51 protein-coding genes (2 of these 51 cut by a window edge) are annotated in these 57,671 nt (G+C 40.2%); 31 read left to right on the forward strand and 20 right to left on the reverse strand.

Translation table 11 applies throughout. The features are described 5' to 3' along the window. From QZ407_RS06805 to prmC, 3 genes are all read right to left on the reverse strand, one after another. On the reverse strand, nt 1-952 hold the 5' portion of the coding sequence (locus QZ407_RS06805) for a DUF1016 N-terminal domain-containing protein (protein ID WP_295769036.1). 320 nt of this gene lie to the left of the window's left edge; 952 of the gene's 1,272 nt are visible here — the first part of the coding sequence; its start codon is at nt 950-952; its stop codon lies beyond the left edge, outside the window. Nucleotides 953-1,053: 101 nt separating this feature from the next. Continuing rightward, entirely contained in the window at nt 1,054-2,373 is a 1,320-nt protein-coding gene (locus tag QZ407_RS06810) for a M23 family metallopeptidase (RefSeq protein ID WP_295769037.1), read from the reverse strand. Nucleotides 2,374-2,428: 55 nt separating this feature from the next. After that, nucleotides 2,429-3,292, reverse strand: coding sequence for a peptide chain release factor N(5)-glutamine methyltransferase (gene prmC / locus QZ407_RS06815; protein ID WP_295769039.1), 864 nt, complete (start codon nt 3,290-3,292; stop codon nt 2,429-2,431). 33 nt (nt 3,293-3,325) lie between these two features. Here prmC and ribD point away from each other — a divergent pair, with 33 nt between their 5' ends. From ribD to QZ407_RS06860, 9 genes are all read left to right on the forward strand, one after another. Beyond that, on the forward strand, nt 3,326-4,372 hold the full coding sequence (ribD, locus tag QZ407_RS06820; RefSeq protein ID WP_295769042.1) for a bifunctional diaminohydroxyphosphoribosylaminopyrimidine deaminase/5-amino-6-(5-phosphoribosylamino)uracil reductase RibD: 1,047 nt from the start codon (nt 3,326-3,328) through the stop codon (nt 4,370-4,372). Between the two features lie 8 nt (nt 4,373-4,380). Then, nucleotides 4,381-5,241, forward strand: coding sequence for an EamA family transporter (locus QZ407_RS06825; RefSeq protein ID WP_295769045.1), 861 nt, complete (start codon nt 4,381-4,383; stop codon nt 5,239-5,241). Nucleotides 5,242-5,249: 8 nt separating this feature from the next. Next, nucleotides 5,250-5,864, forward strand: coding sequence for a YigZ family protein (locus QZ407_RS06830; RefSeq protein ID WP_295769047.1), 615 nt, complete (start codon nt 5,250-5,252; stop codon nt 5,862-5,864). A 97-nt stretch (nt 5,865-5,961) separates the two neighbouring features. Beyond that, the gene (locus QZ407_RS06835) at nt 5,962-6,240 is read left to right on the forward strand and encodes a hypothetical protein (protein WP_295769050.1); all 279 of its coding nucleotides are present in this window, start codon (nt 5,962-5,964) and stop codon (nt 6,238-6,240) included. A gap of 106 nt (nt 6,241-6,346) precedes the next feature. Beyond that, a complete protein-coding gene (mgtE, locus tag QZ407_RS06840) occupies nt 6,347-7,696 on the forward strand; it encodes a magnesium transporter (RefSeq protein ID WP_295769053.1) in 1,350 nt (449 codons plus the stop codon). A gap of 26 nt (nt 7,697-7,722) precedes the next feature. Beyond that, nucleotides 7,723-8,730 (forward strand): biotin synthase BioB, encoded by a 1,008-nt coding sequence (gene bioB / locus QZ407_RS06845; RefSeq protein WP_295769056.1) that lies wholly within the window; start codon nt 7,723-7,725, stop codon nt 8,728-8,730. A gap of 286 nt (nt 8,731-9,016) precedes the next feature. Beyond that, the gene (gene gatB, locus QZ407_RS06850; protein ID WP_295769057.1) at nt 9,017-10,486 is read left to right on the forward strand and encodes an Asp-tRNA(Asn)/Glu-tRNA(Gln) amidotransferase subunit GatB; all 1,470 of its coding nucleotides are present in this window, start codon (nt 9,017-9,019) and stop codon (nt 10,484-10,486) included. Nucleotide 10,487: 1 nt separating this feature from the next. Next, nucleotides 10,488-11,600 (forward strand): TlpA disulfide reductase family protein, encoded by a 1,113-nt coding sequence (locus QZ407_RS06855; RefSeq protein ID WP_295769059.1) that lies wholly within the window; start codon nt 10,488-10,490, stop codon nt 11,598-11,600. 69 nt (nt 11,601-11,669) lie between these two features. Beyond that, nucleotides 11,670-12,383: a response regulator transcription factor gene (locus QZ407_RS06860; protein WP_295769061.1), complete on the forward strand. Its 714-nt coding sequence runs from the start codon at nt 11,670-11,672 to the stop codon at nt 12,381-12,383. A 151-nt stretch (nt 12,384-12,534) separates the two neighbouring features. On the opposite strand, the gene accD is transcribed toward QZ407_RS06860, so the two are convergent. Continuing rightward, nucleotides 12,535-13,380: an acetyl-CoA carboxylase, carboxyltransferase subunit beta gene (accD, locus tag QZ407_RS06865; protein WP_157541962.1), complete on the reverse strand. Its 846-nt coding sequence runs from the start codon at nt 13,378-13,380 to the stop codon at nt 12,535-12,537. Nucleotides 13,381-13,565: 185 nt separating this feature from the next. On the opposite strand from accD, the gene fbaA reads away from it, so the two are divergent. From fbaA to QZ407_RS06880, 3 genes are all read left to right on the forward strand, one after another. Continuing rightward, nucleotides 13,566-14,645, forward strand: a complete 1,080-nt coding sequence (gene fbaA / locus QZ407_RS06870) for a class II fructose-bisphosphate aldolase (RefSeq protein WP_295769063.1) — start codon at nt 13,566-13,568, stop codon at nt 14,643-14,645. 83 nt (nt 14,646-14,728) lie between these two features. Beyond that, a complete protein-coding gene (locus QZ407_RS06875) occupies nt 14,729-15,226 on the forward strand; it encodes a low affinity iron permease family protein (RefSeq protein ID WP_295769065.1) in 498 nt (165 codons plus the stop codon). Then, nucleotides 15,195-15,629 carry a GNAT family N-acetyltransferase gene (locus QZ407_RS06880; protein WP_295769067.1) on the forward strand — a complete coding sequence of 145 codons (435 nt, stop codon included), beginning with the start codon at nt 15,195-15,197 and terminating at the stop codon, nt 15,627-15,629. Before QZ407_RS06875 ends, QZ407_RS06880 begins: the two co-directional genes overlap by 32 nt. A 106-nt stretch (nt 15,630-15,735) precedes the next feature. Here the strand turns inward: QZ407_RS06880 and QZ407_RS06885 are convergent, their stop codons facing one another. The 4 genes from QZ407_RS06885 to QZ407_RS06900 all read right to left on the reverse strand — a co-directional run bounded on the left by QZ407_RS06885 (nt 15,736) and on the right by QZ407_RS06900 (nt 21,616). After that, a complete protein-coding gene (locus tag QZ407_RS06885) occupies nt 15,736-17,055 on the reverse strand; it encodes an NAD(P)/FAD-dependent oxidoreductase (RefSeq protein WP_295769070.1) in 1,320 nt (439 codons plus the stop codon). 108 nt (nt 17,056-17,163) lie between these two features. Then, nucleotides 17,164-20,139: a protein translocase subunit SecDF gene (gene secDF, locus QZ407_RS06890; protein ID WP_295769072.1), complete on the reverse strand. Its 2,976-nt coding sequence runs from the start codon at nt 20,137-20,139 to the stop codon at nt 17,164-17,166. 112 nt (nt 20,140-20,251) lie between these two features. Further along, nucleotides 20,252-20,734, reverse strand: coding sequence for a dihydrofolate reductase (locus QZ407_RS06895; RefSeq protein WP_295769075.1), 483 nt, complete (start codon nt 20,732-20,734; stop codon nt 20,252-20,254). Between the two features lie 60 nt (nt 20,735-20,794). Then, nucleotides 20,795-21,616 carry a thymidylate synthase gene (locus tag QZ407_RS06900; RefSeq protein ID WP_295769078.1) on the reverse strand — a complete coding sequence of 274 codons (822 nt, stop codon included), beginning with the start codon at nt 21,614-21,616 and terminating at the stop codon, nt 20,795-20,797. Nucleotides 21,617-21,731: 115 nt separating this feature from the next. Here QZ407_RS06900 and ispE point away from each other — a divergent pair, with 115 nt between their 5' ends. Then, on the forward strand, nt 21,732-22,538 hold the full coding sequence (gene ispE / locus QZ407_RS06905; protein ID WP_295769080.1) for a 4-(cytidine 5'-diphospho)-2-C-methyl-D-erythritol kinase: 807 nt from the start codon (nt 21,732-21,734) through the stop codon (nt 22,536-22,538). A 4-nt stretch (nt 22,539-22,542) separates the two neighbouring features. Here ispE and QZ407_RS06910 read toward each other — a convergent pair whose 3' ends face one another. Then, complete coding sequence (locus QZ407_RS06910; protein ID WP_295769082.1) at nt 22,543-24,447, reverse strand: OmpA family protein; 1,905 nt, start codon at nt 24,445-24,447, stop codon at nt 22,543-22,545. Between the two features lie 208 nt (nt 24,448-24,655). Between QZ407_RS06910 and QZ407_RS06915 the strand changes: the two genes are divergently transcribed. Together QZ407_RS06915 and QZ407_RS06920 are read left to right on the forward strand one after the other, a co-directional pair. Next, on the forward strand, nt 24,656-25,414 hold the full coding sequence (locus tag QZ407_RS06915; RefSeq protein WP_295769084.1) for a hypothetical protein: 759 nt from the start codon (nt 24,656-24,658) through the stop codon (nt 25,412-25,414). Further along, nucleotides 25,414-25,746 (forward strand): Rieske 2Fe-2S domain-containing protein, encoded by a 333-nt coding sequence (locus QZ407_RS06920; protein WP_295769086.1) that lies wholly within the window; start codon nt 25,414-25,416, stop codon nt 25,744-25,746. The genes QZ407_RS06915 and QZ407_RS06920 overlap by 1 nt, the downstream gene beginning before the upstream one ends. A gap of 61 nt (nt 25,747-25,807) precedes the next feature. Here the strand turns inward: QZ407_RS06920 and QZ407_RS06925 are convergent, their stop codons facing one another. Both QZ407_RS06925 and lepA read right to left on the reverse strand, forming a co-directional pair. Further along, nucleotides 25,808-26,698 (reverse strand): tetrahydrofolate dehydrogenase/cyclohydrolase catalytic domain-containing protein, encoded by an 891-nt coding sequence (locus QZ407_RS06925; protein ID WP_295769089.1) that lies wholly within the window; start codon nt 26,696-26,698, stop codon nt 25,808-25,810. 70 nt (nt 26,699-26,768) lie between these two features. After that, a complete protein-coding gene (gene lepA, locus QZ407_RS06930; RefSeq protein ID WP_295769091.1) occupies nt 26,769-28,556 on the reverse strand; it encodes a translation elongation factor 4 in 1,788 nt (595 codons plus the stop codon). 72 nt (nt 28,557-28,628) lie between these two features. On the opposite strand from lepA, the gene QZ407_RS06935 reads away from it, so the two are divergent. Then, a complete protein-coding gene (locus QZ407_RS06935; protein ID WP_295769093.1) occupies nt 28,629-29,513 on the forward strand; it encodes a fructosamine kinase family protein in 885 nt (294 codons plus the stop codon). 24 nt (nt 29,514-29,537) lie between these two features. Here QZ407_RS06935 and QZ407_RS06940 read toward each other — a convergent pair whose 3' ends face one another. Then, complete coding sequence (locus QZ407_RS06940) at nt 29,538-30,215, reverse strand: SOS response-associated peptidase (protein WP_295769096.1); 678 nt, start codon at nt 30,213-30,215, stop codon at nt 29,538-29,540. Nucleotides 30,216-30,273: 58 nt separating this feature from the next. Between QZ407_RS06940 and QZ407_RS06945 the strand changes: the two genes are divergently transcribed. Further along, entirely contained in the window at nt 30,274-30,741 is a 468-nt protein-coding gene (locus tag QZ407_RS06945; RefSeq protein WP_295769099.1) for a GNAT family N-acetyltransferase, read from the forward strand. A gap of 35 nt (nt 30,742-30,776) precedes the next feature. Here the strand turns inward: QZ407_RS06945 and QZ407_RS06950 are convergent, their stop codons facing one another. Next, nucleotides 30,777-32,555, reverse strand: a complete 1,779-nt coding sequence (locus QZ407_RS06950; protein ID WP_295769101.1) for a glycoside hydrolase family 15 protein — start codon at nt 32,553-32,555, stop codon at nt 30,777-30,779. Between the two features lie 326 nt (nt 32,556-32,881). Between QZ407_RS06950 and QZ407_RS06955 the strand changes: the two genes are divergently transcribed. The 9 genes from QZ407_RS06955 to QZ407_RS06995 all read left to right on the forward strand — a co-directional run bounded on the left by QZ407_RS06955 (nt 32,882) and on the right by QZ407_RS06995 (nt 43,504). Next, nucleotides 32,882-33,079 (forward strand): cold-shock protein, encoded by a 198-nt coding sequence (locus QZ407_RS06955; RefSeq protein WP_157541552.1) that lies wholly within the window; start codon nt 32,882-32,884, stop codon nt 33,077-33,079. Nucleotides 33,080-33,187: 108 nt separating this feature from the next. Beyond that, complete coding sequence (locus QZ407_RS06960) at nt 33,188-34,468, forward strand: MFS transporter (protein ID WP_295769104.1); 1,281 nt, start codon at nt 33,188-33,190, stop codon at nt 34,466-34,468. Nucleotides 34,469-34,498: 30 nt separating this feature from the next. Beyond that, nucleotides 34,499-35,410: an oxygen-dependent coproporphyrinogen oxidase gene (gene hemF / locus QZ407_RS06965; protein ID WP_295769106.1), complete on the forward strand. Its 912-nt coding sequence runs from the start codon at nt 34,499-34,501 to the stop codon at nt 35,408-35,410. A 110-nt stretch (nt 35,411-35,520) separates the two neighbouring features. Next, nucleotides 35,521-35,919, forward strand: coding sequence for a hypothetical protein (locus QZ407_RS06970; protein ID WP_295769108.1), 399 nt, complete (start codon nt 35,521-35,523; stop codon nt 35,917-35,919). Between the two features lie 127 nt (nt 35,920-36,046). Next, nucleotides 36,047-37,648, forward strand: coding sequence for a hypothetical protein (locus tag QZ407_RS06975; protein ID WP_295769110.1), 1,602 nt, complete (start codon nt 36,047-36,049; stop codon nt 37,646-37,648). Nucleotides 37,649-37,863: 215 nt separating this feature from the next. Continuing rightward, nucleotides 37,864-40,437 (forward strand): DNA gyrase subunit A, encoded by a 2,574-nt coding sequence (gene gyrA / locus QZ407_RS06980; RefSeq protein WP_295769112.1) that lies wholly within the window; start codon nt 37,864-37,866, stop codon nt 40,435-40,437. 3 nt (nt 40,438-40,440) lie between these two features. Next, on the forward strand, nt 40,441-41,559 hold the full coding sequence (locus tag QZ407_RS06985; protein WP_295769115.1) for a tetratricopeptide repeat protein: 1,119 nt from the start codon (nt 40,441-40,443) through the stop codon (nt 41,557-41,559). 8 nt (nt 41,560-41,567) lie between these two features. Continuing rightward, nucleotides 41,568-42,824 carry a tetratricopeptide repeat protein gene (locus QZ407_RS06990; RefSeq protein WP_295769118.1) on the forward strand — a complete coding sequence of 419 codons (1,257 nt, stop codon included), beginning with the start codon at nt 41,568-41,570 and terminating at the stop codon, nt 42,822-42,824. A 128-nt stretch (nt 42,825-42,952) separates the two neighbouring features. Next, on the forward strand, nt 42,953-43,504 hold the full coding sequence (locus tag QZ407_RS06995; RefSeq protein ID WP_295769120.1) for a DUF4256 domain-containing protein: 552 nt from the start codon (nt 42,953-42,955) through the stop codon (nt 43,502-43,504). A 44-nt stretch (nt 43,505-43,548) separates the two neighbouring features. On the opposite strand, the gene QZ407_RS07000 is transcribed toward QZ407_RS06995, so the two are convergent. Next, complete coding sequence (locus tag QZ407_RS07000; protein ID WP_295769122.1) at nt 43,549-44,085, reverse strand: DUF4142 domain-containing protein; 537 nt, start codon at nt 44,083-44,085, stop codon at nt 43,549-43,551. 109 nt (nt 44,086-44,194) lie between these two features. Then, complete coding sequence (locus QZ407_RS07005) at nt 44,195-46,792, reverse strand: phosphoenolpyruvate carboxylase (RefSeq protein ID WP_295769124.1); 2,598 nt, start codon at nt 46,790-46,792, stop codon at nt 44,195-44,197. Between the two features lie 191 nt (nt 46,793-46,983). Between QZ407_RS07005 and QZ407_RS07010 the strand changes: the two genes are divergently transcribed. Next, nucleotides 46,984-49,170, forward strand: a complete 2,187-nt coding sequence (locus QZ407_RS07010; protein ID WP_295769126.1) for an FUSC family membrane protein — start codon at nt 46,984-46,986, stop codon at nt 49,168-49,170. Nucleotides 49,171-49,188: 18 nt separating this feature from the next. Here the strand turns inward: QZ407_RS07010 and QZ407_RS07015 are convergent, their stop codons facing one another. The 4 genes from QZ407_RS07015 to QZ407_RS07030 all read right to left on the reverse strand — a co-directional run bounded on the left by QZ407_RS07015 (nt 49,189) and on the right by QZ407_RS07030 (nt 53,770). After that, complete coding sequence (locus QZ407_RS07015; RefSeq protein ID WP_295769127.1) at nt 49,189-50,388, reverse strand: tetratricopeptide repeat protein; 1,200 nt, start codon at nt 50,386-50,388, stop codon at nt 49,189-49,191. Nucleotide 50,389: 1 nt separating this feature from the next. After that, nucleotides 50,390-51,679 carry an AAA family ATPase gene (locus QZ407_RS07020; protein ID WP_295769129.1) on the reverse strand — a complete coding sequence of 430 codons (1,290 nt, stop codon included), beginning with the start codon at nt 51,677-51,679 and terminating at the stop codon, nt 50,390-50,392. A gap of 78 nt (nt 51,680-51,757) precedes the next feature. Next, nucleotides 51,758-52,513: a TIGR03915 family putative DNA repair protein gene (locus QZ407_RS07025; protein WP_157541576.1), complete on the reverse strand. Its 756-nt coding sequence runs from the start codon at nt 52,511-52,513 to the stop codon at nt 51,758-51,760. A gap of 3 nt (nt 52,514-52,516) precedes the next feature. Beyond that, the gene (locus tag QZ407_RS07030) at nt 52,517-53,770 is read right to left on the reverse strand and encodes a putative DNA modification/repair radical SAM protein (RefSeq protein ID WP_295769518.1); all 1,254 of its coding nucleotides are present in this window, start codon (nt 53,768-53,770) and stop codon (nt 52,517-52,519) included. A gap of 99 nt (nt 53,771-53,869) precedes the next feature. Between QZ407_RS07030 and QZ407_RS07035 the strand changes: the two genes are divergently transcribed. The 3 genes from QZ407_RS07035 (at nt 53,870) to QZ407_RS07045 (ending at nt 56,083) form a co-directional block, all read left to right on the forward strand. Beyond that, entirely contained in the window at nt 53,870-54,283 is a 414-nt protein-coding gene (locus QZ407_RS07035) for an organic hydroperoxide resistance protein (protein ID WP_157541578.1), read from the forward strand. Nucleotides 54,284-54,423: 140 nt separating this feature from the next. Further along, entirely contained in the window at nt 54,424-55,545 is a 1,122-nt protein-coding gene (locus tag QZ407_RS07040) for an aminotransferase class V-fold PLP-dependent enzyme (RefSeq protein WP_295769134.1), read from the forward strand. Nucleotides 55,546-55,606: 61 nt separating this feature from the next. Next, nucleotides 55,607-56,083 (forward strand): hypothetical protein, encoded by a 477-nt coding sequence (locus tag QZ407_RS07045; RefSeq protein ID WP_295769135.1) that lies wholly within the window; start codon nt 55,607-55,609, stop codon nt 56,081-56,083. Between the two features lie 51 nt (nt 56,084-56,134). Here QZ407_RS07045 and QZ407_RS07050 read toward each other — a convergent pair whose 3' ends face one another. Next, nucleotides 56,135-56,869: a hypothetical protein gene (locus QZ407_RS07050; RefSeq protein ID WP_295769137.1), complete on the reverse strand. Its 735-nt coding sequence runs from the start codon at nt 56,867-56,869 to the stop codon at nt 56,135-56,137. 144 nt (nt 56,870-57,013) lie between these two features. Between QZ407_RS07050 and QZ407_RS07055 the strand changes: the two genes are divergently transcribed. Then, a protein-coding gene (locus QZ407_RS07055; protein WP_295769139.1) for a PQQ-dependent sugar dehydrogenase crosses the window boundary here: on the forward strand, nt 57,014-57,671 show its 5' portion. It continues 638 nt past the right edge of the window; 658 of the gene's 1,296 nt are visible here — the first part of the coding sequence; its start codon is at nt 57,014-57,016; its stop codon lies off the right edge, out of view.

Consider the following 57,671-nt stretch of genomic DNA (forward strand, 5'->3'; position numbering starts at 1 on the left):
GCTGGAATTCTTGCTGATTAAACAAATTTGTAAACAATGATTGATATTTAGTTACCCTTTGTTGCTGTTCTTCATCATATACTTGTTGAGTCACAGTTGTACTAAAATCGTGTGTATGGCCGGTGGTGTCAATTACGGTTACTTCTTTTACAACTATCAACCTTTCGTCAGTTTTTTCAAACGATGCAGCCCGATCAATCTCACTCAAGCTTGCAGGCGTAAGTTTTCTTCCTGTTTCCCAAAACAAGAGATTGAGTTTTTCATTCAGGCTCCTATTAAGGCGAATTTTCAAACTATCTATATCATGCGTAATGCGAATAAGTAAATCTTCATCATGATAATTGTCCAAATTTATAACCGGATATTCCTCAATGCGAAGTAACGGCTCAAAAAATGATAGCAAAGGATTTTTAAACGGTAAAAACAGCGGCTTCCAGTCGCGTTGATATTTCATCATCCATAACGGTAAAAATTTTTCTTCGGGTGAGCCGTGACTCAAGCTTTTCTGCAAAGCAAGCTTTAGGTTTTTTTTACCCCAAAAATTTTCATCGTTTTCATATTGCTTTGATTTAATGGCACTGGCTAACTCCTCAACCGTTAAGCGGTGCTTCTGGGTAAGCCTTACATAAAACAACCATAACGCGTCGTCATCAAAAGGCAATAATAGTACAATATGTTCCCAGGTTACGAAGTAATGAAGATCAAAAAGTTTTGGGTTTGCGGACATCCTTTTTGCAAATGCTGACATCCGTAGTAAGTTTTCCTTACTAAAATACGGGCCATACTTTGGCTCTAACTGCTCCGCAAGATCATTTAAAATTAAATTATCCTGTAAATACAAGGCCTCCCTTGAGCAATGCTCATTATACCAAGTACCTATCGTTTTGAAACTGAATAGTAATGAGCTGTTCAACATTTGAGTAATCGAATCCAAATCGTTTTCAATACTCATGCTTAGGCTAATTTTAAGTTGGTTATTCACTGTGACGGGTTGCATAGATGCGGTTGAACCTAAAATTAGTAATACAATTGAAAATTGAGAAATTTTTATTGCTATCTCGCTTTAATCCAACCTGTGTTAGCGTCATCACTAACCAGGTAATAGTTGCCAAAAGAACCTTTTACATCAACTTGCTTGCCGGCTTCAATTACACTTTTGCGAGCGGCATTTACAGTGTCAGGCGCATCCAACAAAGCAGCCCGCTGTTTGATGGTTAGTTTACGAAGTGATGATGCCGATGTAACGTTTTTACTGATTATATAGCCAACTGTACCATCAGGCAGGGTAGCTTTGTACCAGCCGCCGGTGGCGGCTTCAACACTCACTACAGTGCTTACAGGTAATGTTAATCTTGATACTGATTGATCATCTGGTTCAACAAACAACCGTGTGTTTTTAGCTGTGGTGCGGGCTGTAGCGTTAAGTAGAGTAAGGGAGGCTGACACAGGCTTTGCGTTTTGCACGTTGCGATTCACAAACGGAAACGGATCAATTGCGCCACCTCCGGTGTAAATTCCAAAATGTAAGTGCGAGGGAGTGTTACGGGCATTGCCTGTATTGCCAACTAAGCCAAGCGTGTCGCCTGTACGCACGGACTGTCCGCTTTGTACTAGTTGCTTGTCAAGGTGTGCGTAATACAAAGTATAGTCGCGATTGGCCGGACGCATAAATACTACTAAACCACCCAAATTATTTTCGGTAACGTTAGTAACTAAGCCATCGGCTGCTGCAATTGCCGGTGTTAATTTTTTAGCAAAAATATCTACTCCTTCGTGCTTACGTCCGCCGTTGTCGCGGCCGTCGCCCCAAAAGCTCCCTATATTAGGTTTGCCTGTATTTGACACCGGGAATTCAAGTGATGGGCCACTGGTAATAGTCAACGTATATTCGCCGCTACGTAATAATTCGGGCTGCAAGCGAAACAAATACTTTCCGTCCGACTTTATTTCATAATCAAGCACCAGTCCAACGGTATCTGCCGATGCCAGCCATTTTATTTTACCGTCAGCTTGTTGCTGTAATATGTCCATATAAATGTCAAAGCTCTCAGCAGGCTTTTTTTCTAGCACTACATGTAGCTTTTGGCCCCTGCGCGCATCAAACCTAAAAGCTGTTGATGGAACCTTTTCGGCCGAAAAGTAACCGGTTTCTTTATACGGAATTTTGATATTTAATGCGTTACTTAAACTGATATCAGCGGCTTTTAGCCACTTGCTGCCCATTGCTGTGCCATCTAACTTCGCATCCTTAAGCCGTTGTGCATAAGCTTCGTGTGGTGTTAGTTTATTAAAAATTGCTAAAGGCCCTTTGTTGCTGCAAGATGTAAAAAGAGCTAAAGCAATTAAAAACAGCAGATATTTATTACAGTTCATAATGGTGGCTTACCATCATAAAACTATGGCTGCAGGTAAAAGTTTTAAGGTGAAATCAGCCAGGCCAAACAGCCCTTATCATGCGGTCTTTGCCGGCAAGATCTTTACGTAGTTCAATATCTATAAACCCTTTTGTTGCGAGCATGTCAACCGTATCAGGGCCATAGCTTTCGTTTATTTCAAAAAACAAGTAACCATTTTCAACCAAATGGATTACGGCAAAATTCGCAATAGCAATATAAAATAAAAGCGGATCTGAATCAGGTACAAACAATGCGCTGTGCGGTTCAAAATCCAACACGTTTTTATGCATTTGCTGCTTATCTGTTGCGGTTACGTAAGGCGGATTGCTGATAATTACATTGTATTTGTGAGGGCTTTCAAAGCTTGGATTGATATCTAATATATCAGCTTCGATAAATGATACACTAGCATTATGTAGCTTTGCATTGGCATTAGCCACTTCTAAAGCCTTACGTGATATATCTATTGCAAGTAACTCATTATCATTATTAATTAACTTTAAAGAAATAGGTATGCAGCCGCTTCCAGTGCCAATATCCAGGATTTTTTGATGGCTTTGATTGCCAATTGTTTTAATTACCCAATCAACAAGTTCCTCTGTCTCCGGCCTTGGGATAAGCACCGATGAATTTACTTTAAATTGATTTCCGTAGAAGTAAGCGTAGCCTAAAACGTACTGCACCGGCATTCCTGTCTTAATGCTTTCTAGCTGCGTTAATAGTCGCTCACTTTGAACTACATTTAGCTCCCTTTCAGGAAAAGCTTTAAGCTGTGCCCTGTTCAGTCCAGTTAATTCCTCAATTAATAACGATGCTATAGACTCTATTTCAGTTACGTCATATAACTGCGTGAGTTGATCTTTAAACACATCAAATGCATCTTTAACCGTTTTCATGCAACAAATAAACATAAAAGCTACTTTTGTGCGATGGATTTCCATGAAATTTATATGCAGCGCTGCTTAGAACTGGCAGCTTTAGGAATCGGAAAAGTTAGCCCTAATCCAATAGTTGGGGCGGTTATTGTTCATGATAACCGTATCATAGGCGAAGGTTACCATCAACAATATGGTAAGGCGCACGCCGAGGTAAATGCTATTAATAATGTAATTGAAAACTTTAGTAATTCAAGTTCATTATTGAGTAAATCAACAATATATGTTTCACTTGAACCATGTGCTCATTACGGAAAAACACCACCATGTGCTGATTTAATTATTAAACACCACATTCCTAATGTAGTTATCGGTTGCCGCGATCCGTTTGCCCAGGTTGATGGAAAGGGTATTGAAAAATTACAGCAGGCGGGAATTAATGTTGTTATGGGCGTACTTGAACAACAATGTATTGATTTAAACCAGAGATTTTTCACCCGGGTTCAAAAACAACGACCATATATCATACTCAAATGGGCGCAAACATCTAATGGCTACTTTGCTCCGGCCGATGGCACCCAGCAATGGATAACCGGTGCCGAGTCAAAAAAACTGGTGCACAAATGGCGTTCTGAGGAAGATGCAATACTCGTAGGAAAGAATACAGCACGGACAGATAATCCCCAACTTAACACACGTTTATGGCCGGGCAAATCGCCTAAAAGGGTGGTGATTGACCGTAATCTCGAATTGAATAAAGAGTTGTTTTTATTTGACAATACGGTTGAAACTATTGTTTTCAACGCCATAAAGACCGAGTTTGATAACAAGGTGAAGTACATAGCGCTTGAGGATTTTGACAGATTTGTTCCGCAGTACATTATGTTTCAACTGTACCTGCAGGATATTCAATCGGTAATTATTGAGGGCGGAGCGCATACGTTAAACAGTTTTATTAACGAAAACTTATGGGACGAAGCCCGTATATTTACCGGCAAATCTGTGCTGACCAACGGCATCAAGGCTCCGGAGTGTTTTGGAAAACACGTCAGTAATGATATGGTAGGTGAAGATAACCTACAAATTATATTCAATCAATAGATCACTAAATGCTTTATATATTTCTTAGCGTTTGCTGCAGCGTAACGGTATCTATCTTACTTAAGTTAGCTCGTCGTTACCAAATTAACGTTGCTCAGGCTATTACCTGGAACTATTCAATTGCGGCATTGCTTACATGGATTTTTTTGAAGCCACAGCCCGATAGTATAACCCATCCGCCGCTAAACCTTTATTTGCTACTTGGCGTATTGCTTCCATTGATATTTTATGTAATGGCGGCCGCTATAAAAGGGGCGGGCATTGTACGAACAGATGTAGCTCAGCGCTTGTCTTTACTAATATCATTAGGTGCTGCATTTTTAATTTTTGGAGATAGCCTCTCCGTAGTTAAAGGCATAGGCATTTTAACCGGATTTGCAGCCATATTTTGTCTTATACCGTGGCAAACAAAGCACGTAGTATCGCAAAATAACAAAAATACCTGGCTGTATTTACTGGGCGTTTTTCTTGGCTTCGGGGTAATTGATATTTTGTTTAAGCAAATGGCACAAACCAAAACGGCGCCATACAGTGCTTCACTATTCATAGTTTACGTGGCTGCGTTTTTAGTTTCAGTGCTTGGCACTATTTATCAAATTACTTTTAAAAAGAAACGATTTTTATTCAGGCATATATTTTTTGGGTGGATACTTGGCGTATTTAACTTTGGCAATATTCTGTTCTATCTCAAAGCTCATCAAGCCCTGGCAAAAGATCCGTCAACCGTTTTTACTGCAATGAATATTGGCGTTATAACTGGCGGAACATTAATAGGCTTGTTAATTTTTAAAGAAAAATTAAGCACCCTTCACAAAGTTGGTGTGGGTCTTGCCGTAACAGCTATATTACTAATTGCTTACTCTTCATAACTGCGCCCATGCTGTTTAATGATACTTATTTAACGGTTAAACAACCGGCCGAGGCCATTTTTGCCGATCGCGGTAGCAAATTTATCGCCTTTGTTTACCCTATAAAATCAGAGGCCGATGTAAAGCCTTTGGTAAGTGCGCTTAAGGCTGTGCATACAAAGGCTAATCATCATTGTTGGGCAATGCGGTTAAGCCCCGACCGCTCTGTATTTAAAATAAATGATGATGGTGAACCATCAGGAACGGCAGGCAGGCCAATTTTAAACGTTTTGCTTTCAAAAGATGTAACCAATGTGCTGGTAGTGGTAGTGCGTTATTTTGGCGGTAAGCTGTTGGGTGTGCCCGGATTAATCAATGCTTATAAAACTGCTACCGAGATGGGCCTAAATGCGGCAGGTATTGCAGAGAATGTGATTAACGACGTTTACCAAATTGAGTTTGATTACCTGCAGATGAACGATGTAATGAAAATCATTAAGGAGGAAGGTTCAACTATAATAGAGCAAGAATCAGATAATCGTTGTATTTATAAGATTGCTGTAAGGAAAATGAAGGTCAATCAAACAATTGCACGTTTTCATAGTATTAATAAGGTTAAAGTTGATTACCTGCACAGCAATTAAAATAATATTTATTTAAACGAAAATTTTAATTGCAAATATGCGCACCAATACTTAACTTGGTTTACACATTTACATCCATCTAACCTAATAAAAAATCATGAACGCGCAACCAATCGGAATCTACCTCGAGGACGAGAGTAGGTTCGAATTCGATTTTGTGAAACATTTGCTAAAAATTAAATTTTTTAAAGAAACCCAGCCGGCGGGCACCATTGTTTCTCCGTTTCGCATGATAAAAAACGAAGAGACTTTTTACCTTCTTATTCATAATTATGACCGCATGGGCGAGCGCAAAATCATGATTGAGTCAATTAACCAAAATGAATTGGTTATCAATCATGACAATACCTCGTACAAACTACGTAAGGTGGCTTAAGCTTATTTAAAATATCCCTTTACGGGTGATTATTACCAAAGGGCAATGTGGAATGCATTGCCCTTTTTTGTGCCTTATTGCCTTGTTTTTTGTAACTTAGGCGTAAATGCAATCGTTCGAAATAGACAAGTCGGACCTGTTACGGGTTAAAGCAGCACTTGAAAGTGATGACAGTACATTACAAGAGGTTCTGCAACAATATCATAGCTCGGAGATTGCCATCATTTTTGAGAAGCTCGAACCCGAAGAGCGCGAAAGAATCATCAACATACTTCCAACGGTAGAGGCCTCGGGTGTAATTTCAGAAATGGATGAAGAGCATCATCCTGCCGAACTACTGGTAAGCCTCACGCCTGAAAAACGCTCGGAAATTGTTGAAGAACTTGACTATGACGATGCTACCGACCTTATTTCGCAGCTTGACGAAGAAGAACAAAAGGAGATACTTGATGAAATAGATCAGGAGGATGCCAGTAATATACGTGCGCTGTTAAGTTATGATGATGACACCGCCGGTGGTTTGATGAACACCGAGCTAATCAAAGTTAATATCAGCTACAGCAAGAATGAGGCGCTTGAGGAAATTATACAGCAATCAGAAGAAATGGAAGAGTTTTATACTCTTTATGCTGTTAATGACCATAATGAACTTATAGGCATCTTATCTATCAAAGACATCATCAAAGCAAAAAAACAGGTTAAGGTTGAGGAGCTGGTAAATAAAGAATTTGTTTATGTTAAGGCAGATCTTGACCAGGAAGAAGTTGCCAAGCTTATTTCTCAATATAATTTAACCAGTATACCCGTGGTGAATGACACTATGCAATTGCTTGGCCGCATTACGGTAGATGACATTATAGACGTACTACAGGAAGAAAATACAGAAGATATTTTAAAAATATCAGGTGTATCTGAAGATGAAGAGTTAGCCGGTGGCTGGCGCGATGCTGTGAAAAGCCGGTTACCTTGGCTTGTTATAAATTTGGCTACAGCATTTTTGGCTGCATCTGTTATAAGGGCTTATGATAATACGTTAGATAAGTTACCCATTATAAAAGCATATATTACCATTATTGCCGGTATGGGCGGTAATGCTGCCACCCAGGCTTTGGCTGTAACGGTAAGGCGTATCTCGTTAAGTAATCTTAACGACAGGCAGGCTTACGTTACTGTTAGTAAGGAGTTCTTGGTAGGCTTAACTAACGGAGCTGTTAACGGCATTATTGTAAGCATGGTTGCCGTGTGGTATGATGCAAACCCTTTGCTTGGCCTGGTATTATTCTTTGCCATGACCGGAAATGTTATTGTAGCGGCTCTTACAGGGGCTACGGTTCCTATGCTTTTAAAGCGTTTAGGTATTGACCCTGCTGTGGCATCATCAATTATTATAACCACATTTACCGATTGTATAGGATTTTTATTGCCTTTATGGTTGGCAACAAAGCTTTTATTATAAATTTGTCACTTTAAATTTCAACGCTTATGACTGAAGTGAGACACGACTGGACTAAAGAAGAAATATCTGACATATACCATACGCCGCTGCTTGATTTAATTTACCGTGCAGCAACTGTTCACCGCGAGAATAAAGATTACGCCGAGGTACAAATTAGTTCACTAATTTCGGTTAAAACCGGCGGATGTCCTGAAGATTGCGCTTATTGTCCGCAGGCTGCCCGCTACCAAACTGGTGTGAATGTACACGCTATATTGCCCAAAGAAGAAGTGGTAGCTGCCGCACAGAAAGCTAAAGCTGGCGGTGCATCTCGCTTATGTATGGGTGCAGCATGGCGCGAAGTGCGCGACAACCGCGACTTTGACAAAGTAATTGAAATGGTGCAGGCGGTTAATGAATTGGACATGGAAGTGTGCTGTACACTTGGTATGCTTACTGAAAGCCAGGCTCAGCGTTTGGCTGATGCCGGGTTGTATGCGTATAACCACAATCTTGATACCTCTGAGGATGATTATAAACGTATCATAACAACCCGTACGTATGATGATCGCTTAAAAACGATTGAAAATGTGCGCAAAGCCAAAATATCGGTTTGCAGTGGTGGTATTATAGGTTTAGGTGAAACCGTAGAAGATCGTATATCAATGCTGAAAACATTATCAAATATGCCTCAACACCCGGAGTCTGTTCCGGTGAATGCGCTTGTACCGGTTGAAGGTACGCCACTTGCCGAACAACCCCGTGTTTCGGTTTGGGATATGGTGCGCATGATAGCAACGGCACGTATTGTAATGCCGCGCACAGTTGTACGCCTGTCCGCCGGACGTACCGAAATGAGTACTGTTGAGCAAGCTTTATGCTTTATGGCGGGTGCAAGTTCAATTTTTGCAGGTGAAAAACTATTGACCACGCCAAATCCTGCATTTGATGAAGATATGGCTATGTTTGAGCTTTTAGGATTAACACCACGTAAAGCATTCAAAAATGGCAGGCCGCATCAGGCAAAGAATATTGAAGAGGGCGTAATAGCTTAACATCAGCAAACAATAAAAACAAGTGCCACCTGTTTAAGGTGGCATTTGTTGTTTAAAACAGCGTTGTTAAAGCTATTTTTAGATTAGAAACTATTAGACATTATACAACAAGCTTTAAAATATCAACTCGTCTATGTGCAACGCGATATAAATTGAGCAAGTCGTCAGGACTTTATTATACATGTCTAAACTCATCAATTTAAACTTTAAACGGTTTTTGCCTTTATAACTAACGAATAAATATATATTTGCCGTGTTAGGCAGTGCAACTGTCTTATGCATTGTAATGATAAATTATAACACCGAAGCAAGCCATAAATATGAGCTGGTAGTAGGTTTGGAAGTACACGCCCAGCTCTCTACCCAAAGCAAAATTTTCTCGGCCGATAGCGCTGCATTTGGCGCAGGTCCCAATGAGCATGTAAGCATAGTATCGTTAGGGCACCCCGGCACACTACCTTTTTTAAATAAAAAGGCAGTAGAGTATGCCGTTAAACTTGGTTTTGCATGCCATGGCCAAATAAATCAGTATAACAACTTTGCCCGTAAAAATTACTTCTATGCCGATTTACCTAAAGGTTATCAAATTAGTCAGGATCAGCATCCCATTATAACAGGCGGCTATGTAAGTGTTAAACGTGAAGACGGCACCGTGAAAAGGATTGCTATACACCATATACACATGGAAGAGGATGCCGGTAAAAGCATGCATGATCATCATGATACGCACTCTCTTATTGACCTGAACAGGGCCGGAGTGCCATTACTTGAAATTGTGTCTGAGCCTGATATTCACAGTGCAGAAGAGGCTGGATTATATCTTACAGAGATGCGTAAGCTTGTGCGCTACCTCGGCGTTTGTGATGGTAATATGGAGGAAGGCAGCATGCGCTGTGACGCCAATATATCAGTAAGATTAAAGGGTACAACAACACTTGGCAACCGTTGCGAGGTAAAGAATCTTAACTCAATACGCAACGTTCAACGTGCAATTGAACATGAATTTTTAAGGCAGGTAACTGTTATTGAAGCAGGTGGATACATTGAGCAAAACACGCTGAACTTTGATGCCAACACTGGCGAAACATCTGTTTTAAGGAGCAAGGAAATGGCCAACGATTACCGTTATTTTCCTGAGCCCGATTTGCAGCCACTGCTTTTAAGTGACGATTACCTGGAAGCCATACGGCAAACAATGCCAGCATTGCCTGAGGAGCTTTACGATAAATACATCAATCAATTGGGTTTAAGTGATTATGATGCCTCAGTAATAACTGCGGATCATGATTTGGTTATCTACTTTGAGGAGCTGGTAAAGCATACCAAGAACTATAAATCGGCTGCCCACTGGATGATGGGGGCTGTTAAGTCTTATCTTAATGAGCATCACCTAACTATTGATACTCTGCCGCTGTTGCCATCTAAACTTGCCGAAATTATTCAACTGGTTGATGATGGCAAAGTGAACAACACAGTTGCATCGCACAAATTGTTACCTGCAATGCTTGCAGACGCAGGCAAAACTGCCGAGCAAATGGCAACAGAACTAAATTTGATTATAAGCGAAGATAGTAACGAGCTTGAAGGCTTCATTCAGGATGCGCTGGCAAAGTTCCCCGATAAAGTTGTTGAATACCAAAAAGGCAAAAAAGGCGTATTAGGTTTGTTCATGGGCGAAATCATGAAGCGCTCAAAAGGCAAAATCGATCCCCAAAAAGCAAATCAGTTACTTATTAAAGCGTTACAAGCTAAATAAAATGAAAAACTACATCGTATCAACCTCCATATTAGCCGTTCTGTTAGGCTTGTACTCATGTAAGGATGAAAAAAGCTTTAAAATAGAAGGAAATATCAGTAACACGGCTGACGTAAAGAAGGTATACCTCTTAAGAGCAGATACCAATCAGGTAAGCGTAATTGATTCTTCTGAATTGAAAGACGGTAAGTTCGAATTCAAAAATCAATCTACCGTTGCAAACTTATTTAAGTTGCGTTTAGGGCAGTCTTTATTTGATTTGATTGCCAAAAACGGAGATGATATTAAATTTGAAACCAACCTGGCCGATGAGAAGCATGAGTACAAGGTAAGCGGATCACAGGAGTCAGATAAGATAAAGGAGTTCAACACATTCAGTAATGTATACAGCGCAAAAAACTCACAGCTTGTAAATGAATTTCAAAGCAAAGTAAAAGATAACAATCAAGACTCCCTATTAAAAATATATCAGCCCGTATTTGAGAAAAATATGGATGCTTACAGCCAGGAAGTATTGAAGTTTGTAAATGACAATAAAAAGTCGTTGGCGGCTTTCTATGCAGCAATGTCTTTAGACCCAAACAAGTACGAACAACAACTGGTGGCCTACGCTGATGATTTAAAAGATGAGTTTAAAGATAATGCTCCTGTACAGCAATTTGTTAAGCAAATGGAAGCTGTAAAGCCGGTATCTGTAGGGCATAAAGCTCCGGAATTTACAGCCAAGGATGTAAACGGAAAAGACGTTAAGCTGGCCGATTACAAGGGTAAATATGTGATGATTGATTTCTGGGCATCGTGGTGTGGTCCTTGTCGTCAGGAAAACCCTAACGTGGTTAAATTATATAATCAGTATAAAGGCAAAGGCTTTAATATATTAGGCGTATCTCTTGACGAGAACAAGCAAGCATGGCAACGCGCCATACAAGATGATAAGCTTACCTGGCAACAAGTGTCTGACTTAAAAAAATGGGACGGACAGGTTGCACGTGCTTACCAGATACAGGCAATACCATCAAACTTTATACTTGATACTGAAGGTAATATCATTGCTAAGAACATAACCGGACAAAACCTTGAACGATTTTTAAATAAAACCTTTGCTAAACTTTAAGCAAATATTAAGCTTTAATAATTTATTAACATTAGTTTAACTATTTGCTTTTGTTTTGGTATTACCTTTATGCCAAAATTCAACCCTCTGATGAGTACTACTGCAAAGCAAAAGATTTTAATTGTAGACGACGAACCGGACATTTTAGAGTTAATAGAATACAACTTAAAAAAAGAAGGATACCAGGTTCATTTAGCCCATAACGGCCAGGAAGCTGTTGCAGAAGCAAAAAAGGTATTGCCAGATTTAATTGTTCTGGATATTATGATGCCTAAAATGGATGGCATTGAAGCTTGTCGCATTATGCGTACCATGCCTGAGTTTAAAAACACTTTTATGGTGTTTTTAACAGCCCGCAGTGAAGAATATTCTGAGATAGCCGGTTTTAACGTAGGGGCTGATGACTACATTGCCAAACCTATAAAACCACGTGCTTTGGTGAGCCGCATAAATGCAATATTACGCCGTAATGCCGGTACCGAAGAAGTGTCAGATAACAAGTTAGAAGTAGGCGATTTGGTAATTGACCGTGAAAGTTACCTGGTTTATCAAAACGGCAGCAAAGTTGTTTTAGCAAAAAAGGAGTTTGAGTTACTTTACTTGTTAGCATCAAAACCTGGTAAGGTTTACACACGTGAGGTTATCCTTAAAAATATATGGGAAGATTCTGTTGTAGTAACTAACCGCACTATTGATGTTCACATCCGTAAATTGCGTGAAAAGCTTGGCGAAAATTATGTATCAACTGTTAAGGGAGTTGGTTACAAATTTGAATACGTTTAAACAGTACATAACCATAAAAAAAACACCCGTATATTTTACGGGTGTTTTTTTTGATATAGAATTATATGGGGTAGACTAAGGGATGGACAAACTCACAAACAACAAAAAAGCCCTGCTTAGCAGGGCTTTTTTGTTAAGTTTTATTCTATAATTAATTTGCCATCATTTTAAGGAACGATGCTAACTTTTCTTTCATCTCCCTACGATCAACTATAAAGTCAAGGAAGCCTTTTTCCTGCAAAAATTCTGCAGTCTGGAATCCTTTAGGCAAATCCTTTTTGATGGTTTCTTTGATAACCCTTGGACCAGCAAAACCAATTAAAGCACCAGGCTCAGCAATATTAATATCGCCCAGCATGGCATATGATGCAGTTACGCCACCTGTGGTTGGGTCGGTAAGTAAAGATATATAAGGTACACCTGCCTGGCCTAATAATGCCAGTTTAGCAGATGTCTTGGCCATTTGCATTAATGAAAATGCAGCCTCCATCATACGGGCACCACCCGATTTTGAGATCATTAAAAAAGGAACTTTATTTTGAATGCTATAATCAATTGATCGAGCAATTTTTTCACCCACAACTGATCCCATTGAACCGCCGATAAAATTGAAGTCCATACAGGCCACCATCAACGGTTGTCCGTCAACCTTGCCGTGAGCTGCACGAATGGCATCTTTTAAACCGGTTTTAGCCTGTGTTTCTTTAAGGCGGTCGCTGTATTTTTTTGTGTCAACAAACTCAAGTGGGTCACCAGAGCGCAGGTTGCTGAACAATTCAGTGAATTCGTTATTATCAAAAAGTACAGAAAAATACTCTTTTGAGCCTATGCGTAAGTGATAACCGCAGTAATGGCAAACGTATTGATTTTCAACTTGTTCTGTATAGTGTAACGGGCGTTTACAGTTTGGACACTTATTCCAAACACCGTCCGGAGCTTCTTTTTTATCTTCGGTAGAGGTAGTAATACCCTTTGATTCTCTTTTAAACCACGCCATTGGTAATTCCATCAATGATAATTAAAGGTGCAAAGAAACGAAAATTATCTTATTTAAACTGTTAGTAACAAATTACGTTTGTTATTCAAATATTAACAATTAAACAAATTATATCAAATTAACGCAACATTTGGCTGAAAAATGCATAAAATTTATACATTCGTGCTGTAAACCAACCAACAACTATGGATTTAAAAAATTATAAAGGCGTTTTGCACGGTGATCAGGTGCAGGAGTTATTTGAAGCAGCAAAGAAACATCAGTTTGCTTTACCTGCAGTTAACGTGATAGGAACCAATTCTATCAACGCTGTTATGGAAACTGCCAAGTCTGTTAACTCACCGGTAATTATCCAGTTATCAAACGGTGGAGCGCAATTTTACGCTGGTAAATCATTAGATAACTCTAAACTGCAAGCCTGTATATTAGGTGCCGTATCAGCAGCTAAACACGTTCATTTACTGGCCGAACATTACGGTGTTGCCGTTATATTACACACCGACCATGCTGCAAAAAAATTACTGCCTTGGATTGACGGTTTATTAGAGCACGGTGAGAAACATTTTGCCGAAACAGGCAAACCATTGTTTTCATCGCATATGCTTGACCTTTCAGAGGAGCCTATTGAGGAAAACATTGAGGTTTCAGCTCAATACCTTGAGCGCATGGCTAAAATGAATATGACCATTGAAATTGAGTTAGGTGTAACCGGTGGTGAAGAAGATGGTGTAGATAACACTGATGTTGACAGCGCGCGTTTATATACACAACCTGAAGAGGTTGCTTATGCCTATGAGCATCTTTCAGCAGTAAGTCATCGTTTTACTGTTGCTGCAGCGTTCGGCAACGTACATGGTGTATACAAACCGGGTAACGTTAAATTACAGCCGGTTATATTACATAATTCACAAGAGTTCCTTAAACAAAAGCACAACATAGCTGCTGAGAAACCAATCAACTTTGTATTCCACGGCGGCTCTGGTTCAAGCCAGGAAGAAATTCGTGAGGCAATATCTTACGGTGCCATCAAAATGAATATCGATACGGATATGCAGTGGGCTTTCTGGGAAGGTATTAAAGATTATTACAAAGCAAAAGAAGGTTACCTGCAATCACAAATTGGTAGCCCTGATGGTGAAGATTCTCCAAACAAAAAATATTACGACCCGCGTGTATGGTTACGTAAAGGTGAAGAAACCTTTGTACAACGTTTAACTCAGGCGTTTGCCGATTTAAATTGCTTGGACGTAAACAGCAAATTGTAATCAAATTTTTTACAAAAGGTAAACGCCGTTACCATCTTGGTATCGGCGTTTTTTGTTATAATTACTTTTTAACTATTTAAGTTATGGCAAAGAAAAAAAGCGGAATATTTGAGCGTTTTGCTAATTGGGCCACCGCGGCAACCGGCAGTTCGGCAGCGTTTGTGTTGGCTGCTTTAGTTGTTGTAGTATGGGGCGCCAGCGGTCCGCTTTTTCATTATTCTGAAACGTGGCAGCTTGTAATTAATACGGGCACTACCATTATTACATTTTTAATGGTGTTTTTAATACAAAAAGCCCAAAACAAAGACTCGCGTGCATTGCATCTGAAACTAAATGAACTTATTGCTGCAATGGAGGGTGCAAGTAACCGTATGGTGAACATTGAAGACTTAAGTGAGAGAGAGCTGGAACAAATACATAATTACTATGTGCGCCTTGCGCAGCTTGCTAAAACAGAAGATAATTTAGGTTGTACGCATACTATTGATGCGGCAGAGTTCAACCACGAAACTAAAAGCGAAAAAATTAAAAATACTACCCAAAAAATAAATGAGTACAATAGTAAACGTAAAAAAGGTTAGTGAGAAGGCAGAGTTAGACAAAGTGTTTGCAGTAAGACGTGTTGTGTTTGTTGATGAGCAAAATTGCCCGCCCGAACTGGAGTGGGAATTTGAAGATGAGTCAACACACTTTTTGGCCGAGGTCGACGGACAACCGGCAGGCGCATCACGCTGGCGTAAAACTGATAAAGGCTACAAGCTGGAACGTTTTGCCGTATTAAAAGAAAATCGAGGACAAGGCGTAGGGCAGGCTCTTGTAAAGGCAGTATTAAATGATTTACCTGAAGATGCGCAATACATTTATCTGCACGCTCAGGTACAGGCAACACCTCTTTACAAAAAGTTTGGCTTTAAAGAAACAGGACCTATGTTTGAGGAGGCGGGGATACAACACTATAAAATGGTTCTTGAACCGGTAAAGTGATTGGCATAAGCTTTAGATTCTGCATGTGCACCTGCCTGCAATAAAAAAGGGCAAAGGTTAAGGATGTATCCTCGGCCTTTGCCCTTTCGGTTATTTATATAACAGATCAGTCTGTTTTAGGAAGCTGTACAGCTTCATCAGCCTCGGGTAGAGCTTCACGTACATAACGACGGATAATTAAGCGTGTACCGCCGTTGTAAGTCATGTAGCTACCTAACCAGTTAATGAATGTCACCACTTTATTACGGAAGCCTAATAACGATATAAGGTGAATAAACATCCATATCAGCCACGCAATAAATCCGCTTAGTTTAATTTTACCCAAATCGGCAACGGCTTTATTACGGCCAATAGTTGCCATCGAGCCAAGATCTTTGTACTTGAATGGTTCAGTAGGTTCGCCTTTAACCAAGTGAGCAATATTTTCAGCTAGTTTTTTTCCTTGCTGTATAGCAACCTGCGCAACGCCCGGATAGCCGTTTGGTGTAGCTTCGGTAATGATAGCGCCAACGTCGCCAATTGCAAACACGTTATTGGTACCTACAACCCGATTGATTTCATCAGTTTTAATACGGTTACCTCTAACAATATTTTCTTTAGCAAAGCCGTTTGGAACAATACCCATAACACCTGCCGACCATACAACGTTCTTAGTGCGAATAACGCGGCCGTCTTCAAACTTTAATTCGTTGCCGTCGTAGCTCTGTACTTTAACGTTTAATAGCACTTCAACGCCCATACCTAGTAATGCCTCTTTTGCTTTATTTGAAGCCTGCTCAGACATTGGTCCAAGCACACGAGGCAAGAAGTCTACCAGGTAAACCTTCATATCCTCCTTTTTAAGCTCAGGGTAATCTTTTGAAAGCACGTGGTTGCGCAGCTCGGCAAATGAGCCTGCAAGTTCTACACCGGTAGGACCGGCACCAACCATAACAAAGGTTAAATAAGGATCGCGCTCTTCTTTAGTTTTAGCAATTACAGCCTGCTCAAGGTTTTGCAAAAACATGTAACGAAGGTTTAAGGCCTCCGGAATGGTTTTCATTGGCATTGCATAATGCTCAATGTCTTTATTACCAAAAAAGTTGGTAGTTGATCCGGTAGCCATAACCAGGTAGTCATAGGCTATTTCACCGATGGTAGTTTCAATATAATTTTGTTCGGTATTTACTCCTGTAACTTCAGCTACCCTGAAACGAAGGTTTTTTTGACCTTCAAAATTTTTACGAAGTGAGAAAGCGATTGACTCACACTCCAAACTACCGGTTGCTACCTGATAAAGCAGCGGTGGGAAAGAATGATAGTTGTGCTTGTCAAGAAGAAGAATTTCAACCGGTTCTTTCGCAAGCCGGCTTGCCAGTTCAACACCGCCAAATCCGCCGCCAACAATTACAACGAGCGGAAATTTTGTGTTTTGTTTTGAATCCATGTTTGTTTATAGTAACAGTTTTTATATAGGGCCGATGTAATGTAGTATTAACAAAAAAGGCTTCAAATGTTCTTTGAAGCCTTTTTAAAAATTCGTATTTCGAAAGTTTTATGCGTTAAGCTTCTTACCAAAATCGAGCATCACCGGGGTTGCAACGCAGATAGATGAGTAGGTACCGAAGCACACACCCACTAATAAGGCAAACGAGAATCCGCGGATTACATCGCCCCCAAAGATAAACAATACTATTAAAACAAACACTACTGTTAATGCAGTAATTATTGTACGGCTTAAAGTACTGTTAATTGCCTGGTTTACCACTAGTGCAGTATCATCAGTTTTAGCGTGTGTATGGTTTAAGAACTCACGTATACGGTCAAATACAACCACGGTATCGTTAATTGAGTAACCTATAACGGTAAGTATAGCCGCAATGAAAGCCTGGTCAATATCAAGTGAGAATGGTAAAATACCATTGAACAACGAGAAGAAAGATAGCACCAGCAAAGCATCGTGTGCTGTAGCAACCATTGCACCAAGGCTATATTGCCATTTGCGGAAACGGATTAAAATATAACCTGATATAGCCACGATAGCAAAAATAACCGTCCATATAGCTGATGTTTTAATGTCATTAGCTATGGTTGGACCTACTTTTTGCGAACTTAAAATAGTGTACTTAGGTGTGATTTGTGACAATCCTTCACGTAAGGTTGTTTCTACCTTGTTATCAGCAACGGTACTGTTATCATCAATCATGTAATTAGTTGTGATGCGTACCTGCTTATCGCCACCAAAAGATTTAACTTCTGATTTACCAACACCTAAAGTTTTTTCAATTCCCTCACGTACAGTTTCAGTAGTAGCGGCTTGTTCAAAACGTACTACATAACTGCGGCCACCTTGAAAATCCACACCGTAACTAAAGCCACGGGTAAACATTGAGATGATACCAGCTAAGATGAATATAGCTGAGAAAGCGTAGAATTTGAAGCGATTTTTAACGAATGCAAAGTTTGCATTTTTAAACAGCTTAGAACTCCATGGATTTGAGAATTTGATATCCATATTTTTGTCCAGCATCCATTCAAAAATTACACGGGTAATTAATAATGAACAGAACAATGATGTTACGATACCTATCATCAATGTAGTAGCGAAGCCCTGGATAGGACCGGTGCCGAAGATAAATAAGATAACACCTGTCAAAAAGCTACTTATTTGTGAATCGAGAATTGACGATAATGCATGCTTGTAACCATCAGCAATAGCAAGGCGTTTTGATTTGCCCAGTGCAAGCTCTTCACGTACACGTTCGTAAATCAATACGTTGGCATCAACAGAGATACCCAGAATGAGCACTATACCAGCAATACCAGGCAGAGTTAATACTGCACCAATACTTGTTAGTACACCCATCAGGAAGAATACGTTAACAAACACCGCAGCATCAGCTACCGCACCTGCACTGTTATAGTAAAGAACCATAAACACAAGTACAATCACCAAACCAACAGCACATGACATTAAACCATCATTGATGGCTTCCTGGCCTAATGACGGACCAACGATGTCTTCAGAAACGATACGAGCAGGAGCAGGTAAACGACCAGCTTTTAAAACGTTAGCCAAATCCTTGGTTTCATCCTGGGTAAAGCTACCGCTGATAGATGAACGACCGCCAGATATTTCATTGCTTACACGCGGAGCAGATACAACGTTATCATCAAGAACGATTGCAATGCTGCGGTTATCATTTTCATCACCCGGATTGCCTGCTGCTTCGGCAGTAACTCTTCTCCACGTTTTAGCACCGTCAGAGTTCATTTCCATGCTTACTTCGTAACCACCGCTGTTTGGATCAACATCGCTACGAGCATCAGTGATAGCTTCGCCACTCAAAACAGGGCCGTTATCAGCACCTGATAGTTTGATTGCGTAAAGCGCTAATCTTTTATCAGCAACATCGCCTGATTTTGAAGCCCATAATAAACGAAGGTTTTTAGGCAATACGGCCTGTACTTCTGCGCTCTTCAAATAACCATTAACTCTGGCTGTATCTTTAATTGCGGCAGTACCCACAACCGGACCGGGATAAGCCTGAGGACCATTTGGACCCTGACCAAATGCCGGAGACAAAACAGCGAACAAAGGCATAGTTTCTGCAAGCTGGTTTTTGTTTTTCAACGCAGATGCAGAAGTATCTTTTGCATTGTTTTGTTTAACCTTGCTTAGTAATGAACCGCCTTTTTTTGCACTGTCAGTAGCCGCTACTGCAGGGGCTACTGCAACAGTATCTTTTTTAGCTGTTTTATTTTTTGCGGCAAGTATACCGTTAATGTTATTTAGCAGCTGGAATACCTCAGTGTTATCAAATGTAGCGTAAAACTCAAGCTTGGCCGAACCTTGTAGCAGTTTGCGTACACGCTCTTTACTTGCTTCTGATACACCAGGAAGTTCAATTTGTATACGGTTACCCGCCTGTAATTGAATATTAGGAGATGTTACACCAAATTTATCAATACGGTTACGTAAGATGTTGAATGATTGTGTAACCGCAGTGTTTGACTGATCGCGCAGGTATTTTTCAACGTCATTGTTGCTGGCATCAAACTTAAGGTTGCTTTGATTTGACTGAGTTGAAAATATTGGAGCCAGTTTACCATTAGGACTTAGCTTTTTATACTCACGCATAAAAATGTCGATGTAGTTATCCGGGCTGGTTTTAGCAACAACATCAGCGTTATGTAAAGCCTGGTTAAAGGTTACATCCTTATTGTCATTTGATAACGACCTGATAAGCTCGCTTAACGAAACCTGCATGGTAACGTTCATACCACCTTTAAGGTCGAGGCCTAATGCAAGTTCACGGTCTTTGCAATACTGATAATTGTGACCAAATAACGGATATACCGGCTGCGACGCTATTGAGTCGAGATAAGCTTTTTCTTTGTCCGGGTTGCCCTTAGCATAGGCTTTTGCATCATCTTCGACGCTGTTGGTAACCCACGTGAACGAAAGCTGGTATAAGCAAACAACTGCCACAATAATGGCAAAAAATTTAATAACCCCTTTACCTTGCATGGTGTAATCTATGTGTAAAATTAATTTATAAGCTTTTTAAAATAAGGAGGCAAATCTAATAAAATTTCGTAAGCGTAACGTGTTAATTAAAACAAAATAAAGTTGATAGCTGTTAGCGACGCTCAAGGGTAATGAAGGAGTAAGGGTAAGCGTGTATTTCATCAGCCTCAAAATTTTCCCTCGCTGTTTCTTTCCATTCGTTTTTATTGAGCTGCGGAAAGTAAGCATCAGCATTAAAATCCTGATGAACAATGGTTAAGTAAATGCGGTTTACTAACGGTAAAGTCTGGGTGTATATCTCAGCTCCACCAATAATGTCTACTTCAGGCTCGTTTTTACATAAGGCAAGTGCCTCATCAATTGAATGTACAACTTCGCAGCCTTCAATGTTAATTTCCTGTCTCGTAACTATAATATTACGTCGCTTAGGCAATGGCTTGCCTACAGAGTCATACGTTTTACGACCCATTATTATACTATGGCCAGTGGTTAACTGCCTAAAATGCTTGAGATCATTAGGCAGATGCCAAAGCAGTTCATTATCTTTTCCTATTGCGTTGTTTGTAGCTATGGCTACTACTATGTTGATATTCATTAAACGCTTTTAACCATATCTATTTACAAAATTGTCAGGTATGTATCGGTATTGAGTTATTTAGACCGCTACTGCGCCTTTTATATGCGGCCACGATTCATAATTCTCTAACGTAAAATCTTCAAATTTAAAAGCAAATATGTCTTTCACTTCCGGGTTTAACTTCATTACCGGTAGTGGGTGAGGTGTGCGTGATAGTTGCAGGTTGGCCTGCTCAATATGGTTGTTATATAGGTGAGCGTCGCCAAAAGTGTGTATAAAGTCACCATAGTCAAGGTCGCACACCTGTGCCATCATCATGGTAAGCAATGCGTATGATGCAATGTTGAATGGAACGCCTAAAAATATATCAGCGCTGCGCTGGTACAGTTGGCACGATAGTTTGCCTTTGGTTTCCCCTTTACCAACGTTTGGCGGCTCAACATAAAATTGAAATAAACTATGGCAGGGCGGAAGCGCCATTTGATCAACATCGGCAACGTTCCAGGCAGAAACCATGATGCGGCGTGAATCGGGATTGGTTTTAAGCTGCTTTACCACCTGACTGATTTGATCAATATGCCTGCCATCGGGCGTTGGCCAGGAGCGCCATTGGTATCCGTAAACCGGACCTAAGTTTCCCTCTGCATCAGCCCATTCGTCCCATATTCGTACGCCATTTTCCTTCAAATATTTGATATTGGTATCGCCGCTTAGAAACCATATAAGCTCATGTATAATTGATTTGAGGTGAAGCTTTTTGGTAGTTACCAGCGGAAAGCCATCTTTTAAGTTAAAGCGCATTTGATAGCCAAAAACACTGATAGTGCCGGTTCCGGTGCGATCATGCTTTTGGGCGCCATTTTCCAGCACGTGGCGCATCAGGTCAAGATATTGTTTCATATAACAGGACGCAAGCACTTAAACACCTCATTAAATTGCTTGCGGATACAAATAAAATTAATCTATTTTGGCTTTCCTATTTATTTGCAAAAATAGGTTACGTTTTAACGCAGCTATGATCATTTTTCCAAACGCAAAAATTAACATCGGCCTAAACATTACTGAACGACGTGCTGATGGCTATCACAATATTGAAAGCGTTTTTTATCCGTTGATGATTAAAGATGCCTTGGAAATTATTGAAAGCGATAATCTTCAGTTTCAATCATCGGGTATTGAAATTCCTGGCAGCGTTATAAGTAATCTCTGTTTAAAAGCTTACAGCCTGCTCAAAAATGATTTTCCGCAACTGCCTAACGTAAATATTCATTTACATAAAAATATACCTATAGGTGCCGGTTTAGGGGGAGGATCGGCTGATGCTGCTTTCTTTATAATGCTGATAAATGAAACATTCAAAATAGGGCTTGATGATGTGCATATGATGAATTATGCGCGCAAATTGGGAGCTGATTGTGCTTTTTTTATTAATAATAAGCCATTATATGCTTTCAATAAAGGAGACGAGTTTGAAAGTGTGGAACTAGACCTTGCATCGTACAGCTTAGCATTAGTAATGCCTCCTGTACATGTTTCAACAGCGCAAGCTTATAGTGGTGTTATACCCAGCTTACCGTCTGCAACACTAAAAGAGCTTATAAAGCTACCTGTTACCGATTGGAAAGAATGTATCAGAAACGATTTTGAACCGCATATATTCAAAGCATTTCCGGTTATTGAAAAGGTGAAAAATGCACTATATAATGCTGGTGCCCTTTACGCGTCAATGAGCGGAAGTGGTGCATCAGTTTTCGGCATATTTGAAAGCACGCCGGATCTTTCTCACCTCGAAGGCGAAAACCAGGTGTTTTATAATTTATAAGAAATTATTTAGCCACTATTCTAAATTCAGTGCGGCGGTTTTTCGCTTTGCCATCTTCAGAAGTATTTGTAGCTACAGGATTCAGTTTGCCATAACCTTTAAACTGAAGCTTGTTACCATTTACGCCATGATTAACCAAATATTGGTAAACGGCTTTTGCGCGGTTGGCCGATAAGGCTTGATTTATTGCATCGTTTCCAGAATTGTCTGTATAACCAGCTATCTCAATACTTACGGTTGGATTCATAGCCATAAAATCACTCAAATACCGTAAAGCAGACTGCGACTCGGGCCGCAGATCATACCGGTTGATATCAAAAAATATGTTTTTTAGTATAGCCGATTTGCCAACTTCGATGGTATTTAAAGGGACTTCTATATTGAAAGGTCTATGCGTTTCGCCTTTATTGAGCGAAAAGTTTTCTGATGAAAACAGATAACCGTTTTTTATGATGGTTAGGCCGTAATTGCGGCCGGTAACTAGCGGGACTAAAAAATCGCCGCCTGTGGCCGAACTGGTATTTTGGTAAACCGGAATATTGGTAGCTAAATCAACTATTTCTACGTCGGCCTCCATCGGTTGTTTGGTAGCTGCATCTATAACCGATCCTTTCACGTATGTGACTGGATGAGGTTTGGATTTTTCAGGAAGCTCAAACATGTAAATATCAAAGCCGCCGTAGCCACTTAATGTATTTGATGCGAAGTAGGCAAAGCCGCCGGTTGTGCTTATACTCATGCCATTTTCATCACCGCAGGAATTTATAGGGAAGCCAAGGTTATCGGGTTTTTGCCATTTGCCGGCGCTGTTGATGCGGCTTACGAATAAATCTTTATTACCTAATCCGGGCCAACCGTTTGAGCAGAAATAAAGGGTGCTGTCATCGGGGTGTATGTATGGCGATTGCTCGTCATAAGGGGTGTTAATGTTAGGGCCAAGGTTTTCCGGTTCGGCCCAGCCCTTATCAGTTAAGCGGCACTTCCATATATCATAACCGCCATAACCGCCTTTACGGTTACTAACAAAATAAAGAGTATGTCCATCTGCCGATATTGATGGCTGCGATTCCCAACCCGAACTATTTACGGGCGCACCAAGGTTAAATGGCTTCCCCCAGTCATCACCTTTGCGTTGTGTAACGTAAATATCGCAACGACCCATACCATCGGGCCGGTTGCAGCCGGTAAAAAATAAATATTTGCCATCTTGAGAAAGTGATTGTGCACCTTCATTATATTCAGCTGTATTAATGAATTTGCTCAAATAAGTAGCAGCACCCCATTGATTATTAAGCCTTACGCTTTTATAAAAGTCTTCGTTATTTTGAACTTTACGTGTGAATATAAGCGTATTATCATCAGCTGCTGATACAGGCATATACTCATCATTGGATGAATTTATTTCAGGACCTAAATTAATTGGCTTAAACTGGACAGGATTTTTAATAGCTACAATACTAAAGTCGGCATCGGCTATCAGTTTTTTTGCAAAGAAGCGATTCTCAGGAGTCAGGTTTGCGTAGGTAATATATTTTTCAAGATGAACTTTAGCCTGTTCATACTCACCTGAATTAATTTCAAGTTCACCTATCTTTAAATATATGCTTCGACTCAGTTCTGGATTTAAATCAAGGGACTTGCGGTAATGTAAAATAGCATCCTTATTTTGCTGTAAACTTTTATAAAGATCGGCCAATTGCAAATGTGCCTCGGCAAAATTGTCATCGGCAGCTAAAGCATTTTGTAATTGCTGAATAGCATTTGCCCTGTCCTGCCGGTCTAAAAATGCACTAGCCTTTTTATAATAAGTTATAGCAGCAGCGTTAGTTGTACTGTATTTTGACTGTGCAGTTGCCTTAAACCCTAAAAAAAACAGCAGTAAAATAAGCCAATACCTAACAATAATCATATCTTTTCAGCACTAAAATATGCCTTTTACGTATCAAATATAATATTGTTTCAAGGTTAATATTGTAAGTTTTTGCTGTTGGTAAAGATTACTAAAAGCCAAAAGAACCATAGTTGATGATTTTTTGTTAAACCAATGGTTAATATGAATTTAAGAAAAACTGAAAAAATTATATTATTTTGTTTATAATTACCTGAAAGTAAGTTATATGAAAAAACTCTACATGCTGTGTGCTGTACTTACATGCTTAGTGCTTACCTCTTGTGTAGACATTATTGAGCGATATAACTTTAAAGCGAATGGTACTTGTGAAGTTATTTACGACTTTGACATGAGTAAGGCTGTTTCCATACTACATAATTTGCTATCGGACTCGGTTATGGCTACGCCACAGTTTGCTATGGCCAAAGACACCGTTATGAATTTATATAGTGCTTTGCCTGATAGCACGCAAAACAAAATGACTGCCAGTGAGATGAAGTTAGCGCAGAGCAGTAACCTGGCCATTAAAATGAACTTGAGACAAGATTTGATGAAGGTGAGTATAAAGCATCAGGCAGCAACACCTGCCGATTTGGAATACTACCTGCAACAAATGTCAAAACTGGCTAATTACGGCAATCAGGAAAAACGAAAGGTCATGAGTATGGATTTTACAGCACAGCAATTAATAGCAGGGCAGGAGTGTTATTCCTACCAGGTAACGTCGAGCAAGTTTTGCCGCATAATAGACAAAGAAAAATTTAATAATTTCCTGAAGAAAACCGGGTCGGCATTCGCTGCGGCAAAAGCGCTGCTTATTGAAACACCTTACAAGGTTGTACTGAATTTTGCCAAGCCTGTAAAGAAAATTGATAATAAAAGGGCAACACTCTCAGCTGATAGAAAACAGGTGATCATACAAACCAATATGGATGAGCTGATCAAGAATCCAACCTTAATGAATTTGCAGATTGATTTTGAATAATGGCCTGGTATAAAGTTGCTGATGCTCTTGATTTAAGTAAGCCATTTATAAGAAAAGTATCGGCTGGTGGTAAATCAATTTGCTTGATTAATGCAGATAAAGTACACGCTGTGTCTTCAAAATGCCCTCACGCCGGCGCAGACCTAAGTGGCGGCTGGTGCAACAATGGAAAGCTTGTTTGCCCGTTTCATCGCTATGCTTATGATCTTGAAACAGGTAGGGGAGCACCTGGACAAAACGATTTTGTTAACGTTTACTCCGTTGAGATGAAAGACGACGGAGTATATGTGCAGGTGAAATCGTGGTTTGAAAGACTTACCGGCAAGAAATGAACAAGGGATGTAAGCCATGCTATTGCAAAGCTTACATCCCTTATGTTTATAATAAAAGATACTACGCCAAGTCTGGGTAAACTTCTCTGTTTGCTGATGCTAATGTATTTTGTAACAAACCGATAATGGTCATCAAACCAACACCTCCGGGTACAGGAGTTATCCATGATGCTTTAGGAGCCACATTTTCGAAATCAACATCACCGTATAGTTTGTAGCCAGATTTGGTTAGGGTAGAGGTTTCGCGGTTCATGCCTACGTCAATAATCACAGCACCTTCTTTTACCATATCAGCGGTGATGAAGTTTTTTTTACCAATAGCTACAATTAATATATCGGCATCAAGTGTAAACTTTTTAATGTCAGGCGTGCGGCTATGGCAAATAGTTACGGTACAGTTACCAGGTTGCGTGTTACGCGCCATTAAAATGCTCATGGGAGATCCTACAATGTTGCTGCGTCCAACTACAACGCAATGCTTACCAGCGGTTTCAATACCGTATTCTTTAAGCATCAAGGTAATTCCATATGGGGTAGCAGGGATAAATGACGGCAGGTTGCGCTGCATACGGCCCAAATTTACAGGGTGAAAACCGTCAACATCTTTACGGTGATCTATGCGCTCGGTTACCTTCTCAGGGTCAATATGTTTAGGCAGCGGAAGCTGAACAATGATACCATCAATGTCAGTGTCAGCATTCAACTCGGTTACCTTTTGTAACAGTTCTTCTTCGGTTACATTGTCTTCGTAGCGTACCAGGCTTGATTTAAAGCCAACCTTTTCGCAGTTTTTCATTTTGCTGGCAACATATGTTTCGCTTCCGCCATCATGGCCAACTAATACTGCCACAAGGTGTGGTTTACGGCCGCTACGTTGTAAATATTCGGCTGCCTTTTCGGCAATCTCAACTTTCAGTTTCTCAGATACGTATTTTCCGTCGAGTAGTTGCATAAATTGAATTTGTATTAAAAACAAAAGGACAAAGAAGTTTGTCCTTTGTCCCTGGTATAATGATATAAAATTAATCGAGTTTTAAAACTGCCATGAACGCGCTTTGAGGTATCTCAACATTACCTACCTGGCGCATGCGTTTTTTACCTTTTTTCTGTTTTTCTAACAGTTTTCGTTTACGCGAAATATCACCACCGTAACATTTAGCAGTAACATCTTTACGTAGTGCACGTACGTTCTCTCGCGCAATAACCTTGGCACCAATAGAAGCCTGTATAGCAATCTCAAATTGCTGACGAGGCAATAGCTCTTTCAACTTTTCGCATATCTTTTTACCAAAGTCGTAAGAATTGCTGCGGTGAATTAGTGATGATAGCGCATCCACCGGTTCTCCATTCAGCTTAATATCCAAACGTACCAAATCTGACTGGCGGTAGCCGATTTGCATGTAATCAAACGATGCATAACCTTTTGAAATGGTTTTTAGCTTATCGTAAAAGTCAAATACAATTTCGCCCATTGGCATCTCAAATACCAGTTCAACACGGTCCGCCGTTAAATATGATTGGTTTACAATGATACCACGTTTTTGTATACATAATGACATTACCGGACCAACAAATTCAGCCTTGGTAATGATGTTGGCCTTAATGTAAGGCTCTTCAACAAACTCAAGCTTACTTGGGTCAGGTAAGTCTGACGGGTTGTTTACTATAAGTTGCTCTTCTTTCGTAGTATAAGCAATATATGATACGTTGGGTACGGTAGTGATAACCGTCATATCAAACTCGCGCTCTAAACGCTCCTGGATAATTTCCATGTGGAGCATACCCAAAAAGCCGCATCGGAAACCGAAGCCCAACGCTGCTGATGATTCCGGTTCAAAAACCAATGATGCATCATTTAGCTGCAACTTGGCCATTGATTCACGAAGCTCTTCGTAATCTTCAGTATCAACCGGATAAATACCGGCAAATACCATTGGTTTTACTTCTTCAAACCCCTGTATGCCTTCGGCTGCCGGGCGTTCAACAAGGGTTATGGTATCACCAACCTTAACCTCACGTGCTTCTTTAATACCTGATATAATGTAACCTACGTCGCCGGTTTTGATAACATCTTTAGGCAACTGTGTCAGCTTTAAGGTACCCACTTCGTCGGCAAAGTACTCGCGGCCGGTAGCCATAAATTTTACCTTAGTGTTTTTACGTATCTCTCCGTTTACAACTTTGAAATAAGCAATAATACCACGGAATGAATTAAAAACCGAGTCAAAAATCAACGCCTGTAACGGCGCTTCAGGGTCGCCAATCGGTGCAGGAACGCGTTCAATGATAGCACGAAGTATATCTTCGATACCCATACCTGTTTTGCCCGATGCAGCTAAAATATCTTCACGCTTGCAACCAATCAAATCCACAATCTGGTCTTTCACTTCCTCAGGCATTGCACCCGGAAGATCCATTTTGTTAAGCACCGGTATAATCTCCAGATCATTCTCTAAAGCCAGGTACAGGTTAGATATAGTTTGTGCCTGTATACCCTGTGATGCATCCACAATTAACAATGCGCCCTCGCAGGCGGCAATTGAACGGGATACTTCATAAGAAAAGTCTACGTGACCGGGGGTGTCAATAAGGTTAAGAACGTATTGCTGACCATCAAGCGTATAATCCATTTGTATGGCATGACTCTTTATGGTGATACCGCGCTCGCGTTCCAGGTCCATATCGTCAAGCAATTGGGCCTGCGCTTCGCGCTGGGTAATGGTTTTGGTATATTCTAGCAAACGGTCGGCCAGGGTACTCTTACCGTGATCGATGTGTGCAATGATACAAAAGTTACGTATGTGCTTCATTTGAAAACGCAAAAATAGCTTTTTACGGCGATAAATTTGTATGCCACTCAATCAATTAGTTATTTTGAATTAATGGCGGTTTCCAGCGAATTGAAAGAGTACATAGCAATCTGCCTAACAGATTGTTACAATAAACAAATAGTAATTGAGTCAATCGCTGCGGTTAGCGGCGGAGATATAAATCTTGCATACTGTATCAAATCCAATGTTGGAAAGTTTATGCTTAAGCTCAACAACAAAAGTGCTTATCCCGGTATGTTTGAACGTGAAGCAGAAGGTTTGCAAGCCATCCGTAGTACCCAAACCATTGCTGTTCCGCAGATTGTTTTACAATTAGATTTTAAAAATGATAGTTGCCTGTTAATGGAATGGGTAGAAGCGGTAAATGTTACTTCTGAAGCATCGGCAAGGTTAGGGCGAGAGCTGGCAGCCATGCATCGGCATACGGCACCACAATTTGGTTTTGATACCGATAATTATATGGGTTCGTTGCCACAAAGCAACCACAAACAAGATACTTGGTCAAATTTTTTTGCGCAGGAAAGGCTGGAATCGATGGTGAAAATTGCCGTAGAAAAAAGCTTGTTAACCAGTCAAGATGCCTTGCTGTTTGAAAAGTTGTATATACGCCTACCTGAGTTGTTTGACGAAGAGCTGCCGGCATTAATACATGGCGATTTATGGGGCGGTAATTACCTTATCAAATACGATGGTACTCCATTTTTAATCGACCCAGCAGTAAGCTATGGTCATAGAGAGTTTGATATAGCCATGACCACACTGTTTGGTGGATTTAGCAAAGAGTTTTATACTGCGTACAATGAAAGTTTCCCGTTAGCTAAAGGTTGGGAACAGCGGGTTCACCTATGGAATTTGTATCCTTTGTTGTTACACCTCAACTTGTTTGGTACAGGTTATTTATCACAGGTAAAAAATGGATTGCAGAAATATTTATAAGCGTGCTTAAGATTTTGTTCCTTACTAAAATAAACTCAAAGGCTTTTCATCTGGCCCGTTAAACCAGTCGCCAGATTTATTTTCGGCTTTATTAATGCTTTTGCCTATTTCCACTCGTAACAATGCACTGTTTTCAATTGGTTGTAAAACTTCTGCCCGTTCATGATAGAGTAGTTTTGTATTAAGCCATATATCAGCATCGGCACGGGTTAGTATAACGGGCATACGGTTGTGCACTTCGCCAACAATTTGATTTGGCTCGCGTGTTATTACCGTACAGCTCAGTAAAGGCGCATCCAGTTTGATATTGTAATCCCATAGTCCGGCAAGCAACATCAAACTTTCATCAGCCATACTAAAATACCAGGGTGTCTTCTCGCGGCTGCGTTCCCATTCATAAAACCCATTAATGGCAATAATGCAGTGGCGTTTGCCCAACAAATGTTTATAGGCCGACCGTTCAGCCATGTCTTCGCTGCGGGCGTTGTGGGTTTGGAAGGAGGGGTAAGTATTGCTCCAGGCTGGTACAAGCGGCCAGTGAAAGTGCCGCAAAGTGTCCGGTGCGCGGTCGGCAAGGCCAAATACGTAACTGTCTTTAAAAGCAAAGCCGTTAACATCACCATCTTTAGGTGTATCGCTGTCATTAACGCCAAGCCGCTTAGCTGTTTCGGCACTACCCGGAAAATTAACTCTGCCACACATAATCAGCGTAAAAATACAACTTAACATATGTTTAAAGCAAACTATTTACCTTTACAACATGCAAATAACTTTGAAGCGCACCAACAGCGGCGATAAAGACTTTAAGATGCTGATTACGCAATTAGATAAGGATTTACGTGAACGTAATGGTGATGTGATGGACCTGTATGACGAACACAATGTAATTGAAGAGATTGAAACGGTAGTAATTGGATATTTGGATAGCATCCCCGTTGCATGCGGTTGTTTTAAGATGTATGATGCGAACACCGCTGAAGTGAAAAGGATGTACGTAGCAGCACAAGCCAGGGGCAAGGGCTTAAGTTTTAAAATACTCACTGAGCTTGAACAATGGGCATCAGAGCTTAAATATCAGTATTTGATACTTGAAACCGGTAACAAACAAATTGAAGCACATGGATTGTATAGGAAGGCAAACTATAATCAAATACCTGCATATGGTGTATATACAGAGTTGCCTGATAGTGTTTGCTTCAAAAAAGAAATAAAGCCATCAGCTGTTTAATTGCTGATGGCTTTAATGAAATTAGTTTTTAAGCGTTATAAGAATATCGGCCTGTCAAGTTTCATAGCTATACGGTAGGCCGCATTCATTAAGCCAACGTGGCTGTAAGCCTGAGGGAAGTTACCCCATTGGCTGCCATCTTCCTCGGCCACATCTTCACTAAATAATAATAAGTGGTTTGAATATTTGATGATATTTTCAAACTCGCGTATGGCATCATCTAAACGACCAACACAAGCCAGTGCCTCAACATACCAAAAAGCACAAATAAGGAAGGTAGTTTTTGGCTTACCAAAATCATCGGCATGCAGGTATCGGTAAAACAAGCCTTTTTCTGTTTTTAATTCGGCCTCAAGGGCTTTAAGATGATCCTTTGCACGGTCCGACGCAGGGTCAAGATAATTCATCATTATCAGTTGCAGCGTGCTTGCATCCAAATGTTTACTTCCGGCGGCGTTAGTGTATACTTTGCGCTCTTCGTCATAACAGCTTTCAATATGCTCAGCTGCCCGATTTTTCATGGCAACTGCACGGTCAATCAGGTTTTGATTACCAATTGTACGTGCCATTTTTTCGGCAGCACATGCACCGGCCCACTGAAATAAATTACTGTAGCAATGGATGTTGGCCATATTACGGAATTCCCATATGCCAGCATCTTCTTCATCAATGGTACGCTCAATTTTACTCAGAAGGTAGTCAACCCACTTAGCCGAATCTTTACGTTCATCAATAATAAAACGATGGTCTGTATATAAAGGTAGTACAGATACCAATACCTGGCCGTATATATCATTTTGGATATGCTCAGATGCCTGGTTGCCAATGCGTACTGGTTTGTTGCCTTCGTAACCTTCTAAGTCGGCGGTGTATTCTTCCAGGTCCTTTTTACCCGTTATGCTGTAAAGTGGTTGATACCTGAAATCTTCAGAGAACGAAATATCTGTTACATAACCAAAATACTTTTCCATTTCTTCAAAATGGCCTATGTGGTTAAGCGAACTTATCACATAGTATGTATCACGTAACCAGCAGTAGCGATAATCCCAGTTACGACCACTGCCCGGAGACTCAGGCAAACTGGTTGTGCTCGCCGCAATTATAGCCCCCGTATCTTCATACTGGTGTATTTTTAGGGCTAACGCTGATCTGATAACGTAAGGTTGGTAAAATCCTGCAATTGATGAATGCTTTATCCACGTACGCCAGTATTGAGCAGTTTCGCGTAAAAAGCGTTCAACGGTACTGGTAAGGGGCGCCTCAAGTGGTTCGCCGTATGTTAAAACTAAATACTTGCAGTCGTTAAGTACAAAATACTGCTCATCAAATACGTAGCTAATTGGAATATTGGTAGTGAGCCTTATTTTCTCTTCACCACCTAAATATTGTATATGATTGCTGCCCCTGTTAACATCAAGCTTGATAGCGCCGTACTCCGACACCGGTTCACACTTAACTTTAATACGCGGAGAACCTTCTAACGCCTCTATTTTACGCACCAGCATCAAGGGTTTGTAGTAGCGCTGATATTCCTGAAAGCGTGGCGCAAAGTCAGTTATACGATATCTGCCGCCCGATTCAAGCGTAATTTCGGTAATCAATACGTTGGTGTTTTCAAGGTAGTATTGATGGGAAGTGTATTCACCCTGAGGAAGGATGGAAAATTCGCCCCCTTTTTTCTTATCAAGCAGTCCGCCAAAAACAAACGTGCTGTCAAACTTTGGCCAGCAAAGCCAATCAACGTTTGTGTTCTTATTTATATGGGCTAGAAAGCCGCAATTGCCAATTATGCCGGTGTTATAGGTATGTTTCATTGTAGATGAGTGTAGTACTTGCAAAACATTCCAACAACCATTTGCACTTAATGTTGCAAGAAAGTTGAAACCGTTTGCCTATTACAAAAAATACTAGAGCTATAATCAATATTTTAAACTAGTAATATTAACTTAAAGATAACTTCATCATATACAGTACGTACGCACGTTATCAAAAAAAATTAAAATATGATTAGGTTATCGCAAAATTTATATATTTGGTTAAAAATAAATAGTTTTTTACCGATACCTTTCTGAATTTAAACGTTTTGCATTTCAGTTTGGCTTTACTATTAAACCTCTTATAAACTTATACATTAAAAATTATGAAAACTGGGAAAGTAAAATGGTTCAACACCCAAAAAGGCTACGGATTTATTGTTACCGAGGAGGGCAAAGATCTTTTTGTGCATTTTAAAGATGTGCAAGGCGGTGTAAATGCCATTAAAGACAACGACAGCGTTGAATATGAAGTAGAAGACGGCCGTAAAGGTCCTCAGGCCATTAACGTTAAAAAGGTATAAACCACTTACATTAATATATTTGAAACCTCTGATTTTTCAGGGGTTTTTTTATGGCTTAAACTGTATATTGGTGCCCGAGTTTACAATCCCGGTAATAAATTATAAAATATGGCTGATAACGCAATTCAAAAAAACGCAAAGAATGTAACTTTCCTCGTAATAGTAGCCGCGCTTGGCTACTTCGTTGATATTTATGATTTGCTTATTTTTTCCATAGTACGGGTTCAAAGTTTGCATGATATTGGTGTAAGCGACGTTGAAATGCGTACCAAAGGCGAGTTCATTATTAACATGCAAATGTTTGGCTTATTGCTTGGCGGAATTTTGTGGGGTGTAATAGGTGATAAATTTGGGCGTATAAGGGTACTGTTCGGCTCCATATTATTGTATTCATTAGCCAATTTTGCCAATGGCTTAGCAACCGACTACTACACTTATGCAGCCGTGCGTTTTATTGCAGGTATTGGTTTAGCAGGCGAATTAGGAGCCGGTATTACTCTGGTAAGCGAAACTATGAGCAAAGAAAAAAGAGGCTATGGAACCATGATTGTTGCCGTAGTTGGCTTATTCGGAGCAGCAGCTGCCAATGTTGTATCAAAGTTAGGATGGCAAAATGCATACTTTATTGGTGGCGGATTGGGAATGTTGCTTTTGCTTTTACGGGTTGGCACGTTTGAATCGGGCATGTTTAAACAGGCTGAAAAAGCCGAAGTTTCAAAAGGAGACTTTTGGATGCTTTTTAATAACCGGAAGCGCTTTTTCAAATACCTGAATTGTATTTTGATAGGAATGCCTTTGTGGTTTGTGGTTGGAATACTCATTACTCAATCGCCCGAAATTGGAAAGGAACTTAACGCAGCCGAACCGCTGAGTGCCGGAACAGGCGTAATGTATACCTATATTGGCTTATCTTTTGGCGACATGTTTGCCGGATTATTTGCACAACTTACCAAATCGCGGCGTTTAACTATGCTCGTGTTTCAGCTCATTTCTGTTATTAGCGTTATAGTGTATTTGAATTTACATGGAATAACTCATACACAGTTTATTGGCATATGTTTATTTATTGGGTTTTTTATTGGCTATTGGGCAACCTTTGTAACCATTGCCTCTGAGCAATTTGGTACTAATATACGTGCAACGGTCACCACAACAGTGCCAAATTTTGTGCGCGGTTCTTTAATTCCAATTACATGGGCATTTGAGTTTTTAGTTAAGCATTTTAAAGCGCAGGGCTATCCAAACAGCCTTATAATCGCAAGCTATGTTATGATGGGACTTGTTACCGTAATTGCGTTACTTGCTTTGAGCCAATTAAAAGAGAGTTTTAGCAAGGATTTAAATTACGTTGAGAAAAATGACCCCGTAAGTGACATTAATATAGCATAATGTAATACTGAATTTTGCATTTTTGTGCCGATGATTAGCAAAGAAACCATAGCCGAAGATTACAAAACCATACAGGACGAAATTTGTAAAAGCCTTGAACTGCTTGATGGCGCCGCAAAGTTTGAAGAAGAACTTTGGGAGCGCGATGGTGGAGGCGGAGGCCGTACCCGTGTTATTCAAAATGGTAACATTCTTGAAAAAGGCGGAGTGAATTTTTCAGCTGTTTATGGCAAACTTCCTGACGGTGTTAAAAAGGCATTTAAGGTTGAACAAGATGACTTTTTTGCTACCGGGGTATCTATTGTAATTCATCCTAATCACCCTATGGTGCCTATTATTCATATGAATATAAGGTACTTTGAAATGCCTTCATCAATAGATGACGGGCAGCCTTTACGTTGGTTTGGCGGTGGAATAGATCTTACTCCTCATTACGTTATTGAAGAAGATGCTCGCTATTTTCATCAGCAACTTAAAGATGTTTGTGACCGTTTTAATATTGGCTTTTACCCACGCTTCAAAACCTGGGCCGACGATTACTTTTTTATCAAACACCGCAATGAAACACGTGGCGTAGGTGGTGTATTTTACGACCGTTTGACCGCTACCGATGAAATAACCTGGGACACAATATTTGAATTTTCGAAAGCTTTGGGGCGTACTTTTGCACCCGCCTATAGCGAAATTGTGAATCGTAACCGGTTCAAAGAATTTACCGCTCAGCACCAAGATTGGCAATATCAGCGCCGCAGTCGGTACGCAGAATTTAACCTTGTTTATGACGCAGGTACCAAATTTGGCCTGGAAACTAACGGGCGAATCGAATCTATTTTGATGAGTCTGCCTCCAACAGCCAAATGGTTTTACAATTATGAGCCCGCTACAGGCAGCGAAGAAGCCAAAACTTTGGATTTACTAAAGAAGGGAATAGACTGGGTTTAGGCAAAGTTAATACTTTAAAACCCTAGGTTGTATGTGAGTGGGTGCGTGTTTTTATTGATTTTCGTATTATATATTGCGGCAAATCTTTAACCATCATATCTTCACTATCTATGAAAATTATAATCGCAGCATCCATTTTATCTGCAGCCGTAATATCTGCATGCAACAGTTCGCAATCCCTTAAAGGTAAGTGGAACTATGCAGGCGGAATATATAATGGAAAAAAGGAGGGAAGTACGCAAGGATACCTACTAAAGCGTACTTATACCGATAAAGATTTTGAGGCATTTATGATTGAAGACGGCGGTCAACCTCAAAAATACCAGGCCGGCAATTATAAACTTAAAGGCGACAGCTGCACGGAGACAGAAACATTTAATACTCAACCATCAACACTTACCGGTGTGAATGTAAACTACAGTTATCAATTAAAAAATGATAGCCTGATACTTCGGGGCAAGTTGCCAACAGGCATGCAGGTTGAGGAGTATTGGATAAAGGAAGAATGATTCCACTAATTTAATTTTAATATCTGATAACTAATAATTAAAATATTATATAGTTTAAAATTTAATTTCTCATTTTATTGCTTTATATATCACTTATTATTTAGATTTATGAAAAATCTAAACTAATATGAAAAAAATCACATCGTGTGCATTTCTTTTTGCGACAATTGCGGCAACTTACTCCTGTAAAAAATCCGCTTATGAAAATGAGACTAGTAACTCTAATAGTTCCAGTAAGCAAGTCCAAGCGATAAATACAATTACAGGAGCCAATACGTGTTTTGACTGGGAGGCAAATCCGTATATCAATTTCACAAATTTCCCACAACAAGTTCTTCCTTGGTACTCGTCAACTGCCGCTACGCTTCCTGAATTTGTTATGACGGACTACAAAAGAGAAGATGGTTGGGAATTGATATATAATTTTCTTAGCCAATCAACTAATGAACAAAATTATGTGATCTATTACAACAAGTTCACAGGCTTAATGCGTACGTTTTATTATTTGAAATCATCTGTTACTACTGGTGAAGGAATGTGGGGCTTAGGATTCAACAATACCAGCGCTTTATTGAATAACATGGGATATTTTGCTGAGCCAATAGATGCGCCCATTCAAGAACCGCTTTCAATTACTACCAACTTAAGTAAAAATCCGCAAACAAAAGGCGTCGCTCCCGGATGGAATGGATTTGATACAGAAATTACATACGATCCAAATGCTGAATCAAAAGTCATAAAAATGGGGCTGTTTTCCTACGCAAGCAATATCTCTCATTTAACATTAACTGGAGATATAGCATTGTCAAGTGAGGGTACAATAGCAACTATTGGCTCTAAAAATGGATTACAAAATACTGCCAACAATGCGGCCAAATCGGTAGGAGATATCGCTAAAAATTATGTTAAAGATAAGGTCAAGGGAACGAATCCAGTCATAAAAGTTGCATCGACAGCACTCAGTGCCATAGTGGGAGGAGGTGTCAAAGAGATAATTGGGGCTGGCATCAATTTGTTGTTTGGCTCATTTATAGGAAAAAAAACTGAAGCAACGTCTACGAATCAAAAGATTGAGTTTAAGACCAATGGTACGCTAAATGCTACGGGAACAATTACCTCAACATCATCAAACAATGTTGTTCCGATAGCAAATTTATACACTCCGGGCACAACTGCTGATCCGAACAATTTTATTTTGCCGTGTTATACTAAAAAGTTAGGAGTATGGAATTTACTTCAAAAACCAGTTGTTTTGACCTCAAGAAAAGCTACTGCGATTGGAGAGGGGGATCATCCAGAGCATTATCAATATGGAAGACAATATTTCGTTGATCTTTCTTCAATAAACGTTGCTATTAATCCTGACGTATTATCTGAAATTGATTCATATGAAGTAAAAGCAGATTTGTTGTATTACGCTAAGTTTCAAAATAACCTCAACTGGAATGATGTTGGTAGTGGAGTTGGAATGTATTATGATGGACTACTTTATGATGATGGGCAAAATAAGTTTTATCAAGGTAGTAGCGTGTCGGAAATTTTTTATGGACCAACGCCGGTTATTGACCCTAATGGTGACAATGACGTAAGCACTGTTCCTGCTGAGGGTGCATTCAACAAAAGGTATGTTGTGAAAGTTACAGTTACATTAATTCCTAAAGCCGGATATAACCAAACTCCGATAGTAATCACACGTTCGTATCTACCGAACTACCAATTTTTTGATTAAGTAACAAATTTTATCTTTAAAAAAGCCGATAGTTAGACAACTATCGGCTTTTCTATTAATACGCTTACAGGTAAATGCTTAGCCTATGCTATAATCAATACCCTGTATGTTGGTAACTATAGCTTCATAATAGCTTAAAATTCGTATCTTCGCAAGTCAAATATATCGCATCAACCTTAAAACATTGAGCAAATTTTTCTTACACTAATTTTCAAATGGCTGAAGAGAATTCACAGAACGAAGACAGAATCATTCCAATAAATATTGATGAAGAAATGCGATCGGCTTACATTGATTATTCAATGTCGGTTATCGTATCGAGGGCATTACCCGATGTGCGCGATGGCTTAAAGCCCGTTCACAGGCGTGTGTTATTCGGCATGCTCGATTTAGGTTTGTCTGCCGGTAAGCCTTTCAAAAAGTCGGCCCGTATTGTAGGTGAGGTGTTGGGTAAGTATCACCCGCATGGCGACTCATCAGTATATGATACCATGGTACGTATGGCCCAAGATTGGAGCTTACGCTATCCGTTGGTTGACGGTCAGGGTAACTATGGTTCAATTGACGGTGACAGCCCTGCGGCTATGCGTTACACTGAGGCACGCCTGCAAAGGATTGCCGAGGAAATGATGGCCGATATTAACAAGGACACCATTGACTATCAATTAAACTTCGATGATTCATTGGAGGAGCCAAGTGTACTACCGGCAAAAATTCCTAACCTTTTGGTAAATGGTGCATCGGGTATTGCGGTTGGTATGGCCACTAATATGGCGCCACACAATCTTACCGAGGTAATCAATGCCACCGTAGCTTTAATTGATAACCGCGAGATTGAGGTGGCTGAGTTAATGAACTATATTAAAGGCCCTGATTTTCCAACCGGCGGTATCATCTATGGTTATGAAGGTGCACGCGAGGCTTTTGAAACAGGTCGTGGTCGTGTAGTGCTGCGTGCACGTGCCGAAATTGAAACCTTTAATAACGACCGTGAACGTATTGTTGTAACCGAAATACCTTACCAGGTAAACAAGGCCAACATGATTGAGCGTACGGCCGAACTGGTGAACGAGAAAAAACTTGAAGGTATCTCAACTATTCGTGATGAATCAAGCCGCGAAGGTATACGCGTAGTTTACGAAGTTAAACGCGATGCCAACGCTAACATTGTTTTAAATAACCTATATAAATATACGTCATTGCAAACCTCTTTCAGTGTAAATAATATTGCGCTGGTTAAGGGCCGTCCAATGATGCTAAACCTCCGCGACCTGATTCACCATTTTGTTGAACACCGTCAGGAGGTGGTTGTACGCCGTACCCGTTACGAACTGGCCGAAGCTGAGAAGCGCGCCCACATATTAGAGGGCTTGCTTATAGCTTTAGATCATTTAGATGAGGTTATACGTTTGATTCGTGCGTCATCAACTCCGGAGGAAGCCCGTGAAGGTTTAATGAGTCAATTCAACTTAAGTGAGATTCAGGCTCGTGCTATTTTGGATATGACCCTTCGCCGTTTAACCGGTCTGGAGCGTGACAAAATTAAAGAAGAATATGCAGAGTTGATGAAGCAAATAGAGTACTACAAATCTATTCTTGCCGATCCTGCTCTTCAAATGCAAATCATCAAAGATGAGTTGCTGGAGATAAAAGAAAAATACGGTGATGAACGTAAGACCGAAATGGTACACTCGAGCGCCGAAATGATGACCGAAGACTTTATTGAGGATGAGGAAGTTGTTATTACTATATCACACGAAGGCTATATCAAACGTACGCCTTTAACCGAGTATCGCCGTCAGGGCCGTGGTGGTAAGGGTGCACTGGGCAGCAACAGCCGCGATGAAGATTTTATAGAACATTTGTTGGTGGCATCAAACCACAATTACATGCTGTTCTTTACCGAGGCCGGCCGTTGTTTTTGGTTACGTGTATTCGAAATTCCAGAAGGTATGCGTACCTCTAAAGGCCGTGCTATTCAAAATATCATCAACATTCCTAAAGAGGAGAAAATTAAGGCGTACATCAAAGTGAAGAACCTGAAGGACCAGGATTACCTGGAAAACAACTTCATCATTATGTGTACCCGTAAAGGCACCATTAAGAAAACATCTTTAGAAGCATATTCTCGTCCGCGTGCTAATGGTATTAACGCAATCAACATCAATGATGGCGATACTTTGCTGGAAGCAACCTTAACAACTGGCACCAGTGAGGTAGTTATGGCGCTTAAATCAGGTCGTGCAATCCGCTTCAACGAAGCTACCGTAAGACCGATGGGACGTACCGCAACCGGTGTACGTGGCGTAACGCTTGACGGTGAAAAAGATGAGGTTGTTGGTATGATTGCCATCAACGATCCTGAAACAACCGTTTTAGTGGTATCAGAAAAAGGTTACGGTAAACGTACTGATATTGATGATTACCGCGTTACTAATCGTGGTGGTAAAGGTGTGAAAACACTTAATGTAACTGAAAAAACCGGCAAACTTGTTGCCATAAAAGATGTTACTGATACTGACGACCTGATGATCATTAACCGTTCTGGCATTATTATACGTATTGCTATGGATCAGTTAAGGGTTATGGGAAGGGCCACACAAGGAGTAAGATTAATATCGCTTAAAGAAGGTGATGAGATTGCTTCGGTAGCTAAGATTGAGCATAGTGAAGAGGAGGAACTGGAACAAGCTATTGAAAGCAGCCTTGAAACAACCGGATCGGATGTAGGTGCACAAGACACAGACAGCCCGGCTGCCGATTCGCCAGACGAAGCAGAAAACGAATAAAATATGACTTTAAGCCGTAAAATCATTCTCTTGGTTTTATCAGCATTGTTTACCGCACCTCAAGCTTTTTCCCAGGGCGAAGCGCTTAAGGTAGTGGTAAACAATCTGGCTTATTACCGCCAAAAAGGAGAAATTAAGTATCTGACCAATGCTAAAAAATCGGTAGATAGTTTAATAAAAACGCGTTCCGATTCTTCAAACCTTGATAAAAACATTTATAAAGCTATTGTTTACTCCAGCATAGCCTATATTGATTCTACCAATAAATTAGGCAACCCACCTGATTTTTTCGACAAAACGGTTTTGTTGGTAAACAGACTGGCAGAGCATCGTAAAATATACAAGTACCAAACAGAACTTGATTTTGCAAAGCGATGTTTAGCCAACGTATATATCAGAAACGGGTTTAGCAACATCAAATCCTTAAATTTTGAAGATGCGGTTAGTTCGTTTAAAAATGCCCAGATTTACTCGCCGCGTTTTGGTCAAATTAACGCCTACATTGCTTACGCTAATACCAAAGCTGGTCATTTGCCTGAAGCAGCCAGATATTACTCAACCTTATTAACGCCTGACAGTGTAAAAACAGAATACGTTATTGCGGCATCGGGTATCTACAAAACAATGGGCGATACCGCTAAAGCGTTGGATGTATTGGAGAGGGGAAGGCGCTTGTTACCTAACGAGAAAAGCTTATTGCTTGAACAAGCCGGCATTTATAACAGCCAAAAAAATTATAAAGCTCTTGAACCATTGTTGCAAGAATTGCTCGGTGCATATGGTAACAATGCCGATGTTGCCTTTATTGCAGGAAGTTGTTATGATTACCTGGAACAGTATGACAGGGCCGAATCGCAATACCTACGAGCTATTGAAATTAATAACGCGGCATACGACCCTGTATTCAATTTAGGCTTACTTTACCTTAAGCATGCGGCAGGTAAAAAAGGGGAGGAGTCTACCAAAGATTTGCAGCGTTCTGCACAATGGCTGCAGAAGGCATATGAAATGTCGCCAAAAAGCGTTAATACTTTAAAGCTTTTGCAATTAATTTACCAAAAGAACGGAAACGATATTCAATTAAGTAACATAAATAATAAATTACAACAGTTAACTAATTAGATAGATCTATGAAAATTAAGTTTTTGATGGCAGGTACTTTGAGCCTGTTCACGGCAACAACGGTTCTTGCCCAAAAAGGCGAACTGAGCACGGCTCAAAGCGAGTATGACAAATACGAAACCATGCGCCAAAATAAAGCCATGGCAACTATGGCACGTACAAGCATCAACACTGCTAAAACCTCAATTGATAAAGCATCTGCAAATGAAAAAACGGCTACCATGCCGCAAACCTATGCTTTAAAAGGTGCAATTTACGGTGCTTTGGCATATAACGACACTGTTGCCACTACATCTATGCCTTTGTATACCACTGCAGTTGAAGCATTGAAAAAAGCTAAAGAGGCTGACACTAAAGGTGAGTTTAAAAGATTGACCGACGCAGGTAACCAGTATGTAGCTTATTACTCGTTAAATAAAGGTGTAAAAGATTTTCAGGCTAAAAACTTTGAAGAAGCGTATAAGGCTTTCGATTTATACCGCTCAAACTATCCGGAAGATACAACTGCAATTTATTATACCGGTTTAGCTGCTATTAATTCTAAAAATATTCCGGTAGCAATTAACCAATACAAAAAATTGGTAACAACTAACTACAGCCGTCGTGCTGATATTTATTCTGACCTTTCAAACCTGTATTTAATGCAAAAAGATACCACTGCTGCGTTAAATGCTGTAACCGAGGGTGTAAGCAAATTCCCAAACAATGCATCACTGCGTGGCCGCGAAGTAGAAATTGCTTTGCAGCAGGGCAAGGCAACTGAATTTATTGATAAAATTCAAGCTGCTATTAACAATAACCCAAGTGATAAATCATTACATTTTTACTCAGGCATAGCTTACGGTAAAATTGGTGATACGAAAGATAAAGAAGCTAAGGCAGCCAAAGATCCGGCAGCAAAGGCAGCGGCTATCAAAGCTCGTAACGAGGCTTATGACAAAGCAACAGCCGCTTACGGTAAAGCAGTTGAGTTAGATCCAAATTATTTTGAGGCAAACTTAAATATGGGTTATATTTTAATGAGTCCGGCTGTTGAAGATTACAACGTGGCCAACAAGTTACCAATGAGCAAGCAAAAAGAATTTAACGCTATGATGGCTAAAGTTAATGCTGCTGCTGATAAAGCTAAACCATACCTGGAGAAAGCGGTTCAATTACAACCAAATGACCCAAGTGCGTTAGGAAATTTACGTAACTACTATATCATCAAAAAAGATACAGCAAAGATGACTGAGCTGAAAAAGAAAATTGATGCAATAAGATAAAGAGAAGAGGCCCGCATGTCGGGCCTCCTTTATAAATATATTATTTAACATAATGTTAATTATGTGAATGATTTTTGCTTGGATTATTGAATAGAATGTGGTAATTTAAGCTCAATAAATTCCCTTATATGAACACAATATCTGTCAATGAAAAATCAGCATTATTGGCTAAGTTGAAACTCCGCTTTCTGCAAAACATCCAACGCCATAATAAATTGGAATGGGATCATGTACAATCCAAGTTAGATGGTAATTCGGCTTTATTAAGTTCAGTTAACCAAATGGAACAAACCGGTGGCGAGCCGGACGTTATTTTGTTTAATAATGACGATTATGTTTATTGTGATTGTAGTAAAGAAAGCCCTTCGGGCCGGCGTAGTTTGTGTTACGATGAGCAAGCGCTAAATTCAAGGAAGGAAGCCAAACCTCAATCAAGTGCTCTAACAGTTGCCAGCAGCATGGGTGTTCAGTTACTGGATGAGTATCAATATCGTAAATTGCAGGAATTTGAAAGCTTTGATACTAAAACCTCAAGTTGGTTATTAACTCCACCGGCAATCCGTGATTTAAGTGGTGCTATTTTTGGTGATTGCCGTTATGGCCATGTCTTTATTTATCACAATGGAGCGTCATCATACTATGCTGCGAGAGGTTTTAGAGCTTACGTGCCGTTAAAATAAAAAAGGCCGCTAAAAGCAGCCTTTTTACAAATCGTTACGTTCTTTTATTTCAAAGAAGCGCTGATAGCTTTGGCTGAATCAAGATGTGTTGTTAGCACCGGCAAAGTTTTCTCCGCATACTTCCTTACCTTAACAATTTTGTTACCTGTTGCCTCTTTATAAAGCTCAATGTCTTTACCATGGTCTGTTACCATCATCTGCATATAAGCCTTATCAAACGCCGCTCCGCTTAGCTTTGCAACGCTGTCAATCATTTTTTGCTGATCGGGCAGCAATGTAGTATCTTGTTTAGGAACATCTTTATCGTCGGCCAACTCGTTGAGCTCATTAAGCGCTGTTGTGTGATCAGCAATAAGCATTTTAGCAAAATTTAAAACACGCGGATTTTGCGCTTTACTTTGAGCCACTGTTGCAAACTTTATTTCCATAAGTCCGCCCATATGAGCTTCTTTAATAAAGTTTATACCTTGATCATCAACCGTGGTTTTCTGATTATAGTTTCTTGCCTTTTTGTTGTCATTGCAAGATGTTGCAGAGATAGCAAAAAAAGCAAAAGCGCTTAAATAAAGTATGTTTTTCATTTTAAACAGATAATAGTTGCCTTTAATTGATTATTTAACAATCAAAGGCCATGCTGGTTTAAAATGATAACAAATATTAAGCGCCTTTGGATTTTTAAATTTTTAAATATTAAGCAAGGTTTCGTCCTGCGTTAACAATGCCGTAAACTGTTCTTATTACCAACTTACTGTAGGCGCTTTTTAAATCTTCATCTGCTGTATCTCTAAGTTTTTGTAAAGCGTAATGCTGTACTACTACTAAAGGCAAAATAATCCGTTCCCTCATTGCTATTGAGCGTTTATCTACCGCCGATTCCTGCATAAGCTCTTGCGTTCCAGTAAGTTCCAGTACGTTTGCTTTTGTAAGGTCATATTCGTCTTTTAGTATTTTCCAGAATTCTCCGTATTGAGCATCATGTTCAAGGTGGGCTGTAATGCGGAAATCTGATTTTGACATTGACATCATGCTGTTGTCAATCATGGTTTTGAAAAAGCCTGATGATTTATACAATTCAACTGCATCATCCCATTTTCCGGCATCTTTAGCTTTTTGCAACGCTGAGCCCACGCCATAAAAGCCAGGAACGTTTTGCTTAAGCTGGCTCCATGATGTTACAAAACTTATTGCACGAAGATCTTCCAGTTTAAGCGGTGCATCTGCATTACGTTTTGTAGGCCTGCTGCTGATGTTTATGCCCGATAATAGCTTCAGCGGACTTAAATTTTCGAGATATTGAGTAAATAATGGATGCTTACGCAAAGCCATAAATTTCTCAAAGCTGGCATCGGCCATTGTTGATATCAGCTGCTTATGTTCAGCATCCAATAAGTCGCGATGGTTTGGATGCAAGGCTGAAGTAACACCTGCATTAACAAGTTGCTCGATATTGTATTTTGCTGTCTCTATCGACCCGTATTGTGAGCTAACGGTTTGACCTTGTATTGTTAGTTGAATGTGATCGTTTGCAATTTCTTTTCCCATTGCCGCATAAAAACGGTGAGTTTTGCCTCCACCGCGTGCGGGTGGACCTCCCCTCCCATCAAAAAATGCTAATTCGATATCATACTTTTTAGTAATGGCCGTAAGTTCAACTTTTGCCTGGTATATAGACCAGTTGGCCATTAAGTATCCACCATCTTTAGTACTGTCAGAGAAACCGAGCATAATCATCTGGCGGTTTCCTCTCCGTTTTAAATGCTCTTTGTAGTAAGGATGATTATATAACTTCTCCATCACTCCTGCTGCATGCTTTAAGTCATTTACAGTTTCAAACAGCGGCATAAAGTCAATTGTCAAATCTTCTTTAGTCCAACCGCACCATAAAAACAGGTTCATCAGCTGTAATATATCCGATGCTTGCTGGCAGTTGCTTATAATGTACCTATGACATGCCTTTTCGCCGTTATGCTTTTGTATTTCGTGCATAAGGCGAATGGTGCAGAGTGTGTCATTAATCATTGGATCATCACCCTGAGCGGCTTTTTCGGCACATTGATAATCAAATACGTTGAACGAAATAAGTTCAAGTTTTTCGTTTTCGCTCAAATCTGCCCACTTATCTGCCGGTAATCCGTTATTAAGTTCTTTGGTGTTTAAGCCATATTCAAATACACTTCTTAAAACCCTGCTATCCTGCCTTACATCAAGCGATGCAAAGTAGCATCCGTAAAGCCTTATTTTGAGTGCAAAATCTTCTACCAGGTTTATAAATATGCTGTTATGATCCTTAATAAGCGTATTTTTAATTTCGTCTAGTAAACCGAGCATAACCTGCTGCAAATCGCCTGCATCGGGCTGCGGATTAAATGCATTCACATACAAAATATCGCCCAGTTTACCCATTGCATCTTCAACACCGCGGAAAGTGATGCGACGTTTCAAGTTCCTGTAATCGCGGTAGTAGCACCTGAATATGATTTGGCGTAAGGTATAAGCAACCGTGCGGGTTGAATCGGTCTTCACATTAGGGTTGCCATCACGGTCGCCACCCGGCCAAAAACCTAATTCAAAAATCTGATGCAAGAGCTCACCGGTTCCAAATTCTTCGTTAAGCTTAGTTTGAATATTAGCCAGGGCGTAATAAAAAATATGCTCAAGGAACCATATTAAACTAATTGCCTCGTCAACCGGTGTGGGCGAGGTTTTATTGAAAAAGGGAGTTTTACCCAATTGCTGTAATAATTGGTTAACCTCATTTATATCATTGGTCTTCAATGCCTCAATCAAATCCGTCATGATGGTAAGCACGGTACCCGGGTAAAACTGAGTTGGGTGAGCAGTAAGTACAAGTCTTAGCGAGAAGTTTTTCAGCTTTTCGGTGATTTTTTCACGCATCTCCTCGTCGCCTGCTACTTGCTGCAGCAAACCTTGTAACGTACCGCTATCATCGGTGCGGCTCAGCTTGCTGAAAGATGAATCTTCCACTGCATCGAACAACACTACTTGCCGCTCAATGTATTGTATAAATCTAAACAAGCGGTTAATCTGTTCGCGTTCATCAACACCGGGTACGCGTTCTTCAAAAAAAGACTCAATAATTTCGCTGGGCGATTTTAGCTGCGCCACCCCTTTTTCGCAGTGTGAGCTAAAAAACGGCAAAAGTATACCGGTATCTTTCACCTGGTAAAATGGCAGCGTTAAAAATAAACTGTTGTACAGTTCAAACCGAGTAACTACCTCTTGGTTAAATAACGTCAGGCGCTGATGTGATTGTTGTGATGCAGACATAATTGCTTAGTAGATATTGTACAAGATACACCTATCCTGTAACGACGGGGTTAAAATACACATCTTAGCCGTAAAACATGAAACCAACCTGATAATTTATAGTTAATTAGTAGACTTAATTAATAATTGTACAACATGCACCATACTTTTCTACTTTTGCAAGTAGTTTCAGCCCTACTTTTTTAAGCCTGATGTCTATCCAAAGCCGCGAAATAAAAACCTTTTTTTTTAGCCAGTACTTTTCTGACGGTTTACGCATAAGTGCAGGACTGCTTTTACCTGCAGTGATATTTGCTCAGTTTGATATGTTGCAAACCGGCCTTACAATATCATTAGGTGCGGCTTGCATGAGCGTTATTGACAACCCCGGACCCGTAGTGCTTAAGCGAAATGCTATGCTTATTGGCAACGTGCTGGTGTTTTTAGTTGCGGTATTAACAGGCTTTGCGCGTTACAATTTATGGTGCCTGGGCATTGAGGTTACGCTCCTTACGTTTGTCTGCTCATTCCTGGTGGTTTACGGCAACCGGGCAGCAGCCATTGGTACAGCCGGCTTACTGGCCATGATATTTATAATGGATAAGGCATTAAAGCCACAAGATGTACTGAGTTATAGTTTAACTGTATCCTCGGGCGGCATATGGTATATGTTGTGGAGCCTTGTGTTTTTTGGAATACGGCCTTATCGCGCTGCACAACAAGCCCTTGGCGAAAACATTGCCGATATTGTTAGCTACTTACGCATTAAGGCTGACTTTTATTTGCCTGAAACAGATATCGACGAAAATTACAAGAAGCTTGTTTTAAAGCAAATACAGGTAAGCCAGCACCAGGATGCTGTGAGAGAGATGCTTTTCAAAAGTCGCTTGGTAGTGCGCGAGTCGACTAATTATAGCCGGATGCTGGTACTTACTTTTGTTGACCTGGTTGATTTGTTTGAACAGGTAATGGCAACCCACTATGATTACAATCACATGCGCGAGCAATTTGCCAACACCGGTATTTTACAGGATGTAGGTAAATTATTGCACCGTATGGGTGATGAACTGGATAACATTGGGTATGCCGTTTTATCCAACACCTCCTATCACAGCAATGTACGCTTCCTTGCAGATTTGGAAGAGCTGAAAACCCGGATAGATGCTATTGGTGCCGAGGGACATTCAGGCAGTATTATGGCCCTTAAAAAGGTGCTCATTAACCTGCGCGATTTAAACAAAAAGATAATCAACATTTATCGTTACCATAAAACCCGGGCGGCAAAAAAGCTAATCAAAAATCCGCACCAGGTAGAATATCAAAAATTTGTTGAGCATCAAGACTATTCGCCACGTGTTTTACTGGATAACTTAACGTTTGAATCGTCAACGTTCAGGTTTGCCCTACGCGTTTCCATTGTTTGTCTTGTGGGCTTTTTAATTACAAAAAGCCCTGCCCTGCTACACCTCATCAATGATTTGAGCGGAAGGCGTATAAGCTTCGGCCAGCATAGTTACTGGGTAATTCTGACAATTATAGTAATTGTAAAACCTGCGTTTAGTTTGTCAAAGCAACGCAACTACCAACGTCTTATAGGTACAATTGTAGGCGGACTTATGGGCGTAGCAATTTTGACCTTTGTGCATAATGACACTGCACAGTTCCTGATTTTGGCCGTTTTGATGGTGGGCGCATATAGCTTTATACGTACAAATTATGTTGTAGCCATTGCCCTAATGACTCCGTATGTGCTTATACTTTTTAAGTTTTTGGGTGTAGGGCATTTAAATATAGCCGAGGAACGTATAATTGACACCATAATAGGATCTATAATAGCCTTGGGAGCTAATTACTTTTTATTCCCTTCATGGGAGTCTGACCAAATCAGGGAAATATCAGGTGAGGTTTTAGCTGCTAATAGTGGTTACCTAACTAAAATAGCTGATACGATAAACGGCGTTCCGGTTACCACAACAGAGTATAAACTTGCACGCAAGGAGGTTTATATTAAATCGGCTAACCTCGCGGCGGCTTTTGAACGTATGACTTCGGAGCCTAAAACAAGGCAGCAAAAAATTAAGGATTTGCACAAATTTGTAGTGCTTAACCATATCCTTTCATCATACGTTGCTACAATGGCTTCAACAGTTGCCGATAAAGATGTACATCGTACCAAGGCCGACAACTTAAAGCTTATAAAGCGTAGTGTTGCTTTGCTCAATGAAAGTTCAAAAAAACTTGGAGGCAAAGTAGCAGACTTTACTGCAGATAAGATACAAAGTGAAACGCCTGAGCTAACTGATTTAACGGCAGATGAAAACCTGGTTAAAGAACAATTAGGTTTTATTCAAAAGATAAGCGCGGATATATTAAAAACTACAGATAACCTCATTAACTAACGAGTTTGTTTCTAATTGTTACCGCCTTATAAAGGCCAAGGCCCATGAAAACACAACTGCGGAAATAATAAGTGTGCTTACGGCAAATTCCAAAGATTGATTGGCTACATAACCCAGGTAAATGCTCCATACACCACAACCAATAAATAATAAGCCAAAGGCCGCTAAAATTATTTGTTTCAATTGCTTCGTTATGCCTCCCACCAAGTAAACCGGAATTGTAGCAAGCAGAAAAGAAAATGCAAGCACGTAAAAGCTATAGTGTAATGTGATACCTGCCAGCACTGCTAATAAACCGCCACCAATTGCTGCAATGTTTATTTTAGTGAGCAACATGGTTTGAGGCTTCATTAAATAACGTCCATACTTATCAAAGTAAATAATTACATCACTTATTGGGCCCGTGAACCAAGTCCAAAAAACAAAGATGAGATATGGGATTGCCAGTATGGGTATAACTTTTACAATTAATACTAGGCCTATGACAAATCCCCATCTGTACTTTCCGTTCATTTCATCAAGCCAATAGGAAAATTGAAGTAATTTGCGGTAAAAAACATTGCTCGATTTTATGGCTTGAAGCATACCCGTACGTGCAAACTCATATCCCGGATCGGCATTTAACGCAGCGGCAAAGTGTTCTTTCGCTTTTCGAGCATCTCCCTGTCTTAAGTAATAGTAGCCGGTGTTAGCCTGCGTGAGTTCGTTCTCAGGGTCATCGGCCAGCATGTTCTCCAATCGGTTAAACGCCTCTCCGATTAAACCGGCACGGGTTTGTGCCATAGAAAGCATGTTGTTACACATGGCATCATCCGGGTCAAGATCTAAGCCGTTTAAGGCTGTCTCAATAGCTTCCGTGTACTTTTTTTGGTTGATAAAAATTAAGGCTTTTAAACCGAAGTACGTTGCCGAATACGGATTGATGCTTATGGCCTGATTAATAAATTCTTCACCAAGCTTGTAATTATCATGTTCCAGCGCTATGTGCGCGTTTAGATAAAATAGAAAGTCATTTTCGGGGTTGAGTCCTATACCAGTATTGGCGGCTTGTTGCGCATTTTTTAGATCCTTTATTCTTAAAAAAGCCGATGCCTGCAGGCTATATAACTCATCAGAATCAGGGTATTCAGTAAGCGCCCCTGATATTTTTTGCAAAGCAAGATCTATCTTATCGCGGCTGATGAGATTTTGTATTTGCTGAAATAATTGATGCTCCATGCTACAAATTCAGGTAAGCTTTAATATCATCATACATACCCGATGTATTAGAGTATAAAGCATAATTGCGGGCCGTGTTAAACCATTCTTTAGTTGATGGCCGAACTTTTTTTATGGCGTTTACTACGTCGGCTTGAGTAATTTTTTCAATCTTACCTGATCGCATTGACTGCCTTAACTTTTCTTCTGTAGCAAGCTCTATCAAAAGTTTCAAATCAGCACCGCTGAAGCTATCCGTTTTAGCAGCAATTTTATCATAGTCCATTGATTCGGCAGGCTTGTCACGGAGCATCATTTCTATGATTGAAGCACGGGCAGATAAATCTGGCGGTGGTACAAAAATAATCCGGTCAAACCTTCCCGGACGTAAAAAGGCCGAATCAATATGCCATGGAGAATTTGTGGCACCCAATATCAGTACACCGTCGTTCTTACTATTTATACCATCCATCTCCTGTAGAAACTGATTAATCAAATTTCTACCGGCAGATTGTCTTAAGTCACTTCTTTTACTACCCAGCGCATCTATCTCATCAAAGAACATAACGCATGGATTATTTCTCCGGGCCGTTTCAAATTTTTCGTGCAGGTTTTTTTCGCTGTTGCCAACCCACATATTTAAAACCTCTTCAATACCTATATTCATAAACTTTGAGGCAATTTCACCTGCTGTAGCTTTTGATAAATAGGTTTTACCACATCCCGGGGGACCATACATTAATATACCCCCTCCTGCCTTTTTGCCAAAAGCTTTAAAAAGATCGGGGTTAGCCAGAGGCTCAATTATCTTTATACGTATGTCATCTTTAATTTCATCCATTCCGCCAACATCACTAAAGTTAATGTCAGGCTTTTCAATGAAAGCATTATAGTTATCTTCGTCTTCAATTTCAAATGTTGGAATTTTCAATTGGCGTTCAATATCAGTGTCGTGCCAATCCGGATATTTAACCATAAACGCCTGGTAATGTGCAATTGCATCATCAGTATGTCCTGAATCAATTAGCAGTTGGAGATAGACGGTCAACAGCTCAGCATTGTCGTTGGTGTTCAACAACTCTTCACATATAATAATACCGGGTGTGTAGTTTTTAAGCTTAAGGTAACATTTGGCTAAAAGCAATTTACTTTCGTCAGCCGATTCATAGCCGAGCGCTATATTCAAATGATCTTTAGCTTTATCAAAATCATTTAAAGCAAAGTAGCCTTTTGCCACCTGTTTGCGCAATATGATATTATCAGGAGTTATTTCGAGGGCTTTTTCAAGTTCGGCTAAAAGTTCTCTGTTCATCTATCAGTAGTTTGGTGTAGCATTAACAAAAATGCTAACGGGCTAAAGATATAACAAAGTAGGCATAGGTTAAACAGCTCAAATTTTCTCTGTTAAAAACTTCCAGTAGCGCTTGGGCACATGGCGCATATGAAGTTTAGTATTTTTACGGGCCGGAATGTTAACGCTTTTAAAATAATTTTTCCATAAATTCTGATATAAACCTTCATCTTCAGTATATGATGATATTACGTTATCCGGTCGTGACGTTGCAAAATCAAGTGTTATATACTCTATATGGTGCAAATCATAATAAAGACCATAATTACGGCGCATATCATATATAATCCATTTTTGATCGGCATAGCGGTTTTTAAAATGCTTACCCACAAGTGGTAGAACGTTAAAATCAGGTTCAATGGCCGCATAAAAAATTCCGTCTTGCAATTTTTGAAACCGTATAAATGCTTCCATTCTATGCTTTTCGCGTCTAACCATTCTTATAATTTCGGCAAGCCGCAGCACATATTTATTGCCGTAGTCTTCTTCTACATTTTTCTTCGAGTCAAAAACATAGCGTATATAGCCAATAAGCATAATGTCTTCATCGTCCATGCCGGCTAAATGGGCAGCATACAAACGCTGCATTCCACCTGCCGAAAGCTTTTCTTGCAGTCCCTGTAAAACCCGGCCGGCACGTTTTTCATCAGTAATTACCTGAATCACTTCTTCAAACAAAGCTTTACTCAGCCACTCTCCTTTTTGAATTTTAACATGTAGTAATTTACGTTCGTAAATTTCAAACACACAGGTTAATAATCCTTCAAAGGTTCCGTCGTAAACCAGCGTAGTCATAAATTAAAACAGATTTAATTGCGTTGTTGCGTTCTTTAAAAACTTACTATGTGATTGCGATAAAATAAACTGCTTGATATTGGTTGCAGTTAAATCCCGCCGTTCAAACCGCGAGCTGTTACAGGTTATGAAGTACTTTGCCCGGTTTAGAGCGACCCCTATTTTTTTTAATTGATCCCAGTTAAGTTTACCAAATTGGCGGGCACTTACAATTTTATGAGCTGATTGCAATCCTATACCCGGTACGCGTAAAATAAGTTGCAAATCAGCTTTATTAATATCAATAGGAAAAACTTCCAGGTTACGTAAGCTCCAGCTTAACTTTGGATCAATATCCAGATCGAGATGAGGATTAGTGTCATTAACAATTTCGTTGACCTTAAAGCCGTAAAAACGCATAAGCCAATCGGCCTGGTAAAGGCGGTTTTCACGTACCATAGGTACGCTGGTATGTAAAGCCGGCAAGCGCTTATCACTCAATACCGGTACATAACCCGAGTAATAAACCCTCTTTAAATTAAAATTTTTGTAAAAGTGATTGGCTGTCTGCAATACTTGTACATCAGTTTCGGGGGTGGCGCCCACAATCATTTGAGTGCTTTGTCCTGCGGGGGCAAAAATTGGCGCTTTTTTAAACAGCGCTTTTTCTTCTTTACGGAGTATAATTTCATTTTTCAAAAACCCCATTGGCTGAATCATGTCTTTGCGGTTTTTTTCAGGAGCTAAAAGCTTAAGGCCTGCTTCGGTAGGTATTTCTAAATTAACGCTAAGCCTGTCTGCATACAATCCCGCTTCGCGCATTAATTCATCACTTGCACCTGGTATTGATTTTAAATGAATATATCCATTGAATTTATGCTCAGTACGCAATTTTTTGGCCACCCTTACCAACCGTTCCATGGTAAAGTCGGCGTCTTTGAAAATGCCCGAGCTCAAAAACAATCCTTCAATATAATTACGGCGATAAAAGTTGATTGTAATATCAACTACTTCCTGCACAGTAAAAGCTGCACGCTTAATGTCATTACTACTGCGTGAAACACAATAGGCACAGTCAAAAATGCAATGGTTTGTTAGTAGTATTTTAAGTAAAGATACGCACCGGCCGTCTTCAGTATAAGTATGACAAATTCCATTACTGGCGTTACCCAACCCTTTATTTTCATTTTTACGCTTACTACCGCTTGATGAACATGACACATCATACTTAGCAGCATCAGCCAAAATATTTAGCTTTTCTATTATCCGTTCCTCAATCATACCAATCAAAAATACTAAATATTTTAGTATTTGTTTGTATGGTGGGTAAAAACTTTACAACTATCAATTGGTTAGAAATAAAATTTATTTATCAAAATGGAAAAAGTATATACAGCCGTGGTAACAGCCAAAGGCGGCCGCGATGGTCATATTAAATCATCAGATGGTGTTTTAGATGTTGAATTGCATAAGCCGCAGGAAATGGGCGGACAAGGCGGAGCATTTACAAACCCCGAACAATTGTTTGCCGGTGCATATGGCGCGTGCTATTTAGGCGCACTGGGCAGCGTAGCACGTAAAGATGATATTGATGTAAGTGAAGCCACAGCCGAAGTACATGTAAGCTTTAATAAGGATGATAATGCCTATGCCCTATCAGCAGAATTACATGTTCATATTCCGGGCATGAGCCTCGACGAAACTCAGCAATTGGCTGATAAGGCCCACCGTGCCTGTCCATACAGTAAGGCAGTTAGGGGTAATATTGAAGTGAAAGTATTAGCAGTATAATTTACAATTCAATATAAAGGGCGTCGTTTGCTTTGTCAAACGGCGCCTTCTTATTTATTAAATCATTCCGGATTCAAATAGTGATTTTAAATGTTATTTAAACATCTACATTTGCTATAATACTAATCTTTACACTGTATATGAAAATTGAAACGCTGGCCATTCATGCAGCCAACCAAACTGATGAATCAACCGCTGCAGTTATACAGCCTATTGTACTGGCAACAACGTTTGAGCGCGATGAAGATGGCGGTTACAGCAAAGGCTTTAGCTATAGCCGTGCCAGCAACCCAAACCGTTTAAGTTTGGAAAACGTGCTTGCTAAATTAGAAGGTGGTGTTGATGCTGCTGCATTTTCATCAGGTAATGCGGCAGGCATGGCGGTGTTTCAATCGTTAACACCAGGCACGCATATTATTGCGCCCGATGATATGTACCATGGGCTGCGCAATCAATTAAAAACCTTATTTAACGGCATTTTAGAGTTTGATTTTATTGATTTAAACAATGAAAACCTACTTAAAAATACAATTAAGCCAAACACCGGTTTATTTTGGGTTGAAACGCCATCAAATCCTCTTCTTAAAATCACAGACATTAAGAAGGTGGTAGCCATAGCACATGAAAACAACATCAAAGTAGCATGCGATAATACGTTTGCCAGTTCATTAGGGCAACAGCCATTAAAGCTTGGCGCCGATTTGGTTATGCATTCAACAACCAAGTATCTTGGCGGCCATAGTGACCTTACCGGCGGTGCACTTATAACGCCTGTTAAGGATAAATGGTGGGAACGCATACAACAAATACAACAAATGGGCGGCGCAATCCCCTCTCCTGCTGATTGCTATTGGCTAACCCGAAGTATTAAAACTCTACCTTATCGTATGCGCGCACATGCCGAAAATGCATATTTACTTGCGTCATTTTTAAATAATCACGTAAATGTTGAACAGGTTTTATATCCTGGCCTGGCAACGCATCCGCAGCATGAATTAGCTAAAGAACAGATGTTAAACTTTGGTGGGATGCTTTCTTTTTTGGTGAAAGGCGGTGTGGAACAAACTGAACGCGTTATTAATGCTACGAAATTATTCACCAGCGCTACCAGTTTGGGTGGGGTTGAAAGTTTAATTGAACGCAGGGCTGCTATTGAAGGCCCTGATACTAAGACGCCGCAAAACCTGCTTCGTGTATCAGTTGGATTAGAGCATATAGATGATTTAATTGCTGATATGGACGCCGCTTTGAATCAAATTTAAGCAGGTTATTAAAACTTTTTTGTATTTCGGCAATTGTTTAAGTATATCAAAACATAAACTTATGGCACTTGGCAAAGACGAGATAACAAACGATAACTTCAACCCTGAGGGGCAAAAAGCACACGCCTATAAAGTTGAAGACGATAATAATTTAGATGAAAAAGCACTTAAGGCGCGTAACGTAATATGGGGCGGCGAAATGGCCGATGCAGAAACCCCAGGTCATGAAAGCCATGGTATGGGTGGCCATGCGTTTGGTGAAATTAACGAAACGCCTTCAGGTGATTCTCCGGGTAACCCATCACGCAATGCAGGTTATAAAAACGAATACTTTAGACGAACCGAGCCTGCTGAAGAGCATCCGGAAAACCAAAATTTTCAGCCCGATCATCAGGAAGGAGCGCCCGATGAATATATGGGTAAAGAGGAATCACCGTCATTTCAGGCTGCTAACGACAATAAGCATGAAGGAGGCGCCGAAGGTAATCCTGATAGAATTCAGGAAGGCACCACTTATCATGATGGTGACGATAACTAACGAATAAGGGCCGTTTCCCGTGGGAACGGCCCTTCATGTATATGATGGATTTTAAAAGGCTACACGATTAACCGAAGCCAAATCAGGGCGGCTGTCTCGTCTGTTGTTTTCTACAAACCGCTGACCCTGCCTGTTATTTTCATTGCCATTTTTACTTCTGTTATAGTTTTCATTCCGGCTTTCATTACGTAGATATCCACCCCGGTTTCTATCGGGACCGTAAACTCTGTTATCGTTTCTTCTGTTACGGTTGTCGTCCCTCCTGTCATCCCAACGGTTTGAACCATTTTGATAGCCTTCATGTCTTTGATCATTTCTGCCTCTGTTATTGGAATCAAAAGGCGAGTCAGGGTAGCGGTTACCATACTCGGCACTGTTGCCACGGTTGTAGTCACGGTCATTATTCCAGCTGCGGTTCCAATCGCGGCGTGAATTGCCGCCAAACTTATTACGATAATAACCATGATTATCAAATGGCCTGCGGGCATGTACCTCAATACGGCGCGCCGATCTCCAGTCGTAATCACGATAGTAACCCGGTGGTAGATACGCTGCGTTTATCCAACGGCCGCCATCCATATAGTAATAGCAATGTTCGGGTACGGAATAATATGCTTCTACATCTGGCAAGTAATAAAAGTCATCGTATACTACGTTTGTAGCTACAGGTCTGTGCATGTTTATACCAACCGGACCAATATTAACGCTGATGCCAATTTGCGCGTTTGCAGTTTGCGAAGCAAATGCTCCGGCTGCAATTATGATGGTTAATAAATACTTTTTCATATGCTGTTATTTTGTAGGTATGACGATGATGCAGCCCTCAAGGTTTAACGCCTTCACTATGTAATAAAATCATTACTTGTAGTAAGTAAAGCGCGCGCCTACAATCATTTTAAAAGCATATTTTTGAGCTATCAACAACCATTTATGAAAAGAAATACAGTTTTAACATCATTTGTACCTATGCTTGCGTTGGCGGGGTTATTAGGATATGGCGCTTTTGATAAGCCTGCTGGTAAAACACGGCTCATAACACCCGATGCCGATAATGCGGGTTTAAAGTTACCTGAAGGCTTTGGTGCGCTAAAAGCTGCCGACAGTACGGGCAAGGCGCGTCATATAGCAGTAACCGCTAACGGAGGCATATATATTAAACTTAATAGGTTAAAAGGCGGCAAAGGCATTGTTTATATGCAGGATGCCAACGCTGATGGTAAGTTTGAGGCGGTAAAGTCGTTTGGAAATTACGGCGGTACAGGCATATGCATTAAAGGCGAATATTTATATGCCTCGTCAGATAGCGAAGTATACCGTTACAAGCTAAACGATAAGCAGGAAGTTATAAACACTGAAGCGCCAGAAAAAATTGTAACTGGTTTAATTAACCGTAACCAGCACGAGTCAAAATCAATTACCCTCGATAACGACGGTAACTTATACGTAAATGTTGGCGCATACTCAAACTCTTGCCAGGAGCACGACAGGCAGAAAGGCTCTATGGGCCAAAAGGGCTGCCCTATTTTAGATTCGGCAGGTGGTATATGGCAGTTTAAAGCCAATAAACTCAACCAAAGCTATAAAGATG

It is taken from the genome of uncultured Mucilaginibacter sp., assembly GCF_913773635.1.
Taxonomy (GTDB): domain Bacteria; phylum Bacteroidota; class Bacteroidia; order Sphingobacteriales; family Sphingobacteriaceae; genus Mucilaginibacter.

Coding starts and splice junctions, on each gene's coding strand:
- QZ407_RS06830 (WP_295769047.1), top strand. CDS start 5,250: ATGCTGTTTAATGATACTTATTTAACGGTTAAACAACCGGCCGAGGCC.
- prmC (WP_295769039.1), bottom strand. CDS start 3,292: ATGAAAACGGTTAAAGATGCATTTGATGTGTTTAAAGATCAACTCACG.
- QZ407_RS06885 (WP_295769070.1), bottom strand. CDS start 17,055: ATGGATTCAAAACAAAACACAAAATTTCCGCTCGTTGTAATTGTTGGC.
- ispE (WP_295769080.1), top strand. CDS start 21,732: ATGATCATTTTTCCAAACGCAAAAATTAACATCGGCCTAAACATTACT.
- QZ407_RS07035 (WP_157541578.1), top strand. CDS start 53,870: ATGGAAAAAGTATATACAGCCGTGGTAACAGCCAAAGGCGGCCGCGAT.
- QZ407_RS06910 (WP_295769082.1), bottom strand. CDS start 24,447: ATGATTATTGTTAGGTATTGGCTTATTTTACTGCTGTTTTTTTTAGGG.
- QZ407_RS06895 (WP_295769075.1), bottom strand. CDS start 20,734: ATGAATATCAACATAGTAGTAGCCATAGCTACAAACAACGCAATAGGA.
- QZ407_RS06860 (WP_295769061.1), top strand. CDS start 11,670: ATGCCAAAATTCAACCCTCTGATGAGTACTACTGCAAAGCAAAAGATT.
- QZ407_RS06945 (WP_295769099.1), top strand. CDS start 30,274: ATGCAAATAACTTTGAAGCGCACCAACAGCGGCGATAAAGACTTTAAG.
- QZ407_RS06855 (WP_295769059.1), top strand. CDS start 10,488: ATGAAAAACTACATCGTATCAACCTCCATATTAGCCGTTCTGTTAGGC.
- accD (WP_157541962.1), bottom strand. CDS start 13,380: ATGGCGTGGTTTAAAAGAGAATCAAAGGGTATTACTACCTCTACCGAA.
- secDF (WP_295769072.1), bottom strand. CDS start 20,139: ATGCAAGGTAAAGGGGTTATTAAATTTTTTGCCATTATTGTGGCAGTT.
- mgtE (WP_295769053.1), top strand. CDS start 6,347: ATGCAATCGTTCGAAATAGACAAGTCGGACCTGTTACGGGTTAAAGCA.
- gatB (WP_295769057.1), top strand. CDS start 9,017: ATGATAAATTATAACACCGAAGCAAGCCATAAATATGAGCTGGTAGTA.
- QZ407_RS06925 (WP_295769089.1), bottom strand. CDS start 26,698: ATGCAACTACTCGACGGAAAATACGTATCTGAGAAACTGAAAGTTGAG.
- QZ407_RS06875 (WP_295769065.1), top strand. CDS start 14,729: ATGGCAAAGAAAAAAAGCGGAATATTTGAGCGTTTTGCTAATTGGGCC.
- QZ407_RS06880 (WP_295769067.1), top strand. CDS start 15,195: ATGAGTACAATAGTAAACGTAAAAAAGGTTAGTGAGAAGGCAGAGTTA.
- QZ407_RS06940 (WP_295769096.1), bottom strand. CDS start 30,215: ATGTGTGGCAGAGTTAATTTTCCGGGTAGTGCCGAAACAGCTAAGCGG.
- QZ407_RS07045 (WP_295769135.1), top strand. CDS start 55,607: ATGGCACTTGGCAAAGACGAGATAACAAACGATAACTTCAACCCTGAG.
- QZ407_RS06920 (WP_295769086.1), top strand. CDS start 25,414: ATGGCCTGGTATAAAGTTGCTGATGCTCTTGATTTAAGTAAGCCATTT.
- QZ407_RS07010 (WP_295769126.1), top strand. CDS start 46,984: ATGTCTATCCAAAGCCGCGAAATAAAAACCTTTTTTTTTAGCCAGTAC.
- QZ407_RS06915 (WP_295769084.1), top strand. CDS start 24,656: ATGAAAAAACTCTACATGCTGTGTGCTGTACTTACATGCTTAGTGCTT.
- QZ407_RS06935 (WP_295769093.1), top strand. CDS start 28,629: ATGGCGGTTTCCAGCGAATTGAAAGAGTACATAGCAATCTGCCTAACA.
- QZ407_RS06810 (WP_295769037.1), bottom strand. CDS start 2,373: ATGAACTGTAATAAATATCTGCTGTTTTTAATTGCTTTAGCTCTTTTT.
- QZ407_RS06995 (WP_295769120.1), top strand. CDS start 42,953: ATGAACACAATATCTGTCAATGAAAAATCAGCATTATTGGCTAAGTTG.
- QZ407_RS06835 (WP_295769050.1), top strand. CDS start 5,962: ATGAACGCGCAACCAATCGGAATCTACCTCGAGGACGAGAGTAGGTTC.
- QZ407_RS07025 (WP_157541576.1), bottom strand. CDS start 52,513: ATGACTACGCTGGTTTACGACGGAACCTTTGAAGGATTATTAACCTGT.
- bioB (WP_295769056.1), top strand. CDS start 7,723: ATGACTGAAGTGAGACACGACTGGACTAAAGAAGAAATATCTGACATA.
- QZ407_RS06990 (WP_295769118.1), top strand. CDS start 41,568: ATGAAAATTAAGTTTTTGATGGCAGGTACTTTGAGCCTGTTCACGGCA.
- QZ407_RS06900 (WP_295769078.1), bottom strand. CDS start 21,616: ATGAAACAATATCTTGACCTGATGCGCCACGTGCTGGAAAATGGCGCC.
- QZ407_RS06975 (WP_295769110.1), top strand. CDS start 36,047: ATGAAAAAAATCACATCGTGTGCATTTCTTTTTGCGACAATTGCGGCA.
- QZ407_RS06960 (WP_295769104.1), top strand. CDS start 33,188: ATGGCTGATAACGCAATTCAAAAAAACGCAAAGAATGTAACTTTCCTC.
- lepA (WP_295769091.1), bottom strand. CDS start 28,556: ATGAAGCACATACGTAACTTTTGTATCATTGCACACATCGATCACGGT.
- gyrA (WP_295769112.1), top strand. CDS start 37,864: ATGGCTGAAGAGAATTCACAGAACGAAGACAGAATCATTCCAATAAAT.
- ribD (WP_295769042.1), top strand. CDS start 3,326: ATGGATTTCCATGAAATTTATATGCAGCGCTGCTTAGAACTGGCAGCT.
- QZ407_RS07040 (WP_295769134.1), top strand. CDS start 54,424: ATGAAAATTGAAACGCTGGCCATTCATGCAGCCAACCAAACTGATGAA.
- QZ407_RS06950 (WP_295769101.1), bottom strand. CDS start 32,555: ATGAAACATACCTATAACACCGGCATAATTGGCAATTGCGGCTTTCTA.
- QZ407_RS07005 (WP_295769124.1), bottom strand. CDS start 46,792: ATGTCTGCATCACAACAATCACATCAGCGCCTGACGTTATTTAACCAA.
- QZ407_RS06985 (WP_295769115.1), top strand. CDS start 40,441: ATGACTTTAAGCCGTAAAATCATTCTCTTGGTTTTATCAGCATTGTTT.
- QZ407_RS07050 (WP_295769137.1), bottom strand. CDS start 56,869: ATGAAAAAGTATTTATTAACCATCATAATTGCAGCCGGAGCATTTGCT.
- QZ407_RS06955 (WP_157541552.1), top strand. CDS start 32,882: ATGAAAACTGGGAAAGTAAAATGGTTCAACACCCAAAAAGGCTACGGA.
- QZ407_RS07000 (WP_295769122.1), bottom strand. CDS start 44,085: ATGAAAAACATACTTTATTTAAGCGCTTTTGCTTTTTTTGCTATCTCT.
- hemF (WP_295769106.1), top strand. CDS start 34,499: ATGATTAGCAAAGAAACCATAGCCGAAGATTACAAAACCATACAGGAC.
- QZ407_RS07020 (WP_295769129.1), bottom strand. CDS start 51,679: ATGAACAGAGAACTTTTAGCCGAACTTGAAAAAGCCCTCGAAATAACT.
- fbaA (WP_295769063.1), top strand. CDS start 13,566: ATGGATTTAAAAAATTATAAAGGCGTTTTGCACGGTGATCAGGTGCAG.
- QZ407_RS06825 (WP_295769045.1), top strand. CDS start 4,381: ATGCTTTATATATTTCTTAGCGTTTGCTGCAGCGTAACGGTATCTATC.
- QZ407_RS06970 (WP_295769108.1), top strand. CDS start 35,521: ATGAAAATTATAATCGCAGCATCCATTTTATCTGCAGCCGTAATATCT.
- QZ407_RS07015 (WP_295769127.1), bottom strand. CDS start 50,388: ATGGAGCATCAATTATTTCAGCAAATACAAAATCTCATCAGCCGCGAT.